Source organism: Acidisphaera sp. S103 (assembly GCF_009765975.1).
GTDB lineage: Bacteria > Pseudomonadota > Alphaproteobacteria > Acetobacterales > Acetobacteraceae > Rhodopila.
In genome coordinates this window covers 1-40,570 of record NZ_LMUJ01000012.1, presented here as the reverse complement: position 1 = coordinate 40,570, position 40,570 = coordinate 1, and the positions used below count along the sequence as shown (strand labels likewise).

Below are 40,570 nucleotides of genomic sequence, written 5' to 3'. Positions count from 1 at the left end.
CTCTGGCGTTTGGCGCCACCAGTGTCGGCTTGGCCGGCGCGACGTGGACCGGATGCAGCGGCACGGCGGCGGCCTCACTTGTCACCGGGCACGTTCGGATTGGACCGTTAGGCACCTCCGCAGGGAACAGACCTGACCCGTCCGACGAACGCCGAGCCATAACCTTTAGCTTTTCAGGTTCCTGTTGGGTGGCTAGTCGCATTTTGTTATCGGACGGGGCGGGGGCGGCCAGGCTTGCGCCCGGACGCTTGCGACGCGAGGCAAAAAGTCTAGCCTGAGCGCCGGAGGCGATTGATGCGCAGGACATGCAAAAACGTGCCAACTCGGCACGCCCCAATCGGCGGCGCTCGCTTCGGGCGCTTCTGACGGGACTGGCTCTGGCGTTTGGCGCCACCAGTGTCGGCTTGGCCGGCGCGACGTGGACCGGATGCAGCGGCACGGCGGCGGCCTCACTTGTCACCGGGCACGTTCGGATTGGACCATTAGGCACCTCCGCAGGGAACAGCACAGCGTCGGCGGGTGGGGTGAGCCACAGGACCCGGAAGACGCTTTGACGACGGTACTTATAAAAAAAGTTCGTAGCCTGCGGTCGCTTGAAGCGGCCTGGCGCAACGTGCGCTCGAACGGCTTTGCCTCGAAGTCGATGGACGTTCAGAAAGAAATCCGTCAGTTCGACGAAGACGCGTACGGGAAACTTCGCTCCCTTCAGGCGCGTCTCGTCCATAACAGCTTCGAGTTTCTGCCGGCCCGCGGCGTAGCCATTCCCAAAGCCAACAAGAAAGACATTCGTCCGATTGTCGTCGCCGGCGTCGAGAGCCGCATCGTTCAGCGCGCAATTCTCGAAACGATGCAGGACATCGAGGCGCTGCAGCCCTTTTTCCGCAACCCCCACAGCTTCGGCGGCATCAAGCGCGGCGAGAATGATGAACTGGCGGCCGTTCCCGCTGCGATCAAGTCGGTCCTCGATGCGATTGGCGCCGGTGGCAGCTATATCGCTTGCGCCGATATCAGCGCCTTTTTTACGCGCATCCATAAGACCACGGTCACTGACCTGATTGCAGGTGCGGTTGATGATTCCGAGTTCATGGGGCTTTTTCGCCGGGCGATCACCGTCGAGCTTTCGAACCTGGCGGCCCTGCGCAATCTCGCCGACCGCTTTCCAACCGAGGATATCGGTGTCGCGCAAGGAAGTGCGCTGTCGCCGATGCTGGGGAACATCATCCTGGCCGATTTCGACCGGCGCATGAATGACGGGGGCTGTTGGTGCCGCCGCTATATCGATGATTTCATCGTGCTTGGACCGTCGCCGGCGAGCGTGATGAAAAATCTACGGCTGGCAAAAAGCATTCTCGGCAATCTTGGGATGCAGCTCTCGGCCGAAAAAACCTCGCCGCACGCCATTCCGGTATCGAAGGGCTTCGAGTTTTTGGGTATCGAAATCAATAACGGCTTGATACGGCCCGCCCAAAAGGCTCGGAATAAATTCGTCACAGGCCTTCGCGAAGCCTTTGCAAGCTCGCGGAAGGCGCTGATTGCCTATCGCAATGGCCAGCCTTTGCCGAAGACATCCGCGGTACTCGGCACATTGAGACGGGTTGACGGCGTCATCCAGGGATGGGGCAAGCATTACCGCTTTTGCAATGATGAACGCTGCTTTCGAAATCTCGATGCGGAGGTCGGGCAGCTCATACGCGAATATCTTGGCTTCTACTCGGATGCCCGGAAAGGCGCCGATCCGGATCGGGCCGCGCCGATGCTGGGCGTCGAATTACTCGGGGCGCAAGAGCGCACTCCTTTTGCCTGGCCAAAAATATCGGCGGAGACGGCCTAAGCCGCTTTAACCGGGCGGTGCGATGATCGTCGGATCGATAGGCCTGGTTAGGCCAGCCGTCGGAAAGAGCCCCGCCGGATCTTCCGGCGGGGCAGGGACGTTATTCCGCGTCTGGTTCCTTGCGGGGCGTGCAGACGATGCGGCCCGATAAGGTGACGCCGGGCGGGATCACCAGGTCGAAGCCGTTGCCTTTCGAGTGGGACCAGATGGCTCCGACTGGATGCCACTGCGTCTTGCGGTCGCTGCCTTCCTCGGGATCGACGACGACATAGGCGATGTGGGATGGTTTGCTGCTCATGATGCTTCTCCTTCGTGGTTGGAGACCGCCGGAGTGGGGCCTCGATGGCGACCCAGGGCGACCGGGCATCAGTGGCAATGGCCAAGGGCAAAAAGGGCGGAGCGGTGCGGGCAGGCGCGTCAGCGCCAACACGGTCTGCCGTTTTTCCCTTGCGATAGCGACGCGGTGACACGCCCGGGCGCAGGTTCGCCTGATGACGAGGCCCCTGGCGGGCGATCGATGAACGGGTAAAGAGCATCGAGGGCGGCAGGCCAGTCCGAACCCCACCAGTCGAGAAGGATGAGCGGACGCAGCACGGTCGGCAATTCCTCCCAGCTCGTCCAATGGCGCGATGAAAGGCTACGGCGCTACAGGCTCCGTCCTCGCCGCGCGACGCCGGCCGCGGCATAGGTCACGGTATCGCGGCCGACGCAACGGTTATCGGACTGGAGTTTTGCGTTGACCGTGATTATATCGATTGCGCGAGGTCTCCCTTCGCATACGCGCTGTCGTAACCTGCGGCGTAAGAGCTAATGTCAGCACAGATCGGGCGCGCCATACGATGATTGATGCGCGCGGCGTGACTGGAAAGGAGACCTCGTGCCGCTTTTTGGAGCGTTTTTTGGTGCGCCTGTTCGCGTCACCATCCCCGAGGCGCTGGCGGACGAGACATCGCTTTTGACATATCTCAACTTGAGTGGCCCCGAACTCAAGAAGATCTGGTTTTATCGCGCTCGGATGTATCGGCATTTCTCGATCGCCAAAAGTTCGACCAAAGTTAGGCTGATCAGTGCGCCCGACCAGCGGCTCAAATTCCTTCAGCGCCAACTTGCCGACAAGCTCGATGAACTTTACCGACCGAGAAACCCGGTCCATGGCTTCGTGGCCGATCGATCGGTAAAAACGAATGCGCTCTCACACCTGCATCGACGCTTCCTGCTGAATATCGATCTGGCGGAGTTTTTCCCGACGATCACCGAAAACCGTGTTCAAGGTCTCCTGATTTCGCTTGGCATCGACAGTCGCGTGGCAGACATCATTGCGCGTATCTGTTGCAATGACGGTCAGCTGCCTCAAGGCGCACCGAGCAGCCCGGTGCTTTCGAACATGATCTGCTTCCGATTGGACAAGCAACTCATGACAATCGCAAAGGACACACGCTGCATCTACACGCGCTACGCCGATGACATAACCTTTTCAAGCTACCAGCCTCCGGTGGGTCTGTTCGAAGCGACATTGCCGCCGTCCGGCCGGTTCTTGCCCGACCTGCTTACGCCCGCACTGCGGGGCGTCATTCAGCAGAACGGCTTCGTCATCAATCCAGAGAAAGCGCACTATGCCGATCGCCATTCACGGCGGATCGTGACCGGTCTGAAGGTCAACGAATTGCTCAACGTTGATCGCCGCTATGTTAGAAACATCCGGGCGACCCTTTATTCGGTTGAGAAACTCGGCGCCAAGGAAGCGGAGCAAAAATTCCACGATTCGCATGGCGGCCGATCCAGCCTTGCGGCGCATCTTCAAGGCAAGATCGCGTTCCTGACCCACATTAAGGGTCGATGGGACCCGGTCGTGCGAGGCATAACGCTACGATTCAACAAGTGCTTTCCCGAGCGTGCTTTGAAAGTCCGGCCCACTCCGCAAGAAATCCGTGGGCGATCAGTCTGGGTCGTTGAAAATGACCCGGCGCAGCAACAGGGAAGTGCCTTCTTCCTAAAAGATGTGGGCCTGGTGACAGCCGCGCATTGCGTGGAAAATACGGACGAAGTCGAGGTATATCATCCGACGAAGCCCGCTAATAAATTTGTCGCCCGCGTATCGAAAAAATGCGAGCACAGGGATCTCGCCTTGCTTGAGCATAGTATTTCCAGCACCGAATTTCTCGAACTAATCCGCTCGGAGCGAGCCGTTTCTCAGGGCGATCCTCTGACGGCTGTGGGTTATCCTCGCTTTCATGTCGGCGACAGGCTGAACGCCCGCCCAGGCAATGTCATCTCGCTGGTGGCCAGAAGCGGTGTCGAGATGATCGAGGTAAATCAAACGCTGACGCAGGGGATGTCGGGCGGCCCGGTACTCAATGGCGACGATGGGGTTGTGGGGATCATTCACAAAGGCGGTCCGGGGGAAGGTCGAGACTTTGCCGTCAGCATCGCGATGCTCAACAAATGGCTTGAGGAAAAGTGACTGAAATCCAAGCATCTCGGCCCACGTGCAGTGCTGGGCAAAGAGTCCGCACCTGGCCAGGGGCTCCGGAGGGGCAGCTATCTATCGCCTTCATGCGGGCTCGATTGGCGCCCGCGAAGGAGCTAGAGGCGGACCCGCCTGTGTGTAGGGCACGCCATAATAACTAATACATTGAATAGGTTATTATTTTCCTTGATGAATGTCAGGTTTTTGCTATATTGAGAGTCAGGTTTTTGTAACTGGCGGATTGGCCATGAGCGGACGACGGATGACATTGAGGCAGCGGATCGAGGCGCGGATTGCGAAGCGCTGCGACGACGCCTTTCTCACGCGCGAGTTCCGTGATCTTGCGGGCGAGCGTCAGGTGCTGCGCGCGCTCCGCGAACTGACCGAAGAAGGCAAGCTGATCCGCCTCGGCTATGGCGCTTACGGGCGCGCCGAGATTTCCCCGCTGACAAACCAGCCCATGCTCGCCGGCGACGGGTTCGGCGCGGTCTCGCGCGAAGTGCTGGACAAGCTGAAGATCCGTTGGGAGCCCACCACGGCCGAGCGCGACTACAACGAAGGCCGCAGCACCCAGGTGCCGATGACGCCGCGGGTGCGGCTGCGCGGCAGCCGGTTCAGCCGCAAGCTCCGTTACAAGACGATGGAGTTGACGGTTGAGCGATGAGCTGCCCGGCAATCTCCGGCCGATCGTCGATTTCTTCGGCCTGCCGGGCTCGGCGGTCGTCGCCAAGGACTTCTTCGTCGTGCGGGCGATCCGCATCCTGGCTGCGATCGATGCCGCTCCCTTCGATCTCGTCTTCGGCGGAGGCACCGCGCTGGCGCGCGCGCACCGCATCGTCCGGCGCATGTCGGAGGATGTGGATTTCAAGATCGTGCCGCGAACCGCAGAGCCGGTGAGCCGCAGCGCGCTGCGGCGGCAGCTCGATCGCGTGCGTAAAGATATCTCGGCCGCGCTGCTGGACGGCGGCTTTGCCTTCGACCTGGCCGACAAGTCGGTCGCCTGGGCGCGCGACGAAGGCCGCTACGCCGTCTGGCATCTGCCTTATCCAAGCGGGGGCGGGGCAGGGGAGGGGCTACGCCCGGCGATTAAGGTCGAGGTCAACTATGCGCTGCTCCGCCGGCCGGCCCTGATGCTGCAGGTCAGCTCGTTCGTGGCGGAGGCGACCAACCGGCAACCGGAAGTGGCGCAGCTGGCTTGCGTCAGCCTCGCCCAGACGGCGGCGGAGAAACTGGTGTCGCTCACGCGCCGTACCGCCATGGAGATGGCCGGCGCCAGCCGCGATCCGGACCCGACCCTGGTACGGCACATCTACGATCTCCACATGATGCGCGCCCTCGTCGAGCCGGCCGACATCGCCGCCCTGGCCCGCGTCATCGCCGAAACCGACGCAGAGGAATTCGCCAGCCAGTATCCAGCCTATGCAGCCGACATCGCCGGCGAAACGCGCAAGGCCGTCGAGGCCCTGCGCACCGATCCCATGCACCGCCGCCGCTACGATGACTTCGTTTCTGCAATGGTGTATGGGGAGAAACCGGATTTTGGCACAGCTTTCGGCACGGTCATGAATCTGGCCGACAAAATGATCCAACAGGGCTGGAACGGTAAGTGATGACCGAAATTTATCGCCTAACGGGGCTGAAGCGGCGGTTTCGAAAAGCTGGGGGAGGCGACCGGCACGCCGGCGAAAAGCCTCATCCGCATGCTTGGCCCGCGCGGCAATCCGCAGGCCCGGAACTTGTTCGGCATAATCGGTTTTCTGCAACGCCAGGCCGGCGTCGAGCTGCATGTGGCAGCGGGAACGACCTGACGAGCGGCTTTCGGGACTGTCATGGCCCGGCAAAGTGGGGCATAGCTTTAGTTCGTACAACGACTAAAATCCCGAGTCGTCGACTCTAAGCCGCTTGCATCTGGAGGCATGAAAGAACCCCTCGCCACCATGGCCGAAACATCAAAAATTGCCCTCAGCTTCTTCGCCTTAAAAGCAGCCGACTTCAGCTACATAGCCTATCGGAAGCGCCTTGCACCTGGGCAAGAAGCGGTTCCTGGAACGCGAAATCTGCCGGTGTCCTGCGAGGCATATGCGGAGGGGCCAGTCGAGCGGCATCGTTACGAGGTCTCGTTGCAGCCGCGGGCCGGATTCGAACAGGTCCGCGTCGCCGCCTGGGTGGATCAGGGATTGACTATAGAAGCGCTCCACACGGCGCTCGTCATCCGCACTCAGGATTCCGACTTACGGGCCAAAGTTGAACTTGAGGAAGACCGGTTTAGACGAGAGGTGGCGTTTGTCCTTGCGCAGCATGGCGACGTCCGCGAGGTGATGTGGTTGCGGGCCTACGCTTTGCAGGCCAAAGGCAAGTTCGGATTCCTTTGTCACTTCGCGCTGCGCGTGCCCAAAGAGACGGACTTAACTGCACGCCTTCGGCTGGAACTAAGTCTGACTCACAAGAATGGCCGGAGCAACCAAGATTTCTATCTCGACCATAACCAAAAACTCGAAGATTTCGTTCGGCACTACTTCGCCAATATTGCGAGCCTGACACTCCACGATGGATCGATCGTAGAGCTCGAACCCAGGCTCTCCGTTGTTAAATCATTCGCCTTGGCGCGCCGTACCTATGTTTTTCAAAATGATCGCGAGGCCGGCAATCAGTTCTTCGGCTTGCGCGACATCGGTCCTTATCGGCCTGTCGAGGCGGCCACTCGATTGGTATTCGTTTTCAAGCCAGAAGACCGCGAACAGTCTCAGCATCTCTTTCGGGCATTGCGCGGAGACCTGTATTCGACCTTTCCCGGAATGCAATCGATGTTCGGGGTTGCGATCGGACGCGAGAATGTTTCCGGGATCCCGGTGTCCGGGTTCACGAACAAGGAACTGCTTGCGACATGTGATACCCTCAAAAGGCAGTTTCCGAATGAGCACATCTTGCCCGTGGCTCTCGTACCGTTTTCGAAGCACTCGAGCGACGAGGAAACGGCCGGGTATTTTTCGGCTAAGCACGCTTTCATCAGTCAGGGGCTTGCAAGTCAGTTTGTCGACCGCAAGCAGACGCTTGATCGCAACGCGCTGAAATGGTCGATTTCCAACATCAGCCTCGCGCTATTCGCAAAAATGGGAGGGGTTCCATGGCGCATTAAGCCATCTACGAACCGCTGTCTTATCGTTGGCATTGGCCAAGCTCATCGAAGCGTCGAAAGACACATCACTCGATACATAGCCTATTCCGTTCTCGCGGATTCAGCAGGCGGCTATGAGACCATCAAGGTGTTGGGAGATTCCACGAACGAAGGCGACTATTTGCGTGCCTTGCGGCAAAACTTGCGACAGGTCCTGCAATCCCACAAGGCCCAATACGACTCATTCGTCCTGCATGTCACCTTCAACATGCGACGCCACGATATCGACGCGATCAAGGAACTTCTTGAAGAGCTTAAAGGAGAAGGGCCTAGCCACGAATTCGTAGCTATCAAATTCAACGATAAGAATGAGTTTTTTGGATTTTCCCTCGATCACAACAGTCGTGTGCCATACGAGGGCACAGTGATGCCGCTGTCCAAGCGCGAATTTCTGATGTGGTTCTCGGGCCTCGGACTCGCCGACGCGAAGGTGCCTAAGCAGCCAGAGCGGCCCGTGCATTTGAGAATTCTGTTCCCGGAGTCACCTCTTCCGGAGGCTGATTTAAAGCGTGTTCTCCAGGACGCGATGAACATCGCCGGCGCCAATTGGCGTGGGTTCAACGCCAAATCGATGCCAATTTCAGTCTATTATGCGAAAATTATTGCTACTTACTATGCCCGCTTTCGGGAAGGTGGTCTTCCCGACGTGGATTTTGAAAACGTATCTCCATGGTTCCTATGAGCAGTTCTGCAATCACTTTCAAAAAGGATGAAGTGCTGGTCCTTCTAGGGGCCGGCGCCAGCGTGGATGCTGGAATTCCGCACTCCGCCGATATGGTAAGCCAGATCGAAGCCGCCTTAGAAAATGAATGGGCGGAGTTCAAGCATCTTTACAATTACGTACGCAGCGCGATTTTTTACGCCGAAGGGATCGCCGGCCGCTACGCGAAGGATGTCAACTACAATATCGAACGCCTTGTCCAATCTCTTGACGAGTTAGCTCGTCGCGAAGATCACCCGCTCTATCCTTTTGTGGGTGCCTGGAACCCTCGTTTGCTACAAGTGGCAGGCCCCAGTTTTGAAAATATCCAGCCGTTCCGAACTAAAGTCCTTGAAAAACTACGTCGCGACTGGCTCGAAATCCGAAATTATGAAAGCGCCCGCTATTTTGAAGGGCTGTTCCGATTTCAAAAAGATCTCAATTTCCCACTTCGAGTTTTCACGTTGAACTACGACATGTGCGTTGAAAGGACTTATGACGCTTTCTATAGAGAACTTCCTGAGCGGGGCTTTGACAAAGTAACTCGGTTGTGGAGTCATGAACTTCTTGAGGAATCTGCCCCGGACGAGAAGAATTTCTATCTCTACAAATTACACGGATCTGTCGATTGGGTGAAGGCTGACGACGAAAAGCTTACATTCAGTGACAGCACTGCAAATATTAAAGTTGATGATGGTCAGATCATATTTGGCGTGATTTATAAGCTGCAATACGTAGATCCGTTTCTCTTCCTAATGTATCAGCTTCGCCGCCAGTCGCTTGCAGCCCGGTTGTTACTCGTCATCGGCTATGGATTTGCTGACGAACACGTTAATGCAATTCTCAGTCAGGCATTACGTCGTAGTCCTGGCAAAAGACTCCTCGCGGTCACCTGGTCCAGTGGGCAGGAAACCGAAGAGGTAAAACGGCTATCTTTTGAGAGCGTTATCAAGAAGCAGCTGAACTTGACTGATGAAGACGGAAAGATCGTTGTTCGAATAGCGAGAGCTAAGACATTCCTCGGCGAACAGCTTTCACTGAGCGCTGTCGCCGATCTTTTCCCAGAGGAGGAACAGCTTTTTGAAGATGTGACTCCTCCAAACGCCGCCTGATGGCGTGGCGGCGATACCGCGAATGGCGGATGAGGGGGTTATTCTCGTGATACTTAGGCCCTGAGGCAGTCTTCGGTGACAAATTTACGCGGGTCATCGACGGAAGACGGAAGACCCGGGCCGTCGACAAACCCGCCAGCCCCTTCCTTTGCAGCCACTTCCTCGTTAAGCGCCAGAAGGTAGGTGATGGGATCATCTTCGTTGGACATACGATATGCGCGGCGCACGGCCTCGTCCAGACGGTGTTGCAGTACCTTCATCGGATTGGCGCCAGGCTTGTCCAGGGTTCGGTATAGATCGCGCAGCGTTAACCCATGGCGTTCAAGCAGTGTTGCCCGCTCCTTTCGCAAGGCCAGCCCGGCCTTCGCCACCAATTCGATAGCCTCTGGCCTCGGCGCTTGCGGCCAAGGGAAACTGTCGAACACTGTATTTGACGTATACCGCCAGTCGCCCTTCATGGTTGAACACCGCGCCGTAAACCACTGCCAATGAATCCCCGATTGCAGTATCCCAAACGAGTAATCGTCATCCAACGGAAAAACAGCCAGTGAGTCATTCGGATGAATTTCGGGATGAATGAAGGTAAAAATCGGCCGTCTTGTGAGACGGCCACATGCAATATAACGGGGCCGCGCGTTGATTGCGGTCAGCATTTTTTCTCGGGCACGAAATAGGAGCCACCATTTTTCCAGGGCATTTGCGTGATCTTTTGCTATTTTCGCTCTGGGGTCTGCCAGGACCGCCTGTTCGTTCTGCTCGCGCTCTTTCTTTGCTGATGCCTGCCGATCCTTGAGCACGCGAGCCTCAACCTGGTCTAAGAGAATTTTGTAATCCTGCGCCTCATGGATGCTGCGGCGGCCGAAATCTATGACATAGCGCGAAGCTTTTCCCGTATGGGTCCCGATCAGATCATCCGTGATCAGGCAAGGAAACAGCACACACGCGAATTTTGGTTCCCTTCCGAGCAAAAGCCTGGCTTGGTTGGAGGGGATAAGAAAACCATCATGACCATGCGTCTGGCCTTGGTAACAGGCGTCAGATTTTGCATTGATGGTAAGCGTGCGTGCGTCTTTCAGATCCATACCGTAGGACAGCGCAGAATTTATAGCTTCTAGCTCACGAACCTCCCATGGGCTGCCTTGTTGGTCACCGATTTGCCGGAAAAGCCTCCGTTTGCCGCTTTGCTCGCCCTTGAGCCAATTGACGATAGAGACATGAACAACAGCATCGCCGGACCACACCTGGGTGCTGACAGCCTCAATGATGGTGCCGCCGTGATTCACGACGTAGTCCAGACCGCCGACGCGGCTGTAGTTCTGACGAATGGTGTTTGTGCCGACAAGCCCGGCGCGCTGCCCCTCCTTCAGATAGTCGTGCGTCTTTCTGATCCAATAGACACAATAATCTGCACGACCTGAGACATCGGGATAGGCAAGTCTGACCTTGTTGACATAGGCCCGCCCTAGCTCGCTGATCATCTTGTTTTTGGCCTGGAAGGGGGGGTTGCCGATGATCGCGTCGACTTCGGGCCAGTCGAAGAAAAGGGCATCCGCACAAACAACATTATCATCGAGATTATCAAGCGGAAGTGCGTCATCGTCGTGTAAGGCGAGCTCTTCCTGCGTATGTGCAAGCGTCGCCATAACTTCATCACGGGCAAGCTTTTTGGCGATCATTAAGGAAACCTTGGCGAGTTCGACGCCAAAGCTGTCATTGTCGATTCCGAAAAACTGCTTTGGCGTCGCGACGCTGATCTGCTTCGTTTGTGCCGCGAATTCCCTCGGGCTTAAGATTGTTTCCAACCGGGATAAGATGAGAAGATCGAGCCGCGCGATCTCACGAAAGGCGACATACAGAAAGTTGCCACTCCCGCAAGCGGGATCGAGAACACGAAAAGTGGCGAGCTCCCGGCGCAGGTCAGTGAGCTCTTTCATCGTCTTGGCCTTATCAATCCGTTCGGTCCATGGATGGACGATAGTCGGACCAACGATACGTTGGATGTCCGCCTCCGACGTAAAATGCGCGCCCATGGCGTGCCGCTCGCCCTTATCCATACTTTGCTGGAAGAGGGAGCCAAAAATCGCCGGACTGACTTTGGACCAATCCCGCATTGCAGCTCCATCTTCGCCGCCGATGAGATCGAGATCGGAGCGCGACAGCTCGATAGGTTCGACGGTTGAGAACAAGCCGCCATTGAAATAGCGGACGCCCCGGAACCTTCCGCCGGCGGCTGGCACATCGGAGTTCATCTGGCGGAACAGTCCGCCAAAAAGGTCATAGGAGCTCTGCCCATTCTCCTGACAATCATCAACGATGCTTTTGATCGTTCCGCGGGGTAGAAGGTCAATGTCTTCGGCAAACATGGAGATGACGATTTGAAGCACGAACCGTTGCGCCTGGATGCGCGGAATAGGTTTCGAGATCCGATGCGTCAAATTTCGGAATAATTCGGCCATCTGGGCGGCCGCTTTGCGCGAGACGGCCTCGCGATCGTTATTAAATTGCGGCTTGCGCTCATCGGGAAAAAGAAAGTTGAAGGCCGTGTATCGCTTTGCCAGATCACTGGTAGCGACCGTGTCCACGGGTTCATCAAGCTGCTTGTCGAAATCATAGATTTGGAATTCGCGAAAATTGCAGAGGACTACGTAGCGTGGCCGATTAGGGACCGCGTTTATCCAATAGTCGAACGCCTGCCGGTAGTGGAGCCGCAGCTTTTCTCCCTCTTTCTTCATTTCCAGAAGAAGACGTGGTTTCCAAATCAAGTCAGCAAAGCTGGTGGACCTGCCTTTTTTTATGCGATATTCGAGGGTGGCTCCGGCTTCTTTGTAACCCTTGTGACCGAAGGCCTGAAAAAGCCGGTCACAGAACACCTGCGCCTCTCCCTTCTCGTCACCCTGCAAGGTCGCGGCATAAGAGATAAACCTATTAATATTTTCAACCGTCTGGGACATGCAACCTTGATTACCTAACCTGCGCGTGTGACGCCATAGGGTGCTGCAAGCGGCGCCAAGCATATGTCACAGCCGAATTCTCTCAACCTCATCCTGCGTAAGCCTGTCTTGCGTGCGATCATATAGCTTGGTCGTCCGCGGGCTCTCATGCGCGGCCATCGATTGAGCGTGTTCAAGCGCGCCGCCATTGCCGAGATAAGCCGTGATCCCGGTCGCGCGGAATGTATGGTTGCCGATTGGTGCATGTATGCCGGCCGCCACGGCCCGGCGGCGGATCATGCGCCAGGCATCGGCTTGGTCCATCGGCTGCTCAGTCAGCACTGTCGCGGCATGCCTGGGGCTGGTACGGAACAGCCAGCCCTTGCGGTCTTCGGCAATGCCGGCCGTCGCAATGTAGGCATGCAGCGCCTCTGCGAGCGCATGATGGCAAGGCATTTCGTGATGCTTGCCCCCTTTCTCGTGTAACCGTAGCCGCCATCCGGCGCCCTGCGGCCGAAGATCCTCTATTTTCATCTTAAGTGCCGCGGTGATGCGCGCGAACGAATAGGTGAGGGTGGCGATCAGTGCCCGGTCGCGAAGATCGCGCACGGTCTCGGTCGGAATGCTGTCGATGAGCTTGCGCCACTCGGCGGCGTCGAGCACCGGCGTCTTGCCGGTTTTCACGACATGCTTTGGGCCGCGCACGGCCGCTGCCGGATTGGTCGGCACCACCTGGCCGGTGATGAGCCAGTCGAACAACATGCGCACGGCCGCGAGTTGCTGTTTGACGCCCGGCGCCCCGTGTTTCTCCTGAAGTTCTTTGAGCCATGCCGCCACATCGAACGGTCGGATGGTGATGAGCGTAAGACCACGATCTTCGCACCAGGCGAAAAACCGGGCGCATGCCCGAGCATAAGCTCGCCGCGTGTTGTCGTTGTTGATATTGGCGGTGAAAAATTCGACGTAGCGCCAGCCGGCCGCGTCACCGGCATCGGCGATCAGCGACGGCACTATATAGGTGTCGGATGTGGTCGTCAGCGCAGCGGGCGGGATGATGGCTGGAAGCTGGTCATCGGTCATAGGTCAGTTCATCCGGCGTTTGATGACGTAGAGCGCGCGCTTGCCCGTGTATTCCAGATGACCGAAAGCCTCGTCATCGCTACCGAAATCGATTTCCACGTAGATGCTGAGGAATATTCCACCCTCGGCTCGACCCTCAATTTCCCGGATGCGACGGGCCGCCGCGGTCACGGTGTCAAAGCTGCCGGCCTCGGTCCACTCCTTGGCGGCGTTCGTCATCCTGAGTTGCCACATTAGGTCTCCTTAGCCGGGGTTGTTTCTGTACCTTCCTACCACATCCTTTGCCCATGATAAAGGACGTTATCATGGGGAATAAACACGGGGCGGGAGAGCAGGGGGCCGGCAGGCAATCCGGACGAAATCTGTTATCAAGAATGAACGGGTGGCGACGGGGCCCCCAAAGCGCAGCAAAGGTCCGGCACGGACTAGGCCTCACCTTTTCCGATGACGCGCTCGACTTCGTTGAAAAACATACGTGGCGACCAGCCATGTAGCCAGCGGTCTAAGAGGAAGCTGTCGATCAGATGCAGGCCCAATTCGGCCGTGATCTCCGGCAACCTTTCTGCAGCAACCGAAACCGCTGCTGCTAAGCCACCTCCGACAGCTGCGGCCGCAGGGCCACCCATAAACGCTCCTATGCTGCCCCCAATCGAAGCCATAGCCACCGCCTTGGCGAATTTGCCCGGTGCCGTCTCAAAGAGCCCCTTTCTTTCGGTAACCGAATTTATGTATTCCTTCGGGAAATCAGGGCTGGCTGACTCACCGGCTGTCGTTTCCAGCCATTCGCGGAATTTGACGGCATTGCTGGTGCTGCGAAGCTTAGGTAACTGGCCTAGTGGGTCAGGTAGCTGGCGGAAAAGCTCCCTTAGGTTGGGAACATTTTCAATTTTCGAAAGCTCACCGAAGCCTTTTCCTATGTCTCTCACGGTGCGAAATCGCTCTATAGACTCCCAAAAAGGGCTAAAAAATTTATATTCCGAAAATGATGTCATCCCTTGCTGTGTCAAATACTGGTATTCGAGAAAGTCCTCTGCACACCTTGATAATGTCACCTTCTCTGCCAGTGAGAACTCATCCAACTTGCGGTTTTTTATCCCGTAACCATCAAGCAACCCACATTGCGCAGCATCATTGACACCTCGGACTGCTTGCTCTGGTAATTTCTTGTCCGGCAAGGTGTAAAGACGCAGCAATTTCTTGGCTAATTTCTTGGCCTTTTTTGCATCGAGCGGGGGGTTGAGGAACTTAAGGCCAAGATCAATCGATGCCTTCGGATCGGAATGTGCTGGGGTGCTGAGATTTCCGTGGGCAAGAGCATTCACCCCAGGAATATTCTTTTGCAGATAGACAACCGTTGGCCGCCACAGCACGAAGTGAATCGCACCTTGCTCGATAAGCGCGTCAAACGACCTCTCCCCGAGAATCGCCCTCATGAGGATGGGGATGACGACAGACTCTCCCCAGACCTTAAACGTAATTCGGTCGAACAGCATCAGTTGCTCGAAAATTGCCATTTTCTGTTCATTAAGTCGCTCCTGAAATTTAGCGATGTCCTCGGCGCTCACCGGCTGGCCGGTGATAAAATATTTTCGGCTAAAGTCATTCAGGCCCGCATGAAATATGTTTTGTGCCACGTCCGTTCCTATGTTCGCCAGTGAGTGTCGTCTCGCTCATCCGCCAGTCCCAAAACCGTCGTCTGGCGGACGTTATAGCTGGAAAACTGAGGTGGACCCCATCGGCGGGACTCTCTCTTAAGTCACCCCGGTTCCTGTCCAGCCGATGGGGTCCACCTCACTATTGATTTGGGTGACCGGATTTGTCGTTCCGTAACTCACCCTTTAAGGGACGGTTCGGGCTAACCCGCAATCCATTTGATGAAGGCGGTAATCGGCAATACAAGAAACATAAATATAAAAAAGCCAACTCCCAGAATTGCCGAATAAGAGAGAAGGACATAGAGATAAATGCCTTGGAATCGCTCAAGCACAGGCCTCCATGACTTAGGCAAAATTTCAATTATCGCCAGAAGCAAAATTTCAGCGCCGTAGGCCACGAAAAGCGGAAGAAAGATTTTACCTTCCAAAGTCACCTTGCCACACGAACCCCCATAAATGAGTTCGTTGTGGCTAAGTCGGAATGAATTGTCAAAACCAAAAAACAAGAGAGCGAAGCGTGTGTTCATTGACGAACAGCGCCACCCTTGCCCCTGATGATCGTGCAAACCTGCGTGGCTATCCGTGACGGTGTTCCCGTCCCCTGCATCATTGGCAAATCGCTCTCTCGTGGCGGTAGCATCTGCCAAAGTTGCGCGGGTCTGTCTTTTTCATAGTTAAGCGAAAAACTCCAAAAGGAGAGCCGGGAAATATCTGGCGGTGGCTCTTTGGGATTTTGTGGATAGCCGAATGATGACACGGTAATCCCGGCGCATTCCGCCGACGCTGCAAATTGCGTCTTAAGCTCTAGTTCAAAACTGTTGTAGCCCTCCGTGCTTTCCTGATCGCAAGTCGCCTCGTTCTTCCCGGCGGATTTGAACGCCGGTATGTGGCAAGGTTCTTTTGCGTAATCGACACCCCACCATCTGTCGATGATGAGGAGAGGCCCATCAGCGTGGGCGGGCGCGGTGGCCGCGAGCAGGCCGAGCATGGCGGCGAAGGCGGTGATTTTTCTGGCTGGCATGGTTGACCCTGCTTCTACACCTAGCGTCTCTCACGCTTTCGTGAGGCACCACAGTGCCGCGTAAATAGATGTTCTGTCAAAACGGACAACAAGCAACCACGCCCGCTCGCCCAACTAGCCAGGTCGCGGGGGGAAAGGGGCCGCGCTCGCGCACGGCCCCGCCTTTCTCAATATTCGGATGCAAGCATGATGGTCAGAACCCGGACGGCCTTTTGCGGATCGGCGGCATCTTCGCTGCCGTGTTCCATGTCGGGAGCGTAGTAGTCGATCTTCCAGAAAATGCGTTCGCCGTTGTGCTCGAACGCCCCGAAATCCCGCTCGCCGTGCGGATCGTTGTCCGGCGTGAAAGCGTCGAACGTCTCCACCTTCTCGCGGATCGCGGATTGATCGGCGAAAGGCAAGGCGTTGATTCCGGCGGTCTGAAAAAGCCTGCCCGCAACGCCCATAGCTGTCCGGCAGAGGTCGTTCAGTTCGGCGATTTTGTTTGTGGTGACGATCCCGGCTTTTTCTTCCTGCTCGAAGTCCTGCACGCGCCCGGTGAAGCCGCAGGCGTTGCAAGTGGCCGGGCTTGTCGGTTCAAAGTCGTGGTCGCCGTCCTCTGATTGGTCGGCGTCGGTGCCGTCTTCCATGACGCGCAGCCAAACCGTAGCTGCAATATCAATCTGATCGTCGGCCCCGCATTTTGGACAGCGGATATCGAAAAAGTTGCTCATGGCGTTTCCCTTCTTGGTTAGCTTCGGTTGCATCGGCTGATGCAGCCTTGGCCCTCGCCGAGAGCGGAGGTAGCAAGCGCAAGGGTTCGGATGCTGCTTGCAGCATTTTTGGGGGGCACCCGTTCTTACGGGGGGAGCCAAAACCGCCGTCGGCCGGTCCCTTGCGGGGGCGCGAGACGCCGGGCGTCTTAGCAACTGCCGCGTCTGCGGCGCATGTGTGCGTGAGGGGGAGTTACCCGAATGGGCGGAGACGCCTTCGGCTCCGCGTGCTCTTGCGCGTATCACCCGGCCCCGCAGGGACACGCTACGGCGGTAACCAGGTTCGGTTAATGTTTTCTACAAGCTGTTTGCTTCAACGATAGTCGGGTCCGTTCAAAAGCCCGGCTGCAACCGCGTTCGCGACGGCGGCGCGCGCGCGGATCAAAGCTAGATTTGTATACAGCTCCAAGGTCGGCAGTTTCGAACGTTCATCCGTCGCGACATTTAGAAGCATTTCCAAAGCTTCAGCACACGCGACAGCCACGTCTCTCGCCTGATCGTCAAAGCGCATGTCTTCCCTCGCATGAACCCTTTCCGCGGTGAGCATCGCCCTGTGCGCGCCCTGGCGCAACACGGCGCGGTGCTGTCGGAACGGAACTGGAGCTGGTTACAGGCAGTTCAAGCTATGGCCTCGCCGAAGGAACCCGACTGCCGCTTGTCCGTTCGGGCCTCCGTAGGCGGCAACCGATTCCAGAAAGCGCAATCCGGCCTCGGGATTAGCGACGCCTCCAGGCACGGGTTGCCTGTTCACGTCGATGCCCATCACGACGCGGCACGCCAGTATCCCCACCAGGTTGAGTGACGGGAAAGCCTGGTGAAAGGCCGCGTTCAGTTGTCCGAAAAACGGTTCGGTGGGAAGCAGCACATCGAGGAATTCATTTGCATTGAGAGGACTAAGAACGTTGGCGCCATAATCGAATATCAGCATGAGATAGAGCGATTGGTATGGCGTGAGGCCCCCCAGTTCCATGCCGACGGATTCGTCGCCCCGCGCCACCGCCCGGCGGATCTGGCCGCGCAACCAAGGCCCGTCGATCTGGGACCTGAACTCAGGCCTTTCGACGTAAAGAAAAAACAGTTCGACCAACGCCGTCTGGTCGCCGAGTTCGGCCTCGCGGCGCAAAACCTCCATGGCGCGCACCGGCTGCATCGTCAGATTTGTGAATTCCTGAAGCTGCCGGTTCTGCTCCCCTAAATTGAGGCGAATAAGCGCGAGCCACGCGCTGAGCATGGGAACGTTGGCGTTTTCCACGCGGACCAATCGGTCATAGACGAGAGTCTGCTTGTCCACGGCGGATGGATCGGAGATCGATGCAAGGTTTGCGAGAAGAAACTCGGCGGATGGATCGCCAAGCTCTGCGGCCTGCGCCAATAGGGCTCTATCTCTTGCCCCCCGGTCCTGGCTAACGCCGATTAAGATATCGGTGATGGCCGCGCCTCTCAGAACGGAGGCCGTGCGCACACCGGCATCGAGCGCATCGTTGCAAGCCCTCCGGGCATTTTCCAGATCGACGGCTTGCCCGCGAGGACCGGGAACGATAGGCAGCTTGCCGCTGGAATGAACCGGGACGGACCCGGCGATAATACGCATGTCGCTCATCGCATCGCACCGCGCGGCGAGCACGTCCGCGTTCTGCGCCGTCGTTCGAGCATAGGCAGCACGGGCGAACAGACTTTGAGGGTCTGCGGAGCCAAATCGAACGGGCACGACCGGCATCGACGCCCCTTCCCGATAAACCGGTATCTGTCGCGCTTGCGTGCCTTGCAGGACCTCCGACGCTAGGGCGGTATGCATATCCTCGATGCGGTCCCACCTGCGGTTCCAGATCGTTAGCAAGGCAGCCGTATAATAGCCGTCCGCGCCGGCCGCCGGCTCAAGGGCAACGGCTCCGAACTGGGCCGCGAAGCCTATGAAGGTATTGTCCGGGACTTTCTCTTCGAGCAGGCCCCCAGCCTGGCCGTCTACGGCGTCGCGGCAAGCATCGACGAACATGATCGTCAAGCCCGCACCGGATGATGCGAGGTTCTGGGCGATTCCGATGAGACCGCCCTCGGCGGCTGCGTTTGCGCGCTCGGGATCGACCTTCCCGGGGTCCCAATTCACGGGGGCGAGATAACTATGGCCGCCGCGAACATAGCCATGGCCGGAAAAATAGACCACGACCACGGCGCCGGGATTTTGCTGAACCGCACGATCTGTCTGATCGAGCAACTGATCGAAACGCTCGCGATTTACGTCCAGCTGGGCCCCTCCCCCGACGATCTGAAACCCGCTCTGCCGCAATACGGCGGCGACGTGCTGGGCGTCCGACTTAGCGGTCTTGAGCGGTATCAGGGGACCGCCATAGGCGCCGTTGCCGATCACCAGGGCGATGCGCGGCGCGATCCGAAGCGCGGCCACCTTCGGAGCTTCCACCGAATCGAGAACGGCGATAGATCCTCCGGCACCCCCGCCTCCGGATACGCATGAGGCCAGCGCGATGAGCAAACCCAAAGCGAGGAAGGCGCCAAGATGCCTAAGTCTTGTCATGCATACGCTCCTACTCATAAGATTCCGTGGCCTGTGAGGTCAGTTCTGGGCGTCCTGCAAAATGATATTGACCCGGCGCAGCAGCCGAAGCGCCCCCAGTGGGTCTTTAGCGAAGGCCTTGGCAAAGGCCGGGTTTACTTCTAACTGGCGGCGTTCGGCCGGGCTTGGCGATACGGCATCCCCTTTGGGGGTATCCTGCCGCCGTGTGCTGTCCACATATCCCTGCAACGGGCTGCGGCCGATGGGGGTAAACGACTTGTTGTCATTGGCAGAGGGTGGCGTTTGGCCGTTTCCGAGAAGGACCTGGAGCTGGGTCTCGACGCTGGCCAGCATCGTCGGCGCAACCGCGTGGAGCCGAGTGCCGAGCGGCCCCTGGTCTAGTAAAGGCGTGGGACTAGAGGGGGCGGCCCAACTGGCCGCATGGACGGAAAGAACGAGTATGACGATCCGCAATGTGCGGGAGCGCAGCATTTGATCCTCCATCGGGCTCGCCGCTTCTCGCCGCTCCCGCGTCGGCAGGCGCGTTTGCCCTCTCGTCTATCGATCACCGGGTTATTGCCGCCGGTCCGGGGCATTTAAGCCTTGTCCGGCGCGGCCTCGCAACTCATCCCCGAACCGCAGCGGTCGAGTGACGACGACTACTTGCCTGTGGCACGCCTGCGCCTACGCGCGGCGGATCTGCCTTTGCACGCTGGACTGAAAAACTTACGGCAAGGCATTGCCGAGGGCCGCGCGGAGCTGTTGCAGGCTGCGGAACTTGAGCTTCGGACAGCGGTCGCGGCAGCGCGTGCGGTCCATCCGGCAACCTCGGACACAACAGCCTTCGAATGGCGGGTGACCATCAATCGCGCCATTATCCTTCGCCGTTTGGGCCGGCCCCGGGACGCCGTGAACCTGCTGGAGGAAATTCGGGAAAACCTGACACCCGCGACCGTTTGGCCGGATGCTCCGCGCGCGTTGGATACGCTCGGCTCCGCTTATGCCGAGCTTGCAAGACAGGACGCCGTTCCCGATCACGGTCGAGCCGAATACAGAACAAAAGCCATTGACGCCTACACGTTCGCGCTGACCTTACTCGGCCCGGTGATCGTGAAGACATCCGCGGAGCGCCGCGTATTGCGCGTCCGGATTCTCAGTAATCTGGCAGCGACTTATCACGAGGACGGGCGCCCCAACGAAGCTCTTCCCATCATCGACCAGGCGCTCGGTCTGCTACGCCCCCACGAAGAGGACACATTAGACTGGAGCCTGGCCTGGGCCCGCACCCGGCGTGTGCAGGCGGAATGCCTGCGTGCTCAAATGCAGAAGAGCTGGCTGCACGAAGGAGAAAACGTCGCCATCCAGACCGGGCGCAGGGCCGTCGAAATCCTGGAGGAAGCCCGGGATACCCTTCCCAGAGGAAAGGCCGCAGCGGATTGGAATCAAATCACGGTTGTGCTCGCCCTGACCGAACGGGATGTGGGAGGCGCGCTGGCGAAATCGACGGCTGATGAAAAGAAGCGCGAAGGCGTTCGCCGGCTGTCCGGCGCGGTTCGATTATTCGGCGAGGCATACCCCTATCTGGCAAGTATCGGGAAAGGAGAAAGCGTCTTCCAGGAGATCGTGATCACCCTGGAAGGGGTACTTTCCCTGCCCTTCATGCCGGAGCTTCATCGCGATCGGGCCCCCGAGCTTTGGGCGGAAACGGTTGCTGGCATAGGAGGAATTTTTCATCTGATTGGCAGCTTTAGCCAAGCGGCGCCATTGTATTTGCAAGTTCTTCCGCGCCTTATGCTTAATATCCGCCCCGCTCTTGCCGAATACATCATGCAAGTATTTCGCGATAGCGGGGTTTTTACGCTATATAGTGATATGGCCTTGGGGAAGGACTTGATAACCGATATTTGCTCGGTCCTCGATACTCATGGAATAGCACCTGAGAGTAGAGCTTCCGCATGGGTGGAGATCGGCACACGCCTCGGGCTGAATTTACGGGGCCAACTGGAGCTGGCCGCCCGTTCGACGACCGGCCGCATTTCGACAAGCAACACGGACGGCGGCTCCCCGGATCAGCTGCTGAGCGCCACGGTTTCAGAGGCAGTCCAGACGACAAAACGCGCGAGAGCAAAGCCGCGCCTGAAATGGGGCAAGGACAACCGGCTGGACGAAAACCCGGCTGCTTTCGCGTGGCGGGCGTATCAGACAGAAGCTAAGGCCGGAACACTGCATCGGGGGGTGATCGGACATGAGGATAAGCCGCTCGCTATAAAGCTGGCGAACTGGCTGCGTTCGAACCCAGTACCGGACGGGATCGACATTCCGACAAAGCCGGAATGGAATACGCGCCAACTCGCAAAAGCCAAAGAGCCGCCGCGTGACGTGCGGGGGTGGAGTTCCGAAGCGAGCCTAGCTCAAGCAGCGCGATACCGCGCCCATAAAGCGGCCCTCACGCCGAAGTGAACATTAACACGGCGTGAAAAGTTTCTCGCCGTGTTTTTCTCATGTAGCCTCCCGCGAAAGTGGAGGGTTGAGCAATGGCGCGTCGTCCCGACTATCTCGTTACCGAATACACCGTTGTCACTATCGAACCGACTGAGCCTCCGAAGCCGGAAGGCGGCATTGGCTGGCTGCTGCTGCTGCTCGTCGCGATTGGCGTCGTCTTGCTGTTCGCTTTCGGTCACTGACCGATGGCACCGAAACCGGACTACCTCATCACCGAATACCGGGTCGTAACCGTCGAGCCCGTCACCCTGATCGCGCCGCCTGCTCCTAAGTCGCAAAGCCGCGGCGAATGGGGGGCTTATTTCGCGTTCCTCTTCTGCCTGTCCCTTATCGCCATGATGATCGGCGGGATCGTTGCCTGCTTCGAATTTTACCCGGTGCAGTCGATCATCGTCACCGTTGCCGGGATCTCGGTCATCGCGTGGCTCGTCGTCAGGGCTCGTGCGCGCAAGGCGTCTAAGTCATGAGCGCGCACCGCGAAATCGCCGCCAAGCCGTGGCGCATGGTGCGGGGGCTGTCATGAAGTTCGAAGACAATTTCTCGTTCGACAGGTTCGATTACAAACCTCGCAGGATTTTTCGCGGCCGCGTTGGTCGGTTCATCGCCTTCGCGATGGGGTACGGTCGCCCCTTCGCAGCGGTTTTAGCCGGTCTCGTCGTCATCGATGTCGGCATGGACCTTTTCGTCCGTGGCGATTTTTCCCCGCTCTGCTTTTACGGCGGAATGATCGCCACTCTACTCGTCCATTGCATGGCGTTTGTTTATACGCACCCGGCGCAATTATGTGGCCTTGCTTTGGCCTTTGCGGGTTGCTGCCTTTTAGTGAGGGCGTCCAAATGGATCACCTGAAACTTTACGGCGGCCGCCCTTCTGCATCCGAAAGCGTCCCCCCCGAAATTCGCTGGTGCGATTGCCTATGCGAAGCCGAGGATTGCCGAGGGCCACAGCCCGATCTGTTCCGCGATGCGCCGCTATGCCGGTTCGCGAATTGGCGATTGATGGTGCCGGCGTCATCCGGTGACCCGTCCGAGGTGCCGACGTCATGAGAAGCCCTATCATCCTGGTGGCGGCGGGGATCTTGCTCGCCGGCTGCGTATCGAACCCGACGCCGCCGGTGCCGAGCTTTGCGAGCTACGCCCAGCCGCCGAGCTTCCCCTCTTACCACTACACCCCGCCGCAACCCGCGCCCTACGTGCCGGCATGCTGTGACGGTGGAACGCGCGAAGCACCGAGCTATGAACTGCCGCCGCTCGTTGCGGCTCCGACCGTGCGCCAAGCGCCGCCGCCAGATCCTGTGCAGCGGGCGGCCGTTTCGACGCCACCCCGGCCGGCCATCAACCCGGATAATTCCGATTGCGCCGGTTGGTGGCGTATGTCGTTGCTGTGGTGCGGATCATGAGCCGCGATGTCGTCACGCGGCCGGTGATCCAGTTGCCGGCTCTAGCGGTCACGCCGCCCGCGCGAGTGTGGGCGCGCATACCGATGACATGCAGCGTCGAAGGCGTCTCCTTCATCGGTCTTGTCGGCCGCGACCGGAACGGCAACGCGGTGCTGACCGGATCGGAATTGGCGAAACGCGGAAGCGCCCGCAACGGCGGCGCGGTCAATCCGTCGGCCTTCACTTTTGGCGGCGCGGTGCGTGATTGGAATTGTCCGATCTGCGGTGTTGCGCCTGGCGCGCGCGATGCCTGGGGCTGCGGCAGTTTCGACTGCCCCGGAATGCGCAATGTTCTGCACTGCGGCGGTCGGTTAGGTCGCCGGGTGCATTGCGCCTGCGGCCGCTTCGTCGAACGGACGATGACCAGCGACACCTTAACCGTTTCGGTCGAGCGCCCCTGCCGCGCCGAGGGCCGCCGCTATCCCGGTTGTCCGCTGGACATCATCGGTCTCGGTCATCTTGAGCGTCCCTCTCTGCCGCCGCCGCAACCTGCGAGACTCGCTTTCAGGAGAAAGTAAGACAATGAAGAAATACTTATTCTCGGTAATCGTGTTCTTCCGGCTCGGCGGGATCTACGCCTGGTTGGTCGTCGCCGGCTGGCTGGCGGTGCCGGTGATCCTACAAACGCTTATTCATCCTCGTGATGCTGTGGGTCTGCGCTATTTCATCGAAGGCCTGCCGCAACCGCTTCTCTATTCGACACGCGGCCTCGTGACGGGTGTCGTGTTGACGGTCTTCGTCGCCGGCCTTGTGATCTTCTCGCAGATCGTTTTCCGCGTGTTGATTTGCCGGAAGATGCAGGCTCGGCTGCGGCTTTCCCCGCTCGCCGCGATCCTGATCGGGATCATCGGCAATGCCACCTGGTATTTTTCAACCGGCTACTACGATTCGACCGGCGCATTCGCCGGTGCTGTGCCGGGTCTGCTGATGTTCATGCTCGATCACTGGGTGGAGAAGACGGCAGCGGATTTCCTTTTCGGTCCCAACGACGCGCCCGAGGCCGACGAAGTGTTCGATTACGCCGACCTGGCTGGCGACTAACGAGCCGGAGCGCATGGCGTCATGGGCGACTCAACCGGCCGCGAGGGCATTTTTTCCCTCCTGAGCATTCCGTTCGTTGCAGCAATCAACGCCGCCGCGAACGGATTGCGCCAAGCCCCTGCCGCCGGTCTTTTCAGCCGTGCGCCGTCCGCCGTCAACACCGAAGCGGCTGCCAGGCGCGCGGCACGGAAGGCGCGCAAGCGCCGCCGCGCCTGGCTCGAAATGATGCGCCGCCAGGCGGTTCATGGATGGGCGCGCGATGCGACGGAAGCGGAAGCCGTTGCCATGCTCGCCGGCCGCGGGGGCGGCCGTCCGAATCCTCTCGATGAGAGGATCTGGTGATGGGTTTCCTGAGCGAGCTGGGCGACGCGTGGAAACATGGCAAGCTGCCAGACGAACCATCGCCGCGCAGATGCGATGTGCCGAAGCCGGCGAAGGCGAAGACGGTAAGACCAACGCCGATCAAGTTCGGATATTATCTCGACCGGAAAACCGGCAAGCCCGGAACGCCACTTCTATGGCATGGGGAGCGTCACGCGATTCTGCATGGGCTCGCGCGGGCCGGTAAGCAGACGCGGATGTTGACCGAGCTGGCCATGACTTCGCGCGGCCGCAGCTTCTTCTGGGTGGATTCGAAGGGCACGATTACGTCGACATGCGGCGATGAAATCGCCCGGCACAGCAAGCTGCAGGTGATCAGCCCCTACCCGGTTCACAACATCAAAGGCGTCGGGTTCAACGCGCTGCTCCGTTTCGATGCCGACAGCGATAGCTCTTTCAGTGACGCGCGGGCGATCGTCGATGCGATCTTTGATCGTTATGAGGGCGGCACCGGCGCGCACTTTACGGATGGTGGCTCTCAAATCGTGGCGGCCTTCGTCATGTTCGAAGTGCAGCTCGCCAAGGCCGAGCACCGGACACCTTCCCTCGTGAACGTCGTCCGCAAGCTGATGGAACCCGATAAATTCGAGCCGCTCCGCGATGCCGAGGGCAAAGAGATTAGAGGGCCAAAAGGGGGAGTAATCGAGGAACAGACGCAAGGGCTGCGCGTCACGGTCAAGCGGATGATTAAAGAGGGCGGTCCCCTCATTAGCCTGGTGGCGTCGCGTTTCATGCGCGAGGCCGGCAAGGATGAGCTGGCCGGCATTCACTCGACAGCGGTCACGCAGTTAACGCCCTTTCTCGATCCGTGCATCGAACGGGATTTGTCTGTGACTGACGGCGCGGATCTGACGAAGCTGCGCGACGAGTGCACGACTGTCCTGGTGGTGTTGCCGCCGGACAAGCTTGATGAACAGCGCCGCTGGCTCAAAGTCCTGCTGTCTTGTGCGATACGCGGGCATTTCCGGCCGGGCAAATACAGCACGTTATTCGTGCTCGATGAGTTCCGCGCAACGGTCGGCAATTTGCCGGTGCTGGTGAAGAATTGGGCCGTGGTGCCAGAGTATGGCATGCAATTCCTTCCGATAGTGCAATCGCTCGAACACCTCCGGGCGTGCTGGGGTGACGAGTGGGAGGGGATGGTTTCCCAGGCAGGAATTGTTGCCACCATCGGTCCCGCCGGTGATCGCCTGTCCTGCGAATGGATGTCCGAGCGCAGCGGCGACACGACCCGTGCGCAAGCCGGTTACAACGCCTCCAGTGGCACCGCGAACGGCGCGACTTATAACGCTGGCTCTGCGTCGTCGCCCAATGGCAACACGAACAACGAGGGCGGCGGCGATAGCGCCAACTCGAATTCCGGCGATGGTTACGGCGTTCAGCTGGTGAAGCGGCGCTATCTCTTGCCGCAAGACTTTCGCAGCCTGCGGCCGGGTGAAGGCCGCATCTGGGTCGCCGGCGAGGGACGGCTGAGCATTCCCTTCTATGCCCCGAATTTCTGGAAGCTGCGCGCACCATGGGCTGCGCGTGTGAAGCCGAACCCCTTAACCCCCGGTTAAACAGGTGATGCATGGCCGATCTCGATAGCGGGCTGCAACTGACGCCGGTGACCCAGCTTGATTTGGTCTCGTCGCTGCCGGAGCCCACCACGGTGTCGCCAGTCCCTGGGGGGACGGTCGAGCAGACGCCGGACGAACGGGCGACACTCGCGAACGAAATTCTCACGCGCATGAGCGATATGCATTCGCACTACGATATCGATGCCCGCGACGGCGGCTTTGCCCTCGTTCGGAGGTTTGAAATCGATGACCAAATGCTCGGCGAATATGGGCTTCCCAGCGACGGCGAGCAGATTTTCCGTCGGACGGAGACACTGCCCGAAATGCACGAAACGATCATCACGCAAGAAGGGCCGCACTACGCGCCTGAATTGGTCGGCCATATGCCGGCGCAAACGGCGACGCTGGAAGCCGAGCCTCGGCCGCCGCTACCGGAAGGGCAGGATTATAATTTCCGGCCGCTTGCGAGCATTGAGGCGTCAATAGGCGAACATCTTGCCCGTGCTGTGGATATTGTGCTGGGTGAGACGATGGCCGTGCTGGTTCCAGATCCCGGCGTGACGCCTGAGCAAGCGCGCGACTTGAACCGGGCCTATGAGGAAAAGCTGGAAGCCCGCGCCGTCGAAGGTGCGCGTCTGGACGATGCGGCGGCGCTCGATGCCGTCAACACCGGCATCGCGCATAATCAGCCGCGCGACATGCCGGGCGCCGAGGTCAAGCTGTCGGAAACGGTGTATGACCGGTATCCCGGTTTGACGCGGGAACGCTTCGGTGACGTCGACAGCTTGCAACGCGAACGCACGTCGGATTTCGAGATTGGCGACGGGTTCGGGATGAAGCTTTAGCGGCGTCGGCCGGGCGATAAATCCGGTTCGCCGTCAACCTCGCGCGTGAGATCCGGGTCATCGACGAAACGTTCGCGCGTGAGCGTCGGGTCGACGATCCGTTTTGGCTCTGGTTTATCGCCATCAATTGCGCGGGCGCGTTTCTGTTCTTGGGCCTGGCGGATCGCTTCCACGTCTGCGATGTCTTGGCTCCGGCCGGCCGCGAGCTTGTTCGTGATAAGATCGGCGGCCGAGATAATCGGCGCTTGCAGGCCGGCATCGTTGACGATTTCCGTCGCGGCATTCGCACGCGCCGTCGCGAAATCGATGCCGTCGATCTGGGTCAAGATCTCGACCATGATCGGCGGCTCGCCCATGCGATAGCCGTTGCCGGGTTCGGCAAAATAATCGGCCGTCACACCTTCCAGGGGCGCACCGAATTTCGCGAGTGCGCGCCAGGTGGCGGAAGCATTTTCGGCGTCGCATCGAATGAGAATATCGAGGTCTTTAGTTCCGCGAGGTTGCGCGTGAACCATGACGGCATAGCCGCCTATCAGGAGATAATCGACGCCCTCATCGTTTAAATTTGACAGCAACTGTTCGAAGTCGGGATACAGTGGAAGTTCGATCTTTGAAGGCATATCCCCTCGCTGACAGGTCCGCGCCGGCGGCTAGACGCTCACGCACAGGACGCGATTGCCAATAAGCGTATTCCTCATCCTTCACCGCCTTAAAGCTGGTGAAACGCTGTCCTATCCAACCGGTTTTTACGTCGTCGCTCATGTCTCGATGGTAGCACAACACTGGCTGCCTTTGGTGCGAATTATTCTAATACTTGCCGTGCCCGCGGCACATCGCCGCCTGGCTGGGTTGCTTATGCTTGCGGCGGGTAGGGAACGGCTGGGCCGGCCGTGCTTGCCGCGTCACCCATTCCGCAACGAAACGCCAGTAGCGAAGAAGGCTCTTTCCATGAGGCTGTCGGCTTCGGCGCGCGCGGGCTGCCTCGGCCCGGCGCGGATCATCGCCGTAACGTTCGATCCCGATCGAGGTCTGGGTCGTCGTCATCTTGGCCGCGCCCTTCTCGGGTGAGATCATCGTAGCGACCGATCACGCGGCGTTCTCGTTGCAAGCCATCGATGTCAAGGAAACGCTCGCGCAGAAGGTCTTGGTCGATAACCTGCTCGGGTTTCGGCTCGCGATCTTGCTCGCGCGCGCGCTTCGCGTCGTCGGGCGCGATCTCGGCAAGCAGTTCGGTGGGCGACAATTCCCGCGCGGGCTCGATGGCCTGGCGCGGATGGAACATCGACGCCGCCCGCTTGTCATCGGTGCGCGCCATTTGCCGGGCGAGCGTCGCCACGTCTTTCGCCGTATTGCGCGCCACGAAAAGTTCGGCCTTGTCGCGATGCCGGGTTAAGGCGACGTAGCTCGCGGCCGAACGCCAATGTTCCGAATGGTAGAGATAGGTTTGGTCGAGCGTACGGCCCTGCCCCCGGTAGATGGTGCCGGCATAACCGTGCCGAAAATCCGCGAACACGGTGGCATCGAAGGCAAGCTCTCCGCCGCGACCGTCCAGGCTGACGGTGATCCTGTCGCCCTCGATGCCGGCAATCCTGCCGGCGGCGCCGTTTACGATGCCGGCCTTCTTGTCGGTCGCGGAGAACTGGATACGGTCGCCGGGAGCAAAGTCCTGCCGCCCGTGCTTCGTCTCGAAGTTATGATCCTCGCCTAACTCACCCCGTGATTTCCGGACGGCACGCAGCTCGGCGTTGAGGGTTGAAACGTCGGCATTGGTGTAGGCAAACACAAAACGGGATTTGGCCCGGTCGGCGGCGCTGTCCTTTGCCCATTGCTCGATCAGGGCAGCCCGGGCCTCGCCCTGGGTGCGGGTCCAACGGATCGCGCCTTTCTGGTCGTAGATATTTAGCGCGTCGTTGAAATTGCCTTCGGCCATCATCTCGGCCGCCCGGCGGTCGTCGTTCTTGTGCTGGCGCTTCACTTCGCTCAGCGCCGCAGCGCCGTGCCGGTCTTTCAACGCCCCGAACATGCCGCCGCGGTCGATGCTCGAAAGCTGCCGGTCGTCGCCGACAAGGATGAGCTTCGCGCCGGCCGCGGCGGCGTAGGCCGTGACCATGGCCGTGAGCTTGGTATCGAGCATCGCCGCTTCGTCCACGACGACGGCGGTCTTTTCGGTCCAGGCGGTGCGGCCCTGGTTGAGCGCGAAAAGCTCGGAATGAACGGTTGCGCCGCGGCTGAAACCGTCCAAACGCATGTCCTGGGCAACGGCATTGGTCGGCGCCAGACCGATCACATTATACCCCTGCCCTTCGTAGGCCTCGCGGATCGCGGCAATCGTGTAACTCTTACCCGTGCCGGCCTGGCCGTCGATGATCGCGAGCCCCTTCCCGTCCGTGGCATGGCGAAAGGCAACATCTTGCTCGCCGGTCATCGTCCTGAATTTTTCCGACCGGCGGACAGCAGCCAGGCGGGCGGCATCGACGCCGTGGACGTTGCTGGCGGCGAGGTCGCCGGCGGCGGCGAGCACATGCATTTCCGCCCGTAGGACGGTTTGCGTCGTATAGCGCGACGTCGGGCCGCCGATTTCATTGGACAGCTCGATCAGCTGGGGCCGGCTGAGCACGTCCCGTTCGAACTGCACCAGATCCCGCTCGGCCGCGATGCGCTTTTCCCCGCCACGGATCGCGCCAAGAATTTCCTTTTCGAGCGCGCGATGGAGCTGCGCCTGGGTGAATGTCGACCGCTGCCTGGTCAGCGCCTCCAGCACGCCATCGGCGTCCCGGTTGGCGATCGCGGCACGCAGTTCGTTCGCGTCCTGCCGGCGGCCGCAGATGACACCGCCGTTCCGCAACTCGAAATCCTGCGCCCAACGGGAAAGGGTGCGCCAGCTCCCCGCAAGGTCGTAGGCGCGGCCGGTCGCGGGGTTGATCTTGGAGGCGACGATATGGACATGGTGATAGTCCTCGTCGTTATGGGCGACGAAAATCGCCCGCGCATTCTCCATCCCGAGGTATTTCAGCGCCTCGCGGGCCGCCTCCTCCATTATCGCCCGGTCCGGCGTCTCCCCTGGGCGCCAGGCGATGGAGAGATGCACGCAATCCTGTTCGCATTGCCGGGTTCGGCTGGTCTGGTTGAGCGCCGAAAACTCCATCACGCGGCGGGCAAGGTCGGCGGTCTTTTCGTCACTGACGGCAAATGCAAACCCTTGGCCGCTAACCCATGCGACGCGGCTCGGGCCGTGCGTCTTAAGCTCGTTGGTTTTCGGATCGCGGCCAGGGCCGAAGACGTAGCGTACCGCGCCCGTTACCCCCTTCCCGGTATTGAGGCGGGGGGTCATGGCGTTTAGTCCGCGTCCGTCTGGCGGCCGGGCAAACGCCTGTCGACCTTCGTCCAATCGTGCCGCAGGAGGTCTTGCAGCCTCGGGTGCGGGCAAGGAGGGCGGCCCCGCAGCGCAAGACCCTCGACGGCCGCGCGCAGCGCCAGGAAGGGGCATTCCGCAAGAACGGTCATAGGGTGATCACCCGTTCGACCGCTTGCACGATCAAAGCGCCAATCTGGTCGTGCACTTCGAGTGCCTGATCGAGGTTGGCTGGGTTCCGCAATTCGCCCGTCGTGTTCATCTGCCGGGCGATCTGGTTGAGGTTGTTCCCGACGCGGCTGAGTTCCTCGGCAAGCTGCTCCAGGCGAGCCATAAGCGCCGATGCGTCCGGGTTGCGGCGCGTGCCCGCGACCACGGCGGCGCTCCTACGGAACATCAGTTCGCGGGCATAGGCGCTTACCTGCGCCCCTTGTCGCTTCGCGTCAGCCTCAAGGGCTGCGCGTTCGGTCGGGGTCAGTTGAACCCCCAGGAACGCGGTGCGCCTCTCTCCGTCGAACGCGCGGCCATAGCGGGCCATTGGAGTGGCCTCCCCGGCGAGGGGCGAGAGGAATTCCAAAGGAATTAGCCATCTCGCTACCCGTTAGCCTTAACAACTTCCCCTCTATCGCGATTCTTCAGCCATGACAATCAAATGCTCGGCCTGGGGCGTTTTGCGGCGGATGCGTTTAAACGCACTCCATGCGATGATCGGCAAAACAGACAAGGAACCAGGCTATGAAGGAGCTTCACCCCAAACCGAATAAGCATGACACGCGTGAAAGTTGGCTGCGATCGGCGACAGGAGAATTGCGGCCTTACTTCGGTGCGCAGGACTTTCCGATCCCTGAGAACATCCGCTTTGCGATTGCCTTTCCGTCGACGGGTCGCCGTGGTACACGAATTGGGGAATGCTGGCATTCATCGACATCCGAAGACGGTAACTTCGAAATCATCATCCGCGCCGATATCGCCGATCCGGCCGAAGTACTCGGCGTACTGGTGCACGAGCTGATCCATGTCGTCCTGCCGGTCGATGCGGGTCACGGAAAGCAATATCGCGATGCTGCCCTGAAAATCGGACTGGAAGGTCAGATGCGGCACGCTATGCCGGGGAGGCTGTTGCGCGACTTTCTGGCCGATCTGGCTGCCAACCTTGGTCCCCTGCCCCATGCCCGGCTTAACATCGAGCGAGGCCGCGAAAATAAAGGTCCGGCAGATCGCCCCAAAAAGCAGGGAACCCGGATGCTCAAGGCCTCCTGCCCGGACGAAACATGCCCCTACGTCGTACGTATCGCAGCGACGCCCGCTCGCGAGATTGGTCCGCCCCATTGCCCCAAACATGGTGCGATGGTCGTCGAATGGCCGGAGAGTGAAGAGTTGCAGGCCGGGGAAGGTGCCGGACTTCCTGACCTCGATGCAGCAGCCGAGATCGTTTAAACGCATCCGTTGCCTTCCCATCCATGGCTTAGGCCGCACGAAGGAAGGCCTAAGATACGTATTCTTGCCATTTTTCCCCCTTTCATGAATTCATGAATTCTCCCTTTTCACGATTTTGCCGCGGCGGAGAGCCTGCCCGCCGCCGGGGGTTCTCACGCAAACCCCACAGGGTTCGGGCCAGATTGAGCGTTCCGGCTTTTTCGCGTGCGACCATGCCGTGGAAATAGCTACCCGGCGATGCCGTGAAATAACCTTCCGGCTTCGCCGAGACGATCGCCAGGGCAATGGCGGCCTTCTCTCGGCCCATGGCAAGGCAGGCGTCGCCCCACAGCGACTTCGAAACGCCGAGATCGTGACGTAGCCAGTCGGCTGCCTCGACGATATCGGGCCAGGCGGGCGAGGATGTCCGCAAATAGGGCCTGAGCCGAGGTGCGAGCTGCACCAGTTCGTCGGTTTTGATCCGCAGCACGGTTCCGTTGTCGGTCCGTGCCACACGATCCCCCTGCCCTTCCTGCTGGCCTTTCGCCCGAACCGCCGGTGCTTGGTCGAGATCCGTGTTGGCCACCCCCGACTTACTTTCTTTGGAAGCCACTACAGTTTCCTCTTGAGGATAAGAGGATGGTTTGTAGTTGTATTGGTGGGGTCGGTTTTCTGGCTCCTTGGGGTCGGAATTCACTGGTTTAGATGATGATGGATCAACCGACGCAAGCTGCGTTTCCAGCCGTTCCAGCGCTTCCCGCTGGCGACGCTCCAGACTGGCGACGCCGATCTCCATTTCCTCGATCCGTTCGATGGTCCGGAGGGAACAGGCAAGCGCCCTGCCCTCGGCTTCCAACGTCCGCCAAGTTAGATCGCTCAAACCCTGCTCGGCCGCGGTATCGAGGATCTGCAGCAACCCGTTGCGGGCGATCGTGGCACGCCGGCGCAAGTGGCGCATACGCTCGCGCAGCGCCCTGCCCCGCTCCGCCACGGCCTGAAACTCCGCCAGACGCGTGAATAGCGGCGACAAATCGAACCCATAGGCCTCGACGATGCGGCCCTGGCGATCCCGTTTGCCATACCGCTTGCCGTTCGGGCTGTCCTTCATCATCACCAGGCCAAGCTCGACCAGATAACGGTTGAGCATTTTGGCTTGAGTCTTCTCCAGGCCGAAGGTGTCGCGTTGGAGCGCGGCCGAGGGCCAGACGACCGGACGGCTGCCTTCGCACCAGTCCTGCGGCTGGGTGAAAGTAAACAGCCAATCGATTGCATGGACGACACGCGGGCTAAGGCCAAGATGTGGCGCCGCCGCTTTGAAGGCCGCCAGCACCTGACCGGGGCGGGTTGCCCCCTGCCCTTCCGATGTGCCTTTAAAATCTGCCGCCATTTTCCCGGTTGCCAGCATGGCAAGCGACAAGCGGCGTAATCCACTCGGGCTTCTGCCCGAGCTTCTCCTGTGCGCCCCCAGGGCGCTTTCGGTCTGCATCGCAATCCTCCTTCTGGTTGGATCGCGACGGGCAAACCTCCCCCTCGAGCGGAAACGGCAATTTCCACTTGCGGATGAGGCGTCTTCGTACTAGGTTGGAGGTGAGTTAGATCCTCCGACGCCAGCCGTAAGGCCCGTCACGAATTTCGCAAAAGCCCGCCCGGCAAGGCGGGCTTTTGCATTTTCAGGTCATCTGCTGGGCGGTCGCCCTCCCCTTTTCGATCAATTGCATCAGCGCCTGGCTGCGGTTGCGCAGGCCCTGACTTTCCTTGAGCTGATCGAGCAACGCGATGGTTTCGCGCGGGAGCTGAAACAGCACCTCCTCGCCGCCGGACGCGCGAAGGCGTTGGCGGTATTGCCTCGTATGGGCCGTGGAGTTGGTGGTTTTCTGCATCGCCGAACCCGAATCAGTCTCACTAGGGACGCGAGTGTCGAACCGATTTGCGTCAGAGTCTACCGATTCGTACGAACGCATTGCCCTTACGCGCTGAATTCTATCGATTTCCTGGACAATTTCGGGCGTGGATTCTTTTGCGCGCCATGGGGACAGCATGCGTTGGGCATGATCCCGGTCGGACGACCAGGACCGGCCAAGGCGGATCGGGAAAGGCGGCAGCAGGCGGAAATCAGGAAAGGGAGAAAGAGATAATTCCTGAAAAAAGGAATTCTAACTTTTGAGGCCTCTCTTCTCCTCCCACGCTTCGAGCGCTTCGAACAGAAGCTGGTTGAGTTTGAGGTCGGCGTTCGTCGCGCGTTGCTTGAACCGTCTCCGGAACGCCTTGGGAACCTTGAACGCGAGAGCCTCCAGGTTCTCGGTCCTGGTTGCCGCGTCGGCCGCGCGGCGGGCCAATACAGGTGCCAACGCCACGGCTGCCGGGACGGGTGCGGCTGGCTGTGCAATGCGCTGGGCGGCTTCGCTCATCGGGGCCGCGGCTTCGGACGTAAGATCGGCTAGATTGACGGCGGGGCGTTTGCTCATTAGTTTCTCCCTTTCCCGAATTATCTCTTTCCTGTTTTCTCTAATTATCTCTTTCTAACTTTCTAGCTTGGCCCTGATCTCCGTCCAAAGCGCCGCAATTTCCTGCGCCGCCACCCCTTTGGCATCGGTCTCAAACGCGGTTTTCCCATGCGCGAAGGTTTCGGCATATATGACGCGTTCATGCATCCGGGTCGTCAGTACGAGGCCGAGAGCATCGAGCGCGACCGCAGCCCCGTCATTGTTGCGCAAATTTGGACGCACACGCGTCAGCACGAACTGAAAAGGCTTGCCTGATTGCCTGACAAGCGGCAGCCCTTTGACAAGCGCGCGCAGATCGGCCGGCGTTGGATTGAGCGGGATCAGGATCAGGTCGGCAAGCGCGAACAGATCGGCGTTGACGGCGCCGATCGAGGGCGCGGTATCGATGAAAAGATAAGCCGCACCCGCCTCGTTCAGGGCGCTGACCCGGCCTGAAAGGTCGGAAAGGGTGAGGGCGGAATACCGTGGCGTCTCGATGCCGGCCTTTTTGCGCTGGTTGAACCAGTCGGCGGCGGTGCCCTGCGGGTCGGTATCGGAAATGACGACCGGTCCGTTGCCGGCGGCTTCGGCGGCGGCAGCCAGGTGGACGGTAATGGTGGATTTGCCCGACCCGCCCTTTTGATTCGCGATGATGATCGTTTTCATGAAAGAGAGATTGACATAATTCCGTTTTTCAAGAAAGAGAGAATTATGAAAGAGCGAAAAGTGTAATTCTCGCTTTCGTGAATTATCTCCCTTCTCCAATGCCGCGTTGAACGGGCGTGAGTAAAAAGCGGGGCAGGGACGCATGCGCCCCTCATCTGAATTCTATATTTCGAGAATTCTCTCTTTCTCTCCCTAACGTCGGGCAATCCGGCGAGGGGAGGGGCGACGGAGATCCTGGCCTAACGGTCTCGCGCAACGAAACGGGGTCTCACTACGGTGCGCGCTACGCGCGCGATTTTTATGCGAGAGGTGTTGCACCTCTCGCGCTCTCGGCAGATGTTTATGCAAAGAAAACTTTCAAATTCTCTTTGTCTACGTCGAATGATATTTTCCACGGGCAGTCGAAGGGTGATGCCTGAGATTGCAAAGAAAACGAGGCCGGCGCCTCCCAGTGGGGCGTCGGTCTTTACGTATCTGCCGTCACTGCTTGGGCTTCGTGCCGCCGCGGCGCATGCGGGCCTGGAATTTCGCATTGTGCTGCCGGACTTCGAAGCGGCTGGATTGCTTGGGCGCCGCGTCGTCGCCCCCTGATCCGTCCGACCTCTTCGGCGCGATCAGCGCCGCCAGGGCAATTGTCGGTGGGACGGGATGCCCTTCCGTGCACGGGATCGCCTCGGCACAGTCGAGCCGGTGTTTGACGATCTCGCCGCACTGGCGGCACATGGCGGCATAGGTTTCGGGCATAATCATCCCCTCGCGGCTCCGCTGCATCGAGGCGACCAGCGTCTTGCCGTCCACCAGTTTGAGTGGGGCTGTCGCGGCGTAGGCTTCCGCTTCGGGCGTGAAACGGCGCGCCGTGACGAAGAAACCCGAAACGGCATTCGCCGCGATGACGGCATCGTGCAAACGCGCCAGGTCGCGCAGGGGCGTGGGCTCAAAGGTCGCCGGAGATCCGCAAGCGACAAGATGTTTTGCGCCGGTCTTGAGCGTCACGAGATAAGCGGCATCCTCGCCGGTGATGACCTCATAACCGAGGCGTTCCATCATGTGCGCGACTTCCACGCGAAACGGCCTCGGGGTCAGGGAACGCAGGGCTTCGAGCGTCGGCACGACGAAGGACGCGAGGCGGGAAAATTCGCGCTGGCGCAATTCATCGGCGCCCACGTCATAACGAACGAGGGCAGCTTGTGTCATGCGTCGGACGCGGTGCGCCTTTCCAATCGTTCGCACTCTTCCATATCTGCGGCTGTCGGCATTTTCCCGACGGGAGGCACGCAGATATAACCGCTCCAGTCCTCGGGATTAAACGGCATCCGGTCGATCTGGACGGCAAAGCCATCGCCGTCATTCAGCTTCCGCCCGGTGCCGGCTTCGAGCCAGCGGCCCGAATTCTCGCCGGTGCGTTTCCAAATGAAAGCAGGCCGGGAAGCATTCTTCGTCATGAGCTGCCTCTTAATCGAGAGGTGATTCGCAGGTGTATTTGCGAATGGCAGTATAAACCTTGTTATAAATTCCGCTACGGCGTCTTCGACGCAGAAACGGATGATGAGGACGCTGCCGGGCCCGACCCATAGGCCGCAAAACGCGACCAGGTCATCGCAAAGCGGGGCACGGCCGTACGGACGCGCTATCGCGAATGGAACCGCGGCAAAAGCCCCCTAAGAACCCACGCCGCGCTTTTATCGTATGGGTGAAGCAGTTCACAAAGGGAAAGAAGGCAGCGTAAGGTCGCCAGAAAACCGGCATTCTTCGAAAAGCGACCGCGATGTTCAAATCTCTCATCAACCTATTCAAAGACAAAACCCAGCTTTCGCGCGCTGAGCTATTCTTCCTCTCAAAATTCGATGGCCCAAAAAATCCGGCGGCTACGGGAGCTTTTTTGGAGGCTATTCTCCAGCAAGATCCTATCAAGACCGCCAAAAGATTTCTCGATGCTGGTTTCGTCGAGAGCGCGTCCGATTTGGATAGCCTCCTTGTGTCGACTAGGCAGGTGGAGCTGAAGCAGGCGCTGCGCGACGCAGGACTAAAAGTTTCGGGGAAAAAAGAAGAGCTGGCGCGGCGGCTCTTTGAGAGCAAACCTGACGCTGCACACCGAATGATAAACGGTCCATACTTCGTCCTGAGCGCGGAAGGACGAACGAGAGTTCAGACTTTTTTGGCGGCCGAACAGACGGCCGAGGGGAAATATACCGCAGACTGGATGCGCTGCTTTGAGCGCGGCGATTTGAAGGGTGTCTTGGCAGCCCATCACGCGTTCGCAGATTGGGAGATAAAGCCCCCGCCGTCCTTCAACCCCCTAGCGATCACGCTTCAGGATGACCGCATGCTCGAAATGTTGCGGGTCATCATGGACATTAAACCTGGGATTTTAGGCGACATATCCGCATCGAACCTTCAATACCTGAGGCGCTGCGCCGCCTGGAATTGGGCCGGAGCCGGTCATGGCGGTTCTTCCAGCTTCCCTGTCCCGGTCGATTTCAGTTGCGCCCTCGAAGCGGCTGTCGCAGTGCGAATGGTCACGTTCGCTGCGAATCATCAAACTGAGCGGGCGTCGTTCACACGTCTTGGCATTCGAAAATGCGAAATTCTTGGATCGGGTGATAGCTGTCGCCACTGCCAGAGATTCGTCGGGAAAAAATTTGCACCCAACCAGCTCCCTGAGCTGCCACATCCCCAATGCACGCATGACATGGGGTGCCGTTGTATCGCCATCGTATCCGATATATTTTGACTTGCGCAATATTCGATACATCGACGCCATACCGATCCGTAGCCGCAGCGTTGCAGTGGTGACGATGGGTCGTACGTCGGAGATGCTAAGGCCGGAGTCTTCGCAAGACGACCGCAACAACGCAAGCGCGCCGGACGATCCCGGCGCGGTTTCCGCTTTCCGCCGCGATGTCCGGCCCCGGCGTTGCCGCCGGAGCCGGTATCGTCAGGCCGAGTTAGGCGGCTTTCAGCATGGCGGGAAGCCAACCGGTGCCGGTGAGCAGTTCGGCGGCGCGTCCGGCCATCTCGGTCTTTTTGAGACCGGCAAGGCAGTTCGCTTCGAAAGCGCCTTTGCCTTCGGTAACGGCCTCAATGATCAGCGGCTTCGGCACGCGGCCCAGATATCCAGCCACGGTCGGATGCCACCATTGCGCCATATCGAGCGACACGGCGGCGGCAAGCTGGCTGACATGCCCGCCGCCCTGCGGCTCCACCGTGCAGGCCACGCAATAGGCGAGCAGACCGGTCAGGGCCGCGTTGTCCTGTGTCAGCAGCCAATCCCACACAGCCCCGCCGTCCTCCGGCAACTGCGCCACCCACGCCGTATGGCGCTCGGCCAGCCGCTTTGCGGCGGGGCTGTCGTCCATGCCTTCGGCGCGAAGGGCAGGGGCCGTGGCATGGATCGCAAGTCCGCTCTCCCCGTCACTGCCATAGAATACCGGCAGCAGGAGCGCGTGCACGGCGGCGGCAAGCGCCACCTCGGGACGGTCGGCAAGCACTGCGCGTAGCGCCGCCGTCCGGTGCGCGGTCAATTCACCCGCAAGGGCGGATGAGAAAGACGGGCGGGAGGTATGATCGGCCTCGTCTGGCACTTCGGCCTCATTGGGTTTTGCCGGTTTCATGTCGGCGGGACGGATCAGGCCCCGTTCGACAATGAGCGCACCGTCATGGCCGATTGATAGCAGCGCCCCGGCGCGGGTCTTTTGCCGGTCGCTCCAGACATAAACGGGCGTGGAGAGAGTGCCGATCTCGGCTTCGAGGGCCTCCAGCCGTTCAAGTTCCTCGTCGGTCAGTTCGTCCATTGCGCGTAGCCGGTCGGCTTCCTGTTCCAGCTTGGCGAGCGTCTTGACTGTCTTCGGCGGCAGCGGCTGGCGTTTGCCTTTTACCTCGCCGAAGGACGGCAGGGTGCTGAAATCGGAAACGATCTCGACCCATTTCCAGCCTTCTTCCCGCACGGCCCCGGCCTCACGTTCGAGCTTTTCGGCAACGAGCCGGTCGAGCAGGGCAGGGACGGTGAGATAGCCTTCGCTTTCCGTCTGGAACAGGTCGGCGATGATATGGCCGCCCGCCGCAACATAGGCTTCGACCGTCACGAAACGCGCCCGCTTGTCGTCGGCCCGCACATGCGCGGCGGTGAGCGCCTGGCGGATCGCATGGGCCTTACGTTGCCACTCGGGCACGTCGAACCATGCCGCTTCCTGTGCCGCGTGATCGTCCGATACAGTGAAGGCCATCAGCTGGTCGAGCGTCATTTCCGCGTCACGGTAGAGAGCCATAAGCTTCGGACTGACGGCGGCAAGCTTGAGCCGCTGCCGCACCACGGTCGGCGCAACGCCGAAACGCGCGGCGATATCTTCCAGCCCATGACCCGCATCGATGAGCGCCTTCCACGCCTCGAACTGGTCGGCGGGATGCATAGCTTTGCGCATTTCGTTTTCGGCAAGGCTGATTTCGGTCGCGTCCTCGCCGTCCAGCAAGTTGCATGCGACGGCGGCGTCTTTCGGCAACGCCTTGCGCTTCGCCAGCAGCTTCAACGCGGCATGGCGGCGTCCTCCGGCCACCACCTCGTATTTGCCGTTCGCGGCCTCGCGCACCTGAAGGTTTTGCAAAAGGCCATGGGCCTCGATGCTGGCGGCGAGTTCCATGATCCCGATGCCGCTCCCGGTTTTCCGCACGTTGGAAGGGGAGGGGATCAGTTGCGAAAGGGGGATGCTCTTGATCTTCATGGCTCAATCTCCTGTTGGTTTGACGGTGGAATGAAAAGGGCCGCCCCTGCCGGTGGCCCTGTCTTGGTCAGTATTCGCTCGGCAGGAAGATCACGTTGTTCGCGAACCAGAGGGTGAATTCCGGCAGCGGGAAGTCGGTGAAGGGGATGTCTTTCGCGAACACGGCATGGCCATTGCCGTCCTCGCAGGTCAGGGTGGCCGTGTGATTTTCGCGGACCTTCAGCGTCCAGACCTGAAACTCTTCGGCGGCAACGGCTTTGTCGTGGGGCTGGATGATCGCGATCTCGTCCAGCAGCCAGTAAGCGCCAGCCTGATCGGCCACGTATTTCGCGCCGTCCGTGAAAGTGACCTTGCGGTTGATGCCGTGGCGATACCAGTTTTCGGAACCGGTGAACTGGCTGAGTGCGGCTTTATCGAGTGTCTTGCTCATGGTTTTTCCCCTTTCTCTTGGTTTGCGGAAGCAGCGCGTCTGCTTCCCGGGGCCGCGTGAGCGGTGGAGATGGAGGGGGAAAACAGGCTTCGCGGGGACCCGAAACGAAACGAAATTGACCGCCCCTTTCGGGCGGTTTCGTCTTCGTTTTGGGCGGAAGCCTGTTTGGGGGAGAGAAGAGGCAACGCCTCTCGGCCCCCGCGGGCCGCGTCGGCGGCCTATGGGATGATGCGTGAAGGGGCGTTACCCGGATGGGCCGAGACGCTTATTTCGCGGCTCGGTGCGCGTGGCGCATAGCACCTGGCCTCGCGCCATAACGCGCGGGGACACGCCGGACTTCGCCTAAAATTCGGCTAATTATTGATGATTCCTGTTGCGAATCGGTCCACCATTTCTCTAAGGAGGGCGCTTGCTCTCTGGCGTTTGGCGCCACCAGTGTCGGCTTGGCCGGCGCGACGTGGACCGGATGCAGCGGCACGGCGGCGGCCTCACTTGTCACCGGGCACGTTC

The 40,570-nt window shown here is 59.6% G+C and carries 40 protein-coding genes; 18 read left to right on the top strand and 22 right to left on the bottom strand.

The genetic code is table 11. The features are described from left to right. Positions 1-550: 550 nt before the first annotated feature. A complete protein-coding gene (locus GSQ89_RS00655) occupies positions 551-1,831 on the top strand; it encodes a reverse transcriptase domain-containing protein (RefSeq protein ID WP_158920966.1) in 1,281 nt (426 codons plus the stop codon). A gap of 100 nt (positions 1,832-1,931) precedes the next feature. On the opposite strand, the gene GSQ89_RS00650 is transcribed toward GSQ89_RS00655, so the two are convergent. Beyond that, positions 1,932-2,129, bottom strand: coding sequence for a hypothetical protein (locus GSQ89_RS00650; RefSeq protein ID WP_158920964.1), 198 nt, complete (start codon positions 2,127-2,129; stop codon positions 1,932-1,934). Between the two features lie 579 nt (positions 2,130-2,708). Between GSQ89_RS00650 and GSQ89_RS00645 the strand changes: the two genes are divergently transcribed. The 5 genes from GSQ89_RS00645 (at position 2,709) to GSQ89_RS00625 (ending at position 9,285) form a co-directional block, all read left to right on the top strand. After that, positions 2,709-4,292 (top strand): trypsin-like peptidase domain-containing protein, encoded by a 1,584-nt coding sequence (locus tag GSQ89_RS00645; RefSeq protein WP_158920962.1) that lies wholly within the window; start codon positions 2,709-2,711, stop codon positions 4,290-4,292. 253 nt (positions 4,293-4,545) lie between these two features. Continuing rightward, positions 4,546-4,962: a conjugal transfer protein gene (locus tag GSQ89_RS00640; RefSeq protein ID WP_158920960.1), complete on the top strand. Its 417-nt coding sequence runs from the start codon at positions 4,546-4,548 to the stop codon at positions 4,960-4,962. Further along, entirely contained in the window at positions 4,952-5,908 is a 957-nt protein-coding gene (locus GSQ89_RS00635; RefSeq protein WP_158920958.1) for a nucleotidyl transferase AbiEii/AbiGii toxin family protein, read from the top strand. The genes GSQ89_RS00640 and GSQ89_RS00635 overlap by 11 nt, the downstream gene beginning before the upstream one ends. A 306-nt stretch (positions 5,909-6,214) precedes the next feature. Next, positions 6,215-8,155: a Piwi domain-containing protein gene (locus GSQ89_RS00630; protein ID WP_158920956.1), complete on the top strand. Its 1,941-nt coding sequence runs from the start codon at positions 6,215-6,217 to the stop codon at positions 8,153-8,155. After that, complete coding sequence (locus GSQ89_RS00625) at positions 8,152-9,285, top strand: SIR2 family protein (RefSeq protein ID WP_158920954.1); 1,134 nt, start codon at positions 8,152-8,154, stop codon at positions 9,283-9,285. The genes GSQ89_RS00630 and GSQ89_RS00625 overlap by 4 nt, the downstream gene beginning before the upstream one ends. 53 nt (positions 9,286-9,338) lie before the next feature. On the opposite strand, the gene GSQ89_RS00620 is transcribed toward GSQ89_RS00625, so the two are convergent. The 10 genes from GSQ89_RS00620 to GSQ89_RS00575 form a co-directional block, all read right to left on the bottom strand. Then, positions 9,339-12,236: a DNA methyltransferase gene (locus GSQ89_RS00620; protein ID WP_158920952.1), complete on the bottom strand. Its 2,898-nt coding sequence runs from the start codon at positions 12,234-12,236 to the stop codon at positions 9,339-9,341. Positions 12,237-12,302: 66 nt separating this feature from the next. Further along, positions 12,303-13,295: a tyrosine-type recombinase/integrase gene (locus GSQ89_RS00615; protein WP_158920950.1), complete on the bottom strand. Its 993-nt coding sequence runs from the start codon at positions 13,293-13,295 to the stop codon at positions 12,303-12,305. A gap of 3 nt (positions 13,296-13,298) precedes the next feature. Continuing rightward, positions 13,299-13,514, bottom strand: coding sequence for a hypothetical protein (locus tag GSQ89_RS00610; RefSeq protein WP_158920947.1), 216 nt, complete (start codon positions 13,512-13,514; stop codon positions 13,299-13,301). Between the two features lie 206 nt (positions 13,515-13,720). Next, positions 13,721-14,929: a hypothetical protein gene (locus GSQ89_RS00605; RefSeq protein ID WP_158920945.1), complete on the bottom strand. Its 1,209-nt coding sequence runs from the start codon at positions 14,927-14,929 to the stop codon at positions 13,721-13,723. 221 nt (positions 14,930-15,150) lie between these two features. Then, positions 15,151-15,477 carry a hypothetical protein gene (locus GSQ89_RS00600; RefSeq protein WP_158920943.1) on the bottom strand — a complete coding sequence of 109 codons (327 nt, stop codon included), beginning with the start codon at positions 15,475-15,477 and terminating at the stop codon, positions 15,151-15,153. Then, positions 15,474-15,971 (bottom strand): hypothetical protein, encoded by a 498-nt coding sequence (locus tag GSQ89_RS00595; protein ID WP_158920941.1) that lies wholly within the window; start codon positions 15,969-15,971, stop codon positions 15,474-15,476. The genes GSQ89_RS00600 and GSQ89_RS00595 overlap by 4 nt, the downstream gene beginning before the upstream one ends. A 167-nt stretch (positions 15,972-16,138) precedes the next feature. Then, positions 16,139-16,684: a DUF3768 domain-containing protein gene (locus tag GSQ89_RS38970; protein ID WP_254073019.1), complete on the bottom strand. Its 546-nt coding sequence runs from the start codon at positions 16,682-16,684 to the stop codon at positions 16,139-16,141. Between the two features lie 352 nt (positions 16,685-17,036). Then, on the bottom strand, positions 17,037-17,234 hold the full coding sequence (locus tag GSQ89_RS00585) for a hypothetical protein (protein ID WP_158920940.1): 198 nt from the start codon (positions 17,232-17,234) through the stop codon (positions 17,037-17,039). A gap of 96 nt (positions 17,235-17,330) precedes the next feature. Beyond that, complete coding sequence (locus GSQ89_RS00580) at positions 17,331-19,253, bottom strand: caspase family protein (protein WP_158920938.1); 1,923 nt, start codon at positions 19,251-19,253, stop codon at positions 17,331-17,333. A gap of 39 nt (positions 19,254-19,292) precedes the next feature. Continuing rightward, the gene (locus GSQ89_RS00575) at positions 19,293-19,724 is read right to left on the bottom strand and encodes a hypothetical protein (RefSeq protein WP_158920936.1); all 432 of its coding nucleotides are present in this window, start codon (positions 19,722-19,724) and stop codon (positions 19,293-19,295) included. Positions 19,725-19,835: 111 nt separating this feature from the next. On the opposite strand from GSQ89_RS00575, the gene GSQ89_RS00570 reads away from it, so the two are divergent. The 10 genes from GSQ89_RS00570 (at position 19,836) to GSQ89_RS00525 (ending at position 26,998) form a co-directional block, all read left to right on the top strand. Then, entirely contained in the window at positions 19,836-21,692 is a 1,857-nt protein-coding gene (locus GSQ89_RS00570; protein ID WP_158920934.1) for a hypothetical protein, read from the top strand. 74 nt (positions 21,693-21,766) lie between these two features. Continuing rightward, the gene (locus GSQ89_RS00565; protein ID WP_158920932.1) at positions 21,767-21,916 is read left to right on the top strand and encodes a hypothetical protein; all 150 of its coding nucleotides are present in this window, start codon (positions 21,767-21,769) and stop codon (positions 21,914-21,916) included. A 3-nt stretch (positions 21,917-21,919) separates the two neighbouring features. Next, positions 21,920-22,201 carry a hypothetical protein gene (locus GSQ89_RS00560; protein WP_158920930.1) on the top strand — a complete coding sequence of 94 codons (282 nt, stop codon included), beginning with the start codon at positions 21,920-21,922 and terminating at the stop codon, positions 22,199-22,201. A 52-nt stretch (positions 22,202-22,253) separates the two neighbouring features. Continuing rightward, complete coding sequence (locus GSQ89_RS00555) at positions 22,254-22,583, top strand: hypothetical protein (RefSeq protein WP_158920928.1); 330 nt, start codon at positions 22,254-22,256, stop codon at positions 22,581-22,583. A gap of 193 nt (positions 22,584-22,776) precedes the next feature. Beyond that, on the top strand, positions 22,777-23,133 hold the full coding sequence (locus GSQ89_RS00550) for a hypothetical protein (RefSeq protein WP_158920926.1): 357 nt from the start codon (positions 22,777-22,779) through the stop codon (positions 23,131-23,133). After that, entirely contained in the window at positions 23,130-23,690 is a 561-nt protein-coding gene (locus tag GSQ89_RS00545; protein ID WP_158920924.1) for a hypothetical protein, read from the top strand. The genes GSQ89_RS00550 and GSQ89_RS00545 overlap by 4 nt, the downstream gene beginning before the upstream one ends. A 4-nt stretch (positions 23,691-23,694) precedes the next feature. After that, the gene (locus GSQ89_RS00540; protein ID WP_158920922.1) at positions 23,695-24,213 is read left to right on the top strand and encodes a hypothetical protein; all 519 of its coding nucleotides are present in this window, start codon (positions 23,695-23,697) and stop codon (positions 24,211-24,213) included. A 21-nt stretch (positions 24,214-24,234) separates the two neighbouring features. Further along, positions 24,235-24,555, top strand: coding sequence for a hypothetical protein (locus tag GSQ89_RS00535; protein ID WP_158920920.1), 321 nt, complete (start codon positions 24,235-24,237; stop codon positions 24,553-24,555). Beyond that, positions 24,555-26,153, top strand: a complete 1,599-nt coding sequence (locus GSQ89_RS00530; protein WP_158920918.1) for a type IV secretory system conjugative DNA transfer family protein — start codon at positions 24,555-24,557, stop codon at positions 26,151-26,153. Before GSQ89_RS00535 ends, GSQ89_RS00530 begins: the two co-directional genes overlap by 1 nt. Before the next feature lie 62 nt (positions 26,154-26,215). Further along, positions 26,216-26,998: a hypothetical protein gene (locus GSQ89_RS00525; RefSeq protein WP_216855951.1), complete on the top strand. Its 783-nt coding sequence runs from the start codon at positions 26,216-26,218 to the stop codon at positions 26,996-26,998. On the opposite strand, the gene GSQ89_RS00520 is transcribed toward GSQ89_RS00525, so the two are convergent. The 3 genes from GSQ89_RS00520 to GSQ89_RS00510 form a co-directional block, all read right to left on the bottom strand. Further along, positions 26,995-27,618, bottom strand: coding sequence for a hypothetical protein (locus tag GSQ89_RS00520; RefSeq protein ID WP_216855950.1), 624 nt, complete (start codon positions 27,616-27,618; stop codon positions 26,995-26,997). The genes GSQ89_RS00525 and GSQ89_RS00520 overlap by 4 nt on opposite strands. Positions 27,619-27,995: 377 nt before the next feature. Then, a complete protein-coding gene (locus tag GSQ89_RS00515) occupies positions 27,996-30,329 on the bottom strand; it encodes an AAA family ATPase (RefSeq protein WP_158920914.1) in 2,334 nt (777 codons plus the stop codon). Between the two features lie 169 nt (positions 30,330-30,498). Next, complete coding sequence (locus tag GSQ89_RS00510) at positions 30,499-30,888, bottom strand: plasmid mobilization protein (protein WP_158920912.1); 390 nt, start codon at positions 30,886-30,888, stop codon at positions 30,499-30,501. 197 nt (positions 30,889-31,085) lie between these two features. Between GSQ89_RS00510 and GSQ89_RS00505 the strand changes: the two genes are divergently transcribed. After that, on the top strand, positions 31,086-31,787 hold the full coding sequence (locus GSQ89_RS00505) for a SprT-like domain-containing protein (protein ID WP_158920910.1): 702 nt from the start codon (positions 31,086-31,088) through the stop codon (positions 31,785-31,787). Positions 31,788-31,869: 82 nt separating this feature from the next. Here the strand turns inward: GSQ89_RS00505 and repC are convergent, their stop codons facing one another. The 6 genes from repC to GSQ89_RS00475 form a co-directional block, all read right to left on the bottom strand. Beyond that, on the bottom strand, positions 31,870-33,252 hold the full coding sequence (repC, locus tag GSQ89_RS00500; protein ID WP_158920908.1) for a plasmid replication protein RepC: 1,383 nt from the start codon (positions 33,250-33,252) through the stop codon (positions 31,870-31,872). Between the two features lie 184 nt (positions 33,253-33,436). Next, positions 33,437-33,646 (bottom strand): ribbon-helix-helix protein, CopG family, encoded by a 210-nt coding sequence (locus GSQ89_RS00495; protein WP_158920906.1) that lies wholly within the window; start codon positions 33,644-33,646, stop codon positions 33,437-33,439. Between the two features lie 273 nt (positions 33,647-33,919). After that, positions 33,920-34,231: a hypothetical protein gene (locus GSQ89_RS00490; protein ID WP_158920904.1), complete on the bottom strand. Its 312-nt coding sequence runs from the start codon at positions 34,229-34,231 to the stop codon at positions 33,920-33,922. A gap of 54 nt (positions 34,232-34,285) precedes the next feature. After that, a complete protein-coding gene (locus GSQ89_RS00485; RefSeq protein ID WP_158920902.1) occupies positions 34,286-35,059 on the bottom strand; it encodes a ParA family protein in 774 nt (257 codons plus the stop codon). 336 nt (positions 35,060-35,395) lie between these two features. Further along, the gene (locus GSQ89_RS00480) at positions 35,396-36,079 is read right to left on the bottom strand and encodes a restriction endonuclease (RefSeq protein WP_158920900.1); all 684 of its coding nucleotides are present in this window, start codon (positions 36,077-36,079) and stop codon (positions 35,396-35,398) included. Positions 36,080-36,105: 26 nt separating this feature from the next. Then, a complete protein-coding gene (locus GSQ89_RS00475; protein ID WP_158920898.1) occupies positions 36,106-36,357 on the bottom strand; it encodes a hypothetical protein in 252 nt (83 codons plus the stop codon). A gap of 323 nt (positions 36,358-36,680) precedes the next feature. On the opposite strand from GSQ89_RS00475, the gene GSQ89_RS00470 reads away from it, so the two are divergent. Further along, positions 36,681-37,646, top strand: a complete 966-nt coding sequence (locus GSQ89_RS00470) for a hypothetical protein (protein ID WP_158920896.1) — start codon at positions 36,681-36,683, stop codon at positions 37,644-37,646. Between the two features lie 214 nt (positions 37,647-37,860). Here the strand turns inward: GSQ89_RS00470 and GSQ89_RS00465 are convergent, their stop codons facing one another. Together GSQ89_RS00465 and GSQ89_RS00460 are read right to left on the bottom strand one after the other, a co-directional pair. Next, entirely contained in the window at positions 37,861-39,630 is a 1,770-nt protein-coding gene (locus tag GSQ89_RS00465; protein ID WP_158920894.1) for a ParB/RepB/Spo0J family partition protein, read from the bottom strand. Between the two features lie 67 nt (positions 39,631-39,697). After that, positions 39,698-40,060 (bottom strand): DUF6876 family protein, encoded by a 363-nt coding sequence (locus GSQ89_RS00460; RefSeq protein ID WP_158920892.1) that lies wholly within the window; start codon positions 40,058-40,060, stop codon positions 39,698-39,700. Positions 40,061-40,570 lie beyond the last annotated feature (510 nt).

Excerpts from the sequence above, each read along its gene's own strand:
- GSQ89_RS00515 (WP_158920914.1), bottom strand. The coding sequence starts at position 30,329 with ATGACCCCCCGCCTCAATACCGGGAAGGGGGTAACGGGCGCGGTACGC.
- GSQ89_RS00615 (WP_158920950.1), bottom strand. The coding sequence starts at position 13,295 with ATGACCGATGACCAGCTTCCAGCCATCATCCCGCCCGCTGCGCTGACG.
- GSQ89_RS00505 (WP_158920910.1), top strand. The coding sequence starts at position 31,086 with ATGAAGGAGCTTCACCCCAAACCGAATAAGCATGACACGCGTGAAAGT.
- GSQ89_RS00470 (WP_158920896.1), top strand. The coding sequence starts at position 36,681 with ATGTTCAAATCTCTCATCAACCTATTCAAAGACAAAACCCAGCTTTCG.
- GSQ89_RS00650 (WP_158920964.1), bottom strand. The coding sequence starts at position 2,129 with ATGAGCAGCAAACCATCCCACATCGCCTATGTCGTCGTCGATCCCGAG.
- GSQ89_RS00595 (WP_158920941.1), bottom strand. The coding sequence starts at position 15,971 with ATGCCAGCCAGAAAAATCACCGCCTTCGCCGCCATGCTCGGCCTGCTC.
- GSQ89_RS00535 (WP_158920920.1), top strand. The coding sequence starts at position 24,235 with ATGGGCGACTCAACCGGCCGCGAGGGCATTTTTTCCCTCCTGAGCATT.
- GSQ89_RS00485 (WP_158920902.1), bottom strand. The coding sequence starts at position 35,059 with ATGCGTCCCTGCCCCGCTTTTTACTCACGCCCGTTCAACGCGGCATTG.
- GSQ89_RS00495 (WP_158920906.1), bottom strand. The coding sequence starts at position 33,646 with ATGCAGAAAACCACCAACTCCACGGCCCATACGAGGCAATACCGCCAA.
- GSQ89_RS00620 (WP_158920952.1), bottom strand. The coding sequence starts at position 12,236 with ATGTCCCAGACGGTTGAAAATATTAATAGGTTTATCTCTTATGCCGCG.
- GSQ89_RS00510 (WP_158920912.1), bottom strand. The coding sequence starts at position 30,888 with ATGGCCCGCTATGGCCGCGCGTTCGACGGAGAGAGGCGCACCGCGTTC.
- GSQ89_RS00575 (WP_158920936.1), bottom strand. The coding sequence starts at position 19,724 with ATGCTGCGCTCCCGCACATTGCGGATCGTCATACTCGTTCTTTCCGTC.
- GSQ89_RS00550 (WP_158920926.1), top strand. The coding sequence starts at position 22,777 with ATGAGAAGCCCTATCATCCTGGTGGCGGCGGGGATCTTGCTCGCCGGC.
- GSQ89_RS00545 (WP_158920924.1), top strand. The coding sequence starts at position 23,130 with ATGAGCCGCGATGTCGTCACGCGGCCGGTGATCCAGTTGCCGGCTCTA.
- GSQ89_RS00460 (WP_158920892.1), bottom strand. The coding sequence starts at position 40,060 with ATGAGCAAGACACTCGATAAAGCCGCACTCAGCCAGTTCACCGGTTCC.
- GSQ89_RS00640 (WP_158920960.1), top strand. The coding sequence starts at position 4,546 with ATGAGCGGACGACGGATGACATTGAGGCAGCGGATCGAGGCGCGGATT.
- GSQ89_RS00520 (WP_216855950.1), bottom strand. The coding sequence starts at position 27,618 with ATGCCTTCAAAGATCGAACTTCCACTGTATCCCGACTTCGAACAGTTG.
- GSQ89_RS00490 (WP_158920904.1), bottom strand. The coding sequence starts at position 34,231 with ATGAGCAAACGCCCCGCCGTCAATCTAGCCGATCTTACGTCCGAAGCC.
- GSQ89_RS00610 (WP_158920947.1), bottom strand. The coding sequence starts at position 13,514 with ATGACGAACGCCGCCAAGGAGTGGACCGAGGCCGGCAGCTTTGACACC.
- GSQ89_RS00465 (WP_158920894.1), bottom strand. The coding sequence starts at position 39,630 with ATGAAGATCAAGAGCATCCCCCTTTCGCAACTGATCCCCTCCCCTTCC.
- GSQ89_RS00585 (WP_158920940.1), bottom strand. The coding sequence starts at position 17,234 with ATGCGCTTTGACGATCAGGCGAGAGACGTGGCTGTCGCGTGTGCTGAA.
- GSQ89_RS00560 (WP_158920930.1), top strand. The coding sequence starts at position 21,920 with ATGGCACCGAAACCGGACTACCTCATCACCGAATACCGGGTCGTAACC.
- GSQ89_RS00565 (WP_158920932.1), top strand. The coding sequence starts at position 21,767 with ATGGCGCGTCGTCCCGACTATCTCGTTACCGAATACACCGTTGTCACT.
- repC (WP_158920908.1), bottom strand. The coding sequence starts at position 33,252 with ATGCAGACCGAAAGCGCCCTGGGGGCGCACAGGAGAAGCTCGGGCAGA.
- GSQ89_RS00625 (WP_158920954.1), top strand. The coding sequence starts at position 8,152 with ATGAGCAGTTCTGCAATCACTTTCAAAAAGGATGAAGTGCTGGTCCTT.
- GSQ89_RS00580 (WP_158920938.1), bottom strand. The coding sequence starts at position 19,253 with ATGACAAGACTTAGGCATCTTGGCGCCTTCCTCGCTTTGGGTTTGCTC.
- GSQ89_RS00540 (WP_158920922.1), top strand. The coding sequence starts at position 23,695 with ATGAAGAAATACTTATTCTCGGTAATCGTGTTCTTCCGGCTCGGCGGG.
- GSQ89_RS00475 (WP_158920898.1), bottom strand. The coding sequence starts at position 36,357 with ATGACGAAGAATGCTTCCCGGCCTGCTTTCATTTGGAAACGCACCGGC.
- GSQ89_RS00630 (WP_158920956.1), top strand. The coding sequence starts at position 6,215 with ATGAAAGAACCCCTCGCCACCATGGCCGAAACATCAAAAATTGCCCTC.
- GSQ89_RS00530 (WP_158920918.1), top strand. The coding sequence starts at position 24,555 with ATGGGTTTCCTGAGCGAGCTGGGCGACGCGTGGAAACATGGCAAGCTG.
- GSQ89_RS00555 (WP_158920928.1), top strand. The coding sequence starts at position 22,254 with ATGAAGTTCGAAGACAATTTCTCGTTCGACAGGTTCGATTACAAACCT.
- GSQ89_RS00600 (WP_158920943.1), bottom strand. The coding sequence starts at position 15,477 with ATGAACACACGCTTCGCTCTCTTGTTTTTTGGTTTTGACAATTCATTC.
- GSQ89_RS38970 (WP_254073019.1), bottom strand. The coding sequence starts at position 16,684 with ATGAGCAACTTTTTCGATATCCGCTGTCCAAAATGCGGGGCCGACGAT.